Source organism: Actinocrispum sp. NPDC049592 (assembly GCF_040675465.1).
GTDB lineage: Bacteria > Actinomycetota > Actinomycetes > Mycobacteriales > Pseudonocardiaceae > Kibdelosporangium.
Map to the genome: position 1 here is coordinate 237,043 of NZ_JBFAPA010000018.1, position 45,884 is coordinate 282,926.

Annotated in this window: 42 protein-coding genes, 2 tRNA genes and 1 rRNA gene (1 of these 45 running past the window's edge); 33 read left to right on the forward strand and 12 right to left on the reverse strand. The window is 68.1% G+C overall.

Annotation, left to right across the window (positions count from 1 at the left end):
* The 3 genes in view from dnaG to AB0J95_RS37635 are tightly spaced (at most 31 nt apart) and all read left to right on the forward strand, a layout consistent with a single transcriptional unit that may run on beyond the window.
* Positions 1–1,650, forward strand: partial view of a DNA primase gene (gene dnaG, locus AB0J95_RS37625; RefSeq protein WP_364769209.1) — the 3' portion only. The gene continues 246 nt to the left of window position 1, outside the view; the window shows 1,650 of its 1,896 coding nt (coding positions 247–1,896); its start codon lies off the left edge, out of view; it ends in the stop codon at positions 1,648–1,650.
* A complete protein-coding gene (locus AB0J95_RS37630; RefSeq protein WP_364769211.1) occupies positions 1,650–2,180 on the forward strand; it encodes a hypothetical protein in 531 nt (176 codons plus the stop codon). Before dnaG ends, AB0J95_RS37630 begins: the two co-directional genes overlap by 1 nt.
* Before the next feature lie 31 nt (positions 2,181–2,211).
* Positions 2,212–2,967, forward strand: coding sequence for a trans-aconitate 2-methyltransferase (locus tag AB0J95_RS37635; protein ID WP_364769213.1), 756 nt, complete (start codon positions 2,212–2,214; stop codon positions 2,965–2,967).
* Here the strand turns inward: AB0J95_RS37635 and AB0J95_RS37640 are convergent.
* Positions 2,964–3,140, reverse strand: coding sequence for a hypothetical protein (locus tag AB0J95_RS37640; protein ID WP_364769215.1), 177 nt, complete (start codon positions 3,138–3,140; stop codon positions 2,964–2,966). The genes AB0J95_RS37635 and AB0J95_RS37640 overlap by 4 nt on opposite strands.
* Positions 3,141–3,275: 135 nt before the next feature.
* Here AB0J95_RS37640 and AB0J95_RS37645 point away from each other — a divergent pair.
* The 3 genes from AB0J95_RS37645 (at position 3,276) to AB0J95_RS37655 (ending at position 4,428) form a co-directional block, all read left to right on the forward strand.
* Positions 3,276–3,348 (forward strand) — tRNA-Asn (locus AB0J95_RS37645).
* 42 nt (positions 3,349–3,390) lie between these two features.
* Positions 3,391–3,464: transfer RNA gene (locus AB0J95_RS37650), tRNA-Ile, on the forward strand.
* Positions 3,465–3,744: 280 nt separating this feature from the next.
* Positions 3,745–4,428 carry a hemerythrin domain-containing protein gene (locus AB0J95_RS37655; protein WP_364769217.1) on the forward strand — a complete coding sequence of 228 codons (684 nt, stop codon included), beginning with the start codon at positions 3,745–3,747 and terminating at the stop codon, positions 4,426–4,428.
* A gap of 21 nt (positions 4,429–4,449) precedes the next feature.
* Here AB0J95_RS37655 and AB0J95_RS37660 read toward each other — a convergent pair whose 3' ends face one another.
* The gene (locus AB0J95_RS37660) at positions 4,450–5,112 is read right to left on the reverse strand and encodes a helix-turn-helix domain-containing protein (RefSeq protein WP_364769219.1); all 663 of its coding nucleotides are present in this window, start codon (positions 5,110–5,112) and stop codon (positions 4,450–4,452) included.
* A 92-nt stretch (positions 5,113–5,204) separates the two neighbouring features.
* On the opposite strand from AB0J95_RS37660, the gene AB0J95_RS37665 reads away from it, so the two are divergent.
* Together AB0J95_RS37665 and AB0J95_RS37670 are read left to right on the forward strand one after the other, a co-directional pair.
* Positions 5,205–6,350, forward strand: a complete 1,146-nt coding sequence (locus AB0J95_RS37665; protein ID WP_364769221.1) for an acyl-CoA dehydrogenase family protein — start codon at positions 5,205–5,207, stop codon at positions 6,348–6,350.
* A 32-nt stretch (positions 6,351–6,382) separates the two neighbouring features.
* Complete coding sequence (locus AB0J95_RS37670) at positions 6,383–6,940, forward strand: TetR family transcriptional regulator (protein WP_364769223.1); 558 nt, start codon at positions 6,383–6,385, stop codon at positions 6,938–6,940.
* Positions 6,941–6,951: 11 nt separating this feature from the next.
* Here AB0J95_RS37670 and AB0J95_RS37675 read toward each other — a convergent pair whose 3' ends face one another.
* On the reverse strand, positions 6,952–7,512 hold the full coding sequence (locus tag AB0J95_RS37675) for a carboxymuconolactone decarboxylase family protein (protein ID WP_364769225.1): 561 nt from the start codon (positions 7,510–7,512) through the stop codon (positions 6,952–6,954).
* 74 nt (positions 7,513–7,586) lie between these two features.
* Here AB0J95_RS37675 and AB0J95_RS37680 point away from each other — a divergent pair, with 74 nt between their 5' ends.
* Both AB0J95_RS37680 and AB0J95_RS37685 read left to right on the forward strand, forming a co-directional pair.
* On the forward strand, positions 7,587–7,871 hold the full coding sequence (locus AB0J95_RS37680; RefSeq protein WP_364769227.1) for a helix-turn-helix domain-containing protein: 285 nt from the start codon (positions 7,587–7,589) through the stop codon (positions 7,869–7,871).
* Between the two features lie 11 nt (positions 7,872–7,882).
* Complete coding sequence (locus AB0J95_RS37685) at positions 7,883–8,755, forward strand: exodeoxyribonuclease III (RefSeq protein WP_364769313.1); 873 nt, start codon at positions 7,883–7,885, stop codon at positions 8,753–8,755.
* 1 nt (position 8,756) lies between these two features.
* Here the strand turns inward: AB0J95_RS37685 and AB0J95_RS37690 are convergent, their stop codons facing one another.
* Together AB0J95_RS37690 and AB0J95_RS37695 are read right to left on the reverse strand one after the other, a co-directional pair.
* On the reverse strand, positions 8,757–9,422 hold the full coding sequence (locus AB0J95_RS37690) for an NAD(P)-binding oxidoreductase (protein ID WP_364769229.1): 666 nt from the start codon (positions 9,420–9,422) through the stop codon (positions 8,757–8,759).
* Positions 9,419–10,231, reverse strand: a complete 813-nt coding sequence (locus tag AB0J95_RS37695) for an NAD(P)H-binding protein (protein ID WP_364769231.1) — start codon at positions 10,229–10,231, stop codon at positions 9,419–9,421. Before AB0J95_RS37695 ends, AB0J95_RS37690 begins: the two co-directional genes overlap by 4 nt.
* A 71-nt stretch (positions 10,232–10,302) precedes the next feature.
* Here AB0J95_RS37695 and sigI point away from each other — a divergent pair, with 71 nt between their 5' ends.
* The 5 genes from sigI (at position 10,303) to AB0J95_RS37720 (ending at position 18,869) form a co-directional block, all read left to right on the forward strand.
* Positions 10,303–11,151 carry an RNA polymerase sigma factor SigI gene (gene sigI / locus AB0J95_RS37700; protein ID WP_364769233.1) on the forward strand — a complete coding sequence of 283 codons (849 nt, stop codon included), beginning with the start codon at positions 10,303–10,305 and terminating at the stop codon, positions 11,149–11,151.
* Between the two features lie 19 nt (positions 11,152–11,170).
* Positions 11,171–11,908, forward strand: coding sequence for a class I SAM-dependent methyltransferase (locus tag AB0J95_RS37705; RefSeq protein WP_364769235.1), 738 nt, complete (start codon positions 11,171–11,173; stop codon positions 11,906–11,908).
* A 56-nt stretch (positions 11,909–11,964) separates the two neighbouring features.
* Positions 11,965–12,798: a GNAT family N-acetyltransferase gene (locus AB0J95_RS37710; protein WP_364769237.1), complete on the forward strand. Its 834-nt coding sequence runs from the start codon at positions 11,965–11,967 to the stop codon at positions 12,796–12,798.
* A gap of 195 nt (positions 12,799–12,993) precedes the next feature.
* Positions 12,994–15,045, forward strand: a complete 2,052-nt coding sequence (locus AB0J95_RS37715) for a DNA topoisomerase IV subunit B (RefSeq protein WP_364769239.1) — start codon at positions 12,994–12,996, stop codon at positions 15,043–15,045.
* A 26-nt stretch (positions 15,046–15,071) separates the two neighbouring features.
* Positions 15,072–18,869, forward strand: a complete 3,798-nt coding sequence (locus AB0J95_RS37720) for a DNA topoisomerase (ATP-hydrolyzing) (protein WP_364769241.1) — start codon at positions 15,072–15,074, stop codon at positions 18,867–18,869.
* A gap of 602 nt (positions 18,870–19,471) precedes the next feature.
* On the opposite strand, the gene AB0J95_RS37725 is transcribed toward AB0J95_RS37720, so the two are convergent.
* The gene (locus AB0J95_RS37725) at positions 19,472–20,839 is read right to left on the reverse strand and encodes a polysaccharide lyase 6 family protein (protein ID WP_364769243.1); all 1,368 of its coding nucleotides are present in this window, start codon (positions 20,837–20,839) and stop codon (positions 19,472–19,474) included.
* Positions 20,840–21,115: 276 nt separating this feature from the next.
* On the reverse strand, positions 21,116–21,541 hold the full coding sequence (locus AB0J95_RS37730; protein ID WP_364769245.1) for a hypothetical protein: 426 nt from the start codon (positions 21,539–21,541) through the stop codon (positions 21,116–21,118).
* 142 nt (positions 21,542–21,683) lie between these two features.
* Here AB0J95_RS37730 and AB0J95_RS37735 point away from each other — a divergent pair, with 142 nt between their 5' ends.
* Entirely contained in the window at positions 21,684–24,278 is a 2,595-nt protein-coding gene (locus AB0J95_RS37735) for a glycoside hydrolase family 97 catalytic domain-containing protein (protein ID WP_364769247.1), read from the forward strand.
* 35 nt (positions 24,279–24,313) lie between these two features.
* Here the strand turns inward: AB0J95_RS37735 and AB0J95_RS37740 are convergent, their stop codons facing one another.
* The gene (locus AB0J95_RS37740; protein ID WP_364769249.1) at positions 24,314–25,252 is read right to left on the reverse strand and encodes an alpha/beta fold hydrolase; all 939 of its coding nucleotides are present in this window, start codon (positions 25,250–25,252) and stop codon (positions 24,314–24,316) included.
* Between the two features lie 131 nt (positions 25,253–25,383).
* Between AB0J95_RS37740 and xylB the strand changes: the two genes are divergently transcribed.
* From xylB to AB0J95_RS37760, 4 genes are all read left to right on the forward strand, one after another.
* Entirely contained in the window at positions 25,384–26,661 is a 1,278-nt protein-coding gene (gene xylB, locus AB0J95_RS37745; protein ID WP_364769251.1) for a xylulokinase, read from the forward strand.
* A gap of 125 nt (positions 26,662–26,786) precedes the next feature.
* Entirely contained in the window at positions 26,787–27,974 is a 1,188-nt protein-coding gene (locus AB0J95_RS37750; RefSeq protein ID WP_364769253.1) for a nucleotide disphospho-sugar-binding domain-containing protein, read from the forward strand.
* Between the two features lie 204 nt (positions 27,975–28,178).
* Complete coding sequence (locus tag AB0J95_RS37755; protein ID WP_364769255.1) at positions 28,179–29,267, forward strand: histidine kinase; 1,089 nt, start codon at positions 28,179–28,181, stop codon at positions 29,265–29,267.
* Complete coding sequence (locus AB0J95_RS37760; protein WP_364769257.1) at positions 29,264–29,908, forward strand: response regulator transcription factor; 645 nt, start codon at positions 29,264–29,266, stop codon at positions 29,906–29,908. The genes AB0J95_RS37755 and AB0J95_RS37760 overlap by 4 nt, the downstream gene beginning before the upstream one ends.
* Here the strand turns inward: AB0J95_RS37760 and AB0J95_RS37765 are convergent.
* Positions 29,878–30,135, reverse strand: a complete 258-nt coding sequence (locus AB0J95_RS37765) for a hypothetical protein (protein WP_364769259.1) — start codon at positions 30,133–30,135, stop codon at positions 29,878–29,880. The two genes, AB0J95_RS37760 and AB0J95_RS37765, sit on opposite strands and share 31 nt — an antisense overlap.
* 94 nt (positions 30,136–30,229) lie before the next feature.
* Here AB0J95_RS37765 and AB0J95_RS37770 point away from each other — a divergent pair, with 94 nt between their 5' ends.
* Both AB0J95_RS37770 and tuf read left to right on the forward strand, forming a co-directional pair.
* Positions 30,230–31,261: an oxidoreductase gene (locus tag AB0J95_RS37770; RefSeq protein ID WP_364769315.1), complete on the forward strand. Its 1,032-nt coding sequence runs from the start codon at positions 30,230–30,232 to the stop codon at positions 31,259–31,261.
* Between the two features lie 229 nt (positions 31,262–31,490).
* Positions 31,491–32,672 (forward strand): elongation factor Tu, encoded by a 1,182-nt coding sequence (gene tuf / locus AB0J95_RS37775; RefSeq protein WP_364769261.1) that lies wholly within the window; start codon positions 31,491–31,493, stop codon positions 32,670–32,672.
* A gap of 4 nt (positions 32,673–32,676) precedes the next feature.
* Here tuf and AB0J95_RS37780 read toward each other — a convergent pair whose 3' ends face one another.
* Positions 32,677–33,210: an rRNA adenine N(6)-methyltransferase family protein gene (locus tag AB0J95_RS37780; RefSeq protein WP_364769263.1), complete on the reverse strand. Its 534-nt coding sequence runs from the start codon at positions 33,208–33,210 to the stop codon at positions 32,677–32,679.
* 244 nt (positions 33,211–33,454) lie between these two features.
* Here AB0J95_RS37780 and AB0J95_RS37785 point away from each other — a divergent pair, with 244 nt between their 5' ends.
* The 6 genes from AB0J95_RS37785 to AB0J95_RS37810 all read left to right on the forward strand — a co-directional run bounded on the left by AB0J95_RS37785 (position 33,455) and on the right by AB0J95_RS37810 (position 40,633).
* Positions 33,455–34,828 carry an FAD-binding oxidoreductase gene (locus AB0J95_RS37785; RefSeq protein ID WP_364769265.1) on the forward strand — a complete coding sequence of 458 codons (1,374 nt, stop codon included), beginning with the start codon at positions 33,455–33,457 and terminating at the stop codon, positions 34,826–34,828.
* Positions 34,829–34,842: 14 nt separating this feature from the next.
* Positions 34,843–36,387, forward strand: coding sequence for an acetolactate synthase large subunit (locus AB0J95_RS37790; protein ID WP_364769267.1), 1,545 nt, complete (start codon positions 34,843–34,845; stop codon positions 36,385–36,387).
* 55 nt (positions 36,388–36,442) lie between these two features.
* Complete coding sequence (locus AB0J95_RS37795; RefSeq protein ID WP_364769269.1) at positions 36,443–36,910, forward strand: GNAT family N-acetyltransferase; 468 nt, start codon at positions 36,443–36,445, stop codon at positions 36,908–36,910.
* 117 nt (positions 36,911–37,027) lie between these two features.
* Positions 37,028–38,584, forward strand: coding sequence for a PQQ-binding-like beta-propeller repeat protein (locus AB0J95_RS37800; RefSeq protein WP_364769271.1), 1,557 nt, complete (start codon positions 37,028–37,030; stop codon positions 38,582–38,584).
* A gap of 9 nt (positions 38,585–38,593) precedes the next feature.
* The gene (locus AB0J95_RS37805; protein WP_364769273.1) at positions 38,594–39,964 is read left to right on the forward strand and encodes an FAD-linked oxidase C-terminal domain-containing protein; all 1,371 of its coding nucleotides are present in this window, start codon (positions 38,594–38,596) and stop codon (positions 39,962–39,964) included.
* Between the two features lie 30 nt (positions 39,965–39,994).
* On the forward strand, positions 39,995–40,633 hold the full coding sequence (locus tag AB0J95_RS37810; protein ID WP_364769275.1) for a hypothetical protein: 639 nt from the start codon (positions 39,995–39,997) through the stop codon (positions 40,631–40,633).
* Positions 40,634–40,636: 3 nt separating this feature from the next.
* Here AB0J95_RS37810 and AB0J95_RS37815 read toward each other — a convergent pair whose 3' ends face one another.
* Positions 40,637–41,476: a TIGR03560 family F420-dependent LLM class oxidoreductase gene (locus AB0J95_RS37815; protein WP_364769277.1), complete on the reverse strand. Its 840-nt coding sequence runs from the start codon at positions 41,474–41,476 to the stop codon at positions 40,637–40,639.
* The gene (locus AB0J95_RS37820; protein ID WP_364769279.1) at positions 41,473–41,865 is read right to left on the reverse strand and encodes a nuclear transport factor 2 family protein; all 393 of its coding nucleotides are present in this window, start codon (positions 41,863–41,865) and stop codon (positions 41,473–41,475) included. The genes AB0J95_RS37815 and AB0J95_RS37820 overlap by 4 nt, the downstream gene beginning before the upstream one ends.
* Positions 41,866–41,942: 77 nt before the next feature.
* Here AB0J95_RS37820 and AB0J95_RS37825 point away from each other — a divergent pair, with 77 nt between their 5' ends.
* From AB0J95_RS37825 to AB0J95_RS37845, 5 genes are all read left to right on the forward strand, one after another.
* Positions 41,943–42,566: a helix-turn-helix domain-containing protein gene (locus tag AB0J95_RS37825; protein WP_364769281.1), complete on the forward strand. Its 624-nt coding sequence runs from the start codon at positions 41,943–41,945 to the stop codon at positions 42,564–42,566.
* A gap of 140 nt (positions 42,567–42,706) precedes the next feature.
* The gene (locus AB0J95_RS37830) at positions 42,707–43,783 is read left to right on the forward strand and encodes an NAD(P) transhydrogenase subunit alpha (RefSeq protein ID WP_364769282.1); all 1,077 of its coding nucleotides are present in this window, start codon (positions 42,707–42,709) and stop codon (positions 43,781–43,783) included.
* Positions 43,783–44,094, forward strand: a complete 312-nt coding sequence (locus AB0J95_RS37835; protein ID WP_364769283.1) for an NAD(P) transhydrogenase subunit alpha — start codon at positions 43,783–43,785, stop codon at positions 44,092–44,094. The genes AB0J95_RS37830 and AB0J95_RS37835 overlap by 1 nt, the downstream gene beginning before the upstream one ends.
* Positions 44,091–45,491 (forward strand): NAD(P)(+) transhydrogenase (Re/Si-specific) subunit beta, encoded by a 1,401-nt coding sequence (locus tag AB0J95_RS37840; protein WP_364769285.1) that lies wholly within the window; start codon positions 44,091–44,093, stop codon positions 45,489–45,491. Before AB0J95_RS37835 ends, AB0J95_RS37840 begins: the two co-directional genes overlap by 4 nt.
* A 305-nt stretch (positions 45,492–45,796) precedes the next feature.
* Positions 45,797–45,884 (forward strand): 16S ribosomal RNA (locus AB0J95_RS37845); the annotation flags it as partial.

Below are 45,884 nucleotides of genomic sequence, written 5' to 3' on the forward strand. Positions count from 1 at the left end.
TTCGTCGAGGCGGTGGAGCGGCTCGCCGAGCGCGTCGGCGTCAAGCTGACCTACGAGGGCGGCGGGACCAGCGTCCAACGCGACCGCGGCACCCGCTCCAGGCTGGTCGACGCCCATCGCGCCGCCGCCGAGTTCTACGCCGAACAGCTGCGCACGCCGGAGGCCCAGGCCGCCCGCGAGTTCCTGTCGCAGCGCGGGTTCGACCAGGCCGCGGCCACCCAGTTCGGCTGCGGGTTCGCCCCGGGCGGCTGGGACGTGCTGACCAAACACCTGCTCGGCCGCGGCTTCGAGCTGCCCGAACTGGAGAAGGCCGGCCTGGTCAAGGCCGGCCGGCGCGGCCCGATCGACCAGTTCCACCGGCGGCTGCTCTGGCCGATCAGGGACCTCGGCGGGGACGTGGTCGGCTTCGGCGCCCGCCGGATCTTCGACGACGACCAGATCCAGGCCAAGTACCTCAACACCCGGGAAACGCCGATCTACAAGAAGTCCCAGGTGCTGTTCGGCCTGGACATGGCCAAGCGGGAGATCTCCAAGCGCCACCAGGTGGTGGTCGTCGAGGGGTACACCGATGTCATGGCCATGCACCTGGCCGGCGTGCCGACGGCCGTCGCGTCCTGTGGCACCGCGTTCGGCACCGAGCACATCAACGTGCTGCGCCGCCTGCTGATGGACGACACGTTCTTCCGCGGCGAGGTGATCTACACCTTCGACGGCGACGAGGCTGGTCAGAAGGCCGCGATGAAGGCGTTCGAGGAGGACCAGCGGTTCGCCTCGCAGACGTTCATCGCGGTCGCCCCGGACGGCATGGACCCGTGTGAGCTGCGGCAGGCCAAGGGCGACGTCGCGGTGCGCGACCTGGTCGCCCGGCGCCAGCGGCTGATCGAGTTCTGGCTGCGGTCCGAGCTCGCCGGGCACGACCTGGACGCCGCCGAGGGCCGGGTGCAGGCGCTGCGCCGGACGGTGCCGCTGGTGGCGCAGATCAAGGACGTGGCGCTGCGCGACGAGTACGCCCGCCAGCTCGCCGGCTGGATCGGCTGGGACGACATCCAGACCGTGGTCCGCCGGGTCCGGGACATCTCCACCGGAAAGTCCGCGCCGCGCAAGGCCGCCCCGGTGGACGCAAACCAGGGCGCGCTGGCGATCGAGGTGCAGGGCCCGCGCCGGCCCCGGCCGAACGACCCCGAGCTGCACCTGCAGCGGGAGGCGCTGAAGTCGGCGCTGCAGGTTCCGCACCTGGCCGGCCCGGTGTTCGACAGCCTGCCCGCGGAGGCGTTCACCGATCCCGCCTACCAGGAGCTGCACCTGGGCCTGCAGACCGCCGGTGGGGCCTCGAGCGGCCTGGCCGGTCCGGCACTGGTCGACGCGGTCGCCAAGAGCTGTGCCCACCAGGTGGTCCAGTCGCTGGTCACCGAGCTGTCCGTGGAACCCATGCACGCCCGCCCCGAGCCGGACATGCGCTACGTCGAGAGCATCATGGCCGCGTTGAACAAGAGCGTGGTCGCCCGGCAGATCGCGGACATCAAGTCGCGGCTGCAGCGGCTGAGCCCGCTGGAGAACGCCGACGAGTACCGGGCGCTGTTCGGCGACCTGGTGGCCATGGAGCAGTACCACAAGGCGTTGGGGGAGCAGGCTTCCGGGAGTCTCGCGTAATGCTTCGACGGTTCATCGACCGGATCACCGGGCGCGCGGTCCCCGAGGGCTTCGAGGGCACGCTGGATCCCGAGGAACACGTGCTGGCCACGGCCGAGGTGAAGTCCGGCGGGCACCTGATCGCGACCTCGCACGGGCTGTGGCTGCCCGGGTCGCGCCGGGTCGGCTGGCACCTGATCAGCAAGGCGACCTGGGGCGGCGGGGCGCTGATCCTGATCGAGGCCGAGGAGACGTCCCAGGCCGGTGACGCCGTCGTGCTGACCGACCTGCCGCCGGTCCGGTACGTGCTGATCGGGACCGGGCGGCTGCCCGATGTGGTGCACGCCCGGGTGACGAAGTCGATCACGTCCCGGCACCGGCAGGAGCTGCCCGGCGGCGGAGCCTGGTTCGTACAGCGGAAAGTCCCCGGCCGGGACGGGTTCGTGCTGCAGGTCCGGCCGGATCCCGGGACCTCCCAGGAGGCGGTCGAGCAGGTCGCGCAGGAGGTCGCCGAGAAGTTGAGGTTGATGTCGGAGCGCCCTCAGCAATAAAGTACGTACGTACGGTTTGCTGGAGGTGGATATGTGGGACCCCGACAAGTACCTGGCCTTCGCCGATCACCGGTCCAGGCCCTTCTACGAGCTGGTCGCCCGGATCCAGGCCGAATCACCCCGTCGTGTGGTGGACCTGGGCTGCGGACCCGGCAACCTGACAACCGTCCTGGCCGATCGCTGGCCCGGCGCGACCCTGGAGGCGATGGACTCCTCCGAGGAGATGGTCACCGCCGCCCGATCGCGTGGCATCGACGCCTATGTGGGTGACGTCGCGGGCTGGAAGCCGCAGGACGACACCGACGTGATCGTCACCAACGCCGTCCTGCAGTGGGTGCCCGGGCATGACGCGATCCTGCAGTCCTGGGTGTCGGCACTGCCCTCCGGCGCGTGGATCGCGCTGCAAGTCCCCGGGAACTTCGAAGCGCCCTCGCATGCGCTCGTGCGTGAACTCGCGGCCGGCTCATGGCGGTCGCGGCTGGAATCGGTGCTGTTGCGAGAAGAAGACGCCGTTTTCACACCGACCGAGTACGCCACGATCCTCGGCGACTGCATGGTCGACGCGTGGGAGACGACCTACGTCCAGGTCCTCACCGGACCCGACCCGGTCCTGGAGTGGATCACCGGCACCGCCCTGCGCCCGATCAAAGCGGCACTGTCACCCGACGAGTGGACGGCCTTCCGGGCCGACCTGGCACCCCGGCTGCGCGAGGCCTACCCGCAACGTCCCGACGGCCGCACCTGGTTCCCGTTCCGCCGCGTGTTCGCCGTGGCTCAGACGCGCTAGCCTTCGCGCCCCAGCTTCTCGCCGATCTTCGCCCGGGCCACCCCCGCGGCGCTCTGGATGGCCGGGTGCTCGACGATGCCGCGGTATGCCCGCATGATCTGCTCGTAGCGCTCCCGGCCCGCCTTGGCGCCCAGTACGTAACCGACGGCCACACCCACCAGGAACAGCTTCATGCTCTCCGCCTTCCACCGCCCGACTACGTCCCTCCATCTTCCCCCAGAGACCACCCCCCTGCCGACCAGACCTCAACGGCATGCGCTAGAGTTACTTCCTGTCAGGCCGGGACCAACCGGTAGACGACCGAGTGGTCCTCCATAGCTCAATTGGCAGAGCATTCGACTGTTAATCGAAGGGTTGCTGGTTCGAGTCCAGCTGGAGGAGCAAGACCCCAGGACGACAAGCCTGGGGTTCTTTTGTTATCAGGGGCCGGTAGCTCAGTTGGTCAGAGCAGGGGACTCATAATCCCTTGGCCGTGGGTTCGAGCCCCACCCGGCCCACGGACCTCTGGCTTACCCTGCTCAGTTGCTTCGCAACTTCGCGGGTCGGTCCGCGTATCTTCTGGGGGCGACCCCCAGACCCCCGATGGGGCTGCGCCCCCTAGCCCCGCCACGGCTTCGCCGTGGGCCCGGCTTCGCCTCGGAATTGGGGTTCGGGAATTGTTGTGGTGCCGGGGTTTTGGGGTGGCGGGTATTTGTCATTGGGGTGCGGTTGTGGGGTGGGTGTCGTTCAATGGGGTTTGTTGATGGGTTGGGCGATTCTCGCTATGAGGGGTTTTCGATGACTGTTGATGTGCCCGCTGATGTTCGGGACATGTACATGGTGCACACCGCTTTCCGGCGGGAGTTCCGGTTGTTGCCGGGGCTGGTTCGCGCCGTTGCGGAGGGGGATGTCGAGCGGGCGGGGGTTGTCGCTGGTCACGCTGCTCTGCTCGACGGGACGTTGCACCACCACCATGGCATGGAGGACCGGCATTTGTGGCCGCTGCTGCTCGAGCGGGTGCCGGACGAGCTCGAGCCGCTCGTGCACACCATGGAGGGGCAGCACGAGGGGATCGACAAACTCGGCGTGGAGGTAAGGGCAAGCTTGGATTCGTGGCGGGAAAATGCCGACTCGCCGTCCCGGGAACGGCTCGCTGCCGCTTTCGAAAAGCTCATCCCCGCGCTCGAGGAGCATTTGGGGATGGAGGAGCAGCAGGTTCTGCCGTTGATGGAGAAGCACATCTCGCAGGCCGAATGGAGCGCGATGGTGCAGGAGGGCGCGGCGTCGGCCAATCCCGAGGACATGCCGCTGATGCTCGGCCTGATGATGTACGAGGGCGACCCGGAGGTCGTCGACGCCACCATCGGCCAGCTTCCGCCGGAGATCCAGCCGGTCATCCGCGAGGCGGCGTGGAACGCCTTCCAGGCGCACTCCGAACTCGTGCACGGCACCACGACCCCGCGGCGCAGCACCGAATGGTGAACCGCCGAGCCGGCCCGGCACTCACGAGTGCCGGGCGGCCCGGACCAGCGGAGCGACCGGGCTGAACCCGAGCATCCCGGGCAGCGCCCGGATCGCCGTCCGCGTCCCGGTGAGGCTGATCGTCCCGGCCCGCAGGCCCTCGTTCAGCTCGATCTCGCCCTCCCACATCTGGTACAGCGTCCGCAGATCCGACTTGAGCACCGCGTCGATGTCGAACCCCGGGTCGTAGTTGCACACCGACGCCTCACCCGGTTCCAGCACCAGCCAGAACGTCCTGCGCCGGTCGGCCACCTCGACCTGGATCACCGACCGCTTGCGCACCTGTGACGTGTCGACCTGGCCGTGCATCCACCACATCAGCACCTCGGGGTCGAGTTCCTCGGGTCGTGGGTCGCCGAACGCGTACCGTGCGCCCCAGTCGGCGAGCCCGAACACGATCGGGCGCAGTTGTTCACCCGCTTCCGTGAGCGTGTAGCCGTCGGCCGACCGCTCGATCAGCCCGTCGTTGTGCAACTGCCGCAGCCGGCGGGAAAGCAGGGCACGCGACAGGCCGGGCAGACCGCGGGCGATCTCGTTGAACCGGGTCGCCCCGATCAGCATGTCCCGCACGATCAGGAGCGTCCACCGGTCACCCAGCACCTCGACGGCGCGGACGATCGGGCAGTACTGGCCGTAGGTTCGCATAGTCGTAAGTCGTCTGAGCTGGGCGGGACCGTTACGCCCGGTTCAGTCTGTGAACTACCTCGGGCCGGTTTGAGTTTCTAGCGTCTGTCCCCATGACCATGACTGAGACCATCCAGGCAACCGGCACCTACCCGACCCCGGCCCGTGCCGACGACGCGCGGTTCGTCGAACTCGCGGCCCGCATCGGCGCCGTCGCGGCCAGACACGCGGGCGAACACGACCGCGACGCGACCTTCGTCACCGAGGCCTACGAAGCCATGCGCGAGACCGGTTATCTCGCGCTCGCCGTGCCCGAGGAGTTAGGCGGCTTGGGCGCGAGCATCCGTCAAGTGTGTTACGCACAGGCAGAACTGGCGCGACACGACGGCGCAACGGCACTCGCGTCGACCATGCACCACTACCTAACGCTCGTACAGGTCTACCGGCGCCGCAACGGTGCACCGGACGCCGAAGGGGTGCTCCGCAGGATCGCGGACGAGGGCATCGTGATCGCGACCAGCGGCGGCTCGGACTGGTTGTGGCCCACCACGACCGCGGTCCGGGAAGGCGACAACCTCCGGATCAACGGACGCAAGGCGTTCTGCAGCCAGTCGCCCGGCGCGACGGTCGTCGCCACGTGCGCGGCGATCGACGACGAGGTCCTGCACTTCAGCGTGCCGCTGTCGGCGCCCGGCGTCCGGATCGAGGAAACCTGGGACACGCTGGGCATGCGCGGCACGGCGAGCCACGACGTCGTGATGGAGGACGTGCTCATCCCGATCGACAAGATCGCCGGGCGCCGTCCATACGGCGAGTTCGGCGCGCCGCTGATGGCCGCGCTCGTCCACTTCGCACCGGTCGCGGCGGCTACTTACTTTGGTATCGCGGCGAAAGCGCGCGACATCGCGGTTGCCGGAGCCAAGAACGCGTCGCCGCGCCAGATCGGTCTGATGGACGCCAAGCTGCGCTGCGCGTGGTGGGCAGTGCTCGGGTCCGTCGACGAGATCGGTGAGGACTACACGGCGACCCCGGCCACGATGATCACGCTGATGCTGGCCAAACGCCAGGTCGTGCTGGATGCGATCGAGGTCGTCAACCTGGCGATGGACGTTCTCGGCGGGCGCTCGTTCTACCGGCACGCCGGGCTGGAGCGCGCCTACCGCGATGTGCGGGCCGGCACGTTCCACCCGTTCAACCCGGAGGCCACGCTGACCTACGCGGGCAAGCTGGTCCTCGGCGACCCCGGCAGCTCGGCCTGATTCTGGACTGGGCGTTCTGTTAAAGTCGTGCGGTGGCCAGGACCAAAGAGTTCGATCCGGACACCGCGCTGCGGGCGGCGCTGGAGCTGTTCTGGCGCCGCGGTTACGAGGCGACGTCGATGCAGGACCTGGTCGAGCACCTGGGGATCGGCCGGGCCAGCATCTACGCCACCTTCGGCAGCAAGCACGAGCTGTACCTGAAGGCGCTGGACCGGTACTGCGCGGACACCGGCGGCCGCAACGCGCACCTGCTGTCCGGCTCCGGTCCGGCCTTGCCGGGCATCCGGACGTACCTCGAAGGACTGCTGGACGAGCCCAAGGGCTGTTTCGTGACCAACACAGCCGTTGAACTGCCGCAGGACGACAGTGCGGCGGAGCTGGTCGACATCGGCCTGAACGGCCTGCAGGCGGCCATTGCCGGAGCCCTGGTCCGCGCCCAGGACCAGGGCGAACTGGCCAAGGGTAAAGATCCGCAAGCGCTTGCGCGGTTCCTGGTGACGTTCGTGCAGGGCGTCCGGGTGCTGGCCAAGCGACCCGACCGGCAGCGGCTGCGCGACGCGGTCGATCAGGCGATGTCCCTGCTGGCCTGATACTGGAACACTCAGTCCGGAAAGGCCTCGGCCCACGGTTCCGGGTCCAGCTGAGCGGCATTGATCACGCCGGACAGCAGCCGGTACCAGCCACAGCAGATCACCGCCTCCAGAATCACGTCGTCGCCCCAGTGGTTCCGTAGCACTGCCAGGGTTTTGTCGCTGATACTGCAGGTGTCGTGCAGTTCGTCGGCAAGCTGCAGTACCGCGCTGTCGAGTTCGTCCCACACCGGGTCCTCCGGTGAACCCGTTGCGGTGGAACGGATCTGCGCCTCGGTCAGCTGGACGTGCGGCCGGGCGAACGCGGTGATGTGCACGCCCCACTCGTAACCGGCGCGGCAGCGGGCGGTCGTGCGCGCGATGAGCAGCTCACGATGACGCACAGGCAGTTGTGGGTGGCCCAGCAAACCGGCGCCGAGCGGGCGCATCCGGGACGCCAGTTCCGGATGGATCTCCAGCAACCGGAACAGCGCCAGTGGCTCGATATCGCCTACCCCGGGCGGCATCCACTTGCGCAGACGCTCCTCGGTCGCGGCGTCGTAAGGCGGTGCCAGCGGGGTGATACGGGCCATGATGAGCCTCCCTCTGCTTCGGATTCCGTAGCAGACGCTACTGCTACGATTTTCGTAGCGCAAGGAGGTGGGCGATGGACGCGCGCGCTCACGGCCGCAAGGTGGCGCGGCTGTTCGAGCTGCTCGGCAAACGCTGGCAGCTGCGGATCATCTGGGAGCTGCGCGAGGACCCGGCGACGTTCCGCGAGCTGCGAGGACGGTGCGACGAGATCTCGCCGAGCGTGCTCGCCGCCCGGCTGGCCGAACTGCGCGAAGCCGGGATCGTCGAGCACCGTGACGGCTACCGGCTCACCAAGGCCGGCGCCGAGCTGATCGAGGTGTACCAGCCGGTCTCGGCATGGGTCGGCCGCTGGTTCTGATCGGGACTACCGTGTCCGGTGTGCGAGTAGCGACCTGGAACGTCAACTCCATCAAGCAACGGGTGCCCCGCTTCCTGCCATGGCTCGACGAGCGGCAGCCCGATGTCGTGTGCCTGCAGGAGACCAAGCTCGCCGACGACGCCTTCACCGCGTTGCTCGGCGATGAGCTGGCCAAACGGGACTACGCCGTCGCGCTGCACGGTGAGGTGCAGTGGAACGGCGTCGCGATCCTGTCCAAGGTCGGGCTGGACGACGTCGTGGTGGGCGTGGCCGGCGCGCCCGGGTTCCCGCACCAGGAGGCCCGCGCGGTGGCCGCGACCTGCGGCGGGATCCGTGTGCACTCGTTGTACGTGCCCAACGGCCGTGTCCCGGACTCCGACCACTACCAGTACAAACTGGCGTGGCTGGCGGCGTTGCGCGAGGTCGTGCGGACCGGTCCGGCGGACGCGATCGTCTGCGGTGACATGAACATCGCGCCCGCGGACCAGGACGTGTTCGACCCGGACGCCTACATCGGACAGACCCACGTCACCGCCCCCGAACGCGCCGCCCTGGCCGAGCTGCAAGCACTCGGCCTGCACGACGTGGTCCGCGAGAAGTGGCCTGACAAGCGCATCTTCACCTACTGGGACTACCGGGCCGGGATGTTCCACCAGGACCTCGGCATGCGCATCGACCTGATGCTGGCCAGCGAACCCGTTGCCGGGCGGGTTCAGGCCGCATGGGTGGATCGCCAGGCGCGCAAGGGAACCGGGCCCAGTGACCACGCGCCGGTGATCCTGGATCTCGACGAGGCGCCGGACGGGGACATCGGGCCGGTCGTCCCGCCGCCGTCCGCCCGAGCGCCCAAACGAGGGTCGAAGAAGCTGCCTCAGGCCAAGTAGCTCAGTACGCCACGCCGAGTACCCGGCCGATCGTGCCGGGCCGGTCGAGCGCGGCCAGCATCAGGTGAGCGACGTCGGCTCGCGAGATTTTCGTGCCACCGAACAGGTTCTGGTCGAACGCGGTCCGGTAGTCGCCGGTCAGCGGTCTGTCGACGAGCTGCGGCGGGCGCACGACCGTCCACTCCAGACCGCTGTCGCGCAGGGAGTCCTCCATCATGGCCAGGTCCTGGTAGTGCTTGCGGAGGATCACGCTGATCATCGGACTGAGCAGGTGACGCATCCAGAACCCGTCGCCGGGGTCGTGTTTCGGCGGATGCGGCCGCCCTGGCGAGGGGAACGTGCCGACCGGAGCCGCGCTGACCACGACGATCCGCCTGACATCCGCGGCTTTCATGGCCCGGATGATCTTCTGCGTGCCCAGCGCGGTGATCCCCGCATCGGCTCGCGATCGGGGACCGAGTCCGGACAGGACGGCGTCCGCACCGGCGAGCGCGGGCGTCAGGTCATCGACGGAAGCTGTTGCCAGGTCACCGGTCACGGTGTGGACGTCGGCGGAAACCTTGGCGGGGTTGCGGACCACGGCGGTGACGTCGTGCCCGGCGGCGAGCGCCTGGTCGAGCAGGTGCCGGCCGATGCCGCCGGTCGCGGCGAAGATCGTGAGTTTCATCGCTGGAACGCGTCCTTGTGGTCGATGGTCCACTGGGCGAACGAGCGGGCCGGGCGGCCCAGGATTCGCGGGATCGAGTCGGTGACCACCGCGGGCGTGCCAACGGAGTTCGCGTACAACGACATCAGCGCGTCGGCGAACCCACGCGGAAAACCGCGCGACACCATGCCCTCGGCGAACGCCTCCGCCGGAACCTCCTTGTACCGCAAGGACCGGCCGAGCGTGGCGCCCATCATGGCGATCGACTCGGCCTGGGTGAGCGACATCGGGCCGGTGAGGTCCACCTTCCGGCCGAGCAGGTCGTCCGTGAGCAGGGCATGCGCGGCGACAGCGGCGACATCGCGTTCGTCCACCGGCGCCCACGTCGCCTCCGCGTAGGGGCCGCGGACGACGTCGCCGTCGCGGATCTGACCGGCCCACATGCCCAGGGCGTTGCACGCGAACATGGTGGGCCGCAACGACACCCACTCCACGCCGCTCTCCGTCGCCAGCAGTTCGGCTTCCCGGTTGAGGTCACCGCGGAACCTGGACGGCTGCACCTCGTCGTCGGCGTTGATCGCGGACAGCGCCACGATCCGCCGCACCCCAGCGGCGACCGCCTGCGCGACGAACTGGCTCATCAACGAGCCCAGCGGTCGCGAGTTGAGGAACACACTGGTGACACCGTGGAGATCGCCGCTGAGCTGGACCTCGGGCGGGAAGCCAGGCGCCAGGTCGCGGGTCATGGCCCGGACTTCGGCGCCTTGCTGGACCAGCGCCTCGACAAGGGGCCGTCCGACGTTTCCGGTCGCTCCGGTAATCAGCATCATGCAGACACGACGAGACAGGGCTCCGGAAAGTGACCGCGTCACTTTTCGATGGGGTGAATCGTCGTATCCATGTGAGTGAAATCGCGGACGTGTGGCGGACAAGCCACGCCTACCTGGTCGACGTCGCCTTCCGGATGCTCGGCGACATCGGCGAGGCCGAGGACGTCGTGCAGGAGGCGTTCGCCCGGCTCGCCCGGACCCAGCCGGGCGAGATCGAGGACGAACGCGGCTGGCTGACCGTGGTCACCGGCCGGTTGTGCCTGGACCACATCAAATCCGCGCGTGTCCGGCGCGAGCAGGCCCAGGACGATCTCGAAACCCTGCCGCAGCCCGCGGCACCCGATCCGGCCGATCGGGTCACACTCGCCGACAGCGTCCGGACGGCGTTGTTCGTCGTCCTGGAGCGGCTCAGTCCGGCCGAGCGGGTCGCTTTCGTCCTGCATGACGTGTTCCAGCTGCCGTTCGAGGCGATCGCGGAGACGCTGGGCCGGCCGGTGCCCACCTGCCGCCAGCTGGCCCGCCGGGCCCGGCAGAAGATCGCCGAAACACCTGGTCGTGTACACGAAGTCGCTCCGGCGGAGCACCGCCTGGTCACCGAGCGCTTCATCACCGCGTGTTCGACCGGAGATCTCGCCACCCTCACCGCCGTACTTCACCCGGATGTGTGGGGATTGGCGGAGTTCGTCGAAGGCTCCCCGTTCCCCGCGCAACGGACCCACGGCCGCGACCAAGTGGTGCGCGCGCTCATGCACTACTACGACGGCACGACCATGGTGTCCGACGCGCCTACCGTGCTCGCGTACGTGGGCCGCGAGCTGTTCGCGATCCTCACGCTGACCATCGAGAACGACCGGATCGTCAAGCTGCACGCCATCGTGGACCCGCACGCCCGGTTCTCCGTCCACAATGGACAGTCGTGATCTTCGCTACCGTGGCAGGGTGAGCGAGCTGTACGACGAGATCGGCGTGGGCTACTCGACGGCCCGCCGGACCGATCCACGGTGGATGGCCGCGATCGTCACCGCGCTGGGGGACGCGAGGACCGTGCTGGACGTCGGCGCGGGAACCGGGTCGTACGAGCCGGAAGATCGTGCGGTGTACGCGGTGGAACCCGCCGCGGAGATGATCCGGCAGCGTGCTCCGGACGCGCCGCCGGTCGTGCGGGCAGTGGCAGAATCGTTGCCCATCCGGACCGGCGCGGTGGACGCGGCACTGGCCGTGCTCACAGTCCATCACTGGAGTCATTGGCGGCAGGGAATTGCCGAGTTGCGCCGAGTCTCGCGCCGGCAGGTCGTGCTCGCCTATGACACCCAGTTGCACGCCGACTACTGGTTCGTACGCGAGTACGTACCCGAGATCGCCGCCCTCGAGCTGAGCCGGCCGTCCGCGACCGAAATCGCCGCTGAGCTGGGCGCGCACACGGTGACACCGTTGCTGTTGCCGTGGGACTTCACAGACGGCGTTTTCCCCGCGTACTGGCGCCGCCCGGCGGCTTATCTGGCTCCAGAGGCCCGGCACACCTGCTCGGCGTTGGCCCAGGCGCCTCCAGAGGCGGTTTCCCGCGGGCTCGCCCGGTTGTCGGCGGACATTTCCTCCGGACGATGGCGTGAGCGCCACCGCGACCTGCTGGCGCTGGACGAGTGGGACGCCGGGTTCCGCTTGATCACCGCGGGGTGACACCGCGGCCAGAAACGTGTTGTCGCAGGTCAGTGCGAGCCGATACGGTCCGGCAGGTGAGCTTGGACGCGCCGGTCAGGCGCCTGGACGTCGCAGAGCTGCCCAGTTGTGTCGAGCTGGCGGTCAGCCGGGACTGGCTCCCCGAGGAGCACAAGTGGCGCATCCTCTTCGAGGTCGGGGACGTTTTCGGGGTCGACGCGCCGGACGGTGCCGGGCTGGCCGGGATGGTGGTGCTGACCAGGTTCGGCACCGAGGTCGCCGGGATCGGCATGATGGTCGTCGCCGAGCGCTACGAACGCCGTGGCCTCGGCGCCCGGCTGATGACACATGCCCTGCAGGAGGCCAAGACCGCGAGCGTCTGGCTGACCGCGACCGACTACGGGCGGCCGCTGTACGCCCGCCTGGGCTTCCGCACGATCAGCCACTCCACGCAGTTCTACGGGCGGTTCGAGCGGCGTGCGGTGAAGACCTCCCGCCCACTGTCCACATCGGACATGTCCGGCATCCTGCGGCTGGACAAGGAGGTTTTCGGCGCGCCGCGCACTGAGCTGCTCAACAGCCTGCCGTCGTACGCCGACCAGTTCCGGGTGATCGACGGCCCGGACGGTCCGGCAGGCTTCGCCGCGGCCTGGCCGAACTCGGGCACGACGGTGGTCGGCCCGGTGGTCGCGGCCGACCAGGACATGGCGCTGACGTTGATCGCCGAGCTGGGCGGCGACGCACCTGGCACGGTCCGGCTGGACCTGGACCACAGCCGCCCCGATGTACTCGAATGGGCCGCCGAGCACGGCATGGAGCGTGGTTCGACCACAGAGGTCATGGTCTGGGGCGATCCACTGCCCGGTGACCGGACCCGGCTGTTCAACCCGGTGATGATCGCGCTGGGGTAGCGTTGGGTGACGGCGGTGACACGACACGCCGAACATAGGGCTTCCACCAGGATCAAGACCGCCCTGATCCGGGCAAAACGCCCAGTTCAAGTTTGAGCATTCGAACACTTGTCGGAGGGGCCGGATAGGCTTCCAGTACCGTGGGTCGCTGATTCGACCCCAACACCCGAGCACCGATCTGGGGAGAGCGACCCTGTGACAGCCGACACCATCTACGGGGCCGACGACCTGACGCACCTGGAGGGGCTGGAGGCCGTCCGCAAGCGACCCGGTATGTACATCGGGTCCACCGACAGCCGGGGCATCATCCACCTCTTCACCGAGATCGTCGACAACTCCACCGATGAGGGCGTCGCCGGCTTCGCCACGCGCGTCGTGGTGACGCTGCACTTGGACGGCAGCGTCCAGGTGGACGACGACGGCCGCGGCATCCCGACCGGCGTGCACGCCAAGTCCGGGCTGTCGGGTGTCGAGCTGGTGCTCACCCGCCTGCACGCGGGCGGCAAGTTCGGCGGCTCCGGGTACAAGACCTCCGGCGGTCTGCACGGGGTGGGCGCGTCCGCGGTGAACGCGCTCTCGCACCGGTTCGACGTGACCGTCAAGCGCGAGGGCAAGGTCCACCAGATGTCCTTCGCCCAGGGCGTGCCCGCGGTGTTCGACGGGCCGGGCCCGAAAGCCAAGCACGTCAAGCAGTCCGGCCTGCAGGTGGTCGGCCGGATGAAGCGCGGCGAGGCGACCGGCACCTCGATCCGGTACTGGTACGACTCGCGCTACTTCGAGAACGGCGCCGCGCTGGACGTCGAGGCCGTGCGCGCCAAGCTGCGCAACACCGCCTTCCTGGTGCCCGGCGTGACGTACGTGCTGCGGCGCGCGACCGAGGACGCCATCGAAGAGGAGACCTTCCACTACCCGCACGGGCTGTCCGACATGGTCGAGTTCCTCTCGCCGGACAGCGAGAAACCGGTCTCCGGCACGATCCTGATCAACGGAACCGGTACCTACCAGGAGAACGCGGCCGACGAGAACGGCGTGATGCGGTCCAAAGTGGAGCGTCAGGCCGAGGTCGAGGTGGCGCTGCGCTGGGGCACCGGCTACGAGCGGATCGTGGAGTGCTTCACCAACACCATCCGCAACGTGCACGGCGGCACGCACCGCAAGGGCTTCGAGCGTGCGGCGCTGAAGTCGTTGCAGGAGGCCATTTCCAAGACGCGTGGGCTGCTCAAGCCCAAGGAGGACCTGCCGCAGCTGGACGACGTGCTGGAAGGCATGACCGCGGTCATCCACGTGCGCATCCCCGAGCCGCAGTTCACCTCGCAGACCAAGGACGAGCTGTCCACCGCCGGGATCACGAAGGTGATCCAGGGCATCGTCGACAGCCACATCAAGGCGTGGACCGAGGACCGCAAGACCAAGGCGGAAGCCAAGGTCGTGCTGCAGAAGATCGTCGACGCGGCCCGCGTCCGGCTGACCCAGAAGCAGCAGAAGGACGCCGCCCGCCGCAAGACCGCGCTCGAGGGCGCGGCCATGCCGCCCAAGCTGGTCGACTGCCGCACCACCGGCGTGTCCCGCTCGGAGCTGTTCCTGGTCGAGGGCGACAGCGCGCTCGGATCGGCCCGGATGGCCCGCGTGTCGGAGTACCAGGCGCTGCTTCCGTTGCGCGGCAAGATCCTGAACGTGCAGAAGGCCTCGCTGGCCGACACCCTGCGCAACGCGGAGATCGCGTCGATCGTGCAGGTGCTCGGCGCGGGCACCGGGCGCACGTTCGACCTGACGACCATGCGCTACGGCCGCGTGATCCTGATGGCGGACGCGGATGTCGACGGCTCGCATATCCGGACGCTGCTGATCACGTTGTTCGCCAAGTACATGCGGCCGGTGATCGAGGACGGCCGGCTGTACGCGGCCATGCCGCCGCTGCACAAGGTGACCACCAAGGGCCGCAACTCGGAGACCCGGTTCACCTACACCCAGCAGGAGATGGAGACGCTCGTCGCCCAGCTGGAGAAGGCGGGCAAGCAGGTCGTCACCCCCGTGCCGCGGTTCAAGGGCCTTGGCGAGATGGACGCGGACGAGCTGTGGGAGACCACGATGAACCCCGCGACGCGGTCGGTCCGCCGGATCACCCTCGACGACGCGGACGCCGCCGAAGAGGCCCTGGAACTGCTGATGGGCGAGAAGGTCGAACCGCGCCGCAACTGGCTGGTCGAGTCGTCCAGCCGGGTGGACCGCGAAGCCATCGACGTCTAGAGACGCAACAGAGAGAGTTCTGAGCAATGGCACGCCGCAAAGGCACCACCACGACCAAGGTTGACCCCGCTGCCTTCGACCGCGCGGGTGCCAACGTGTTCGACAACTCGGTGAAGACCGAGATCGAGGACTCCTACCTGGAGTACGCCTACTCGGTCATCCACTCCCGCGCGCTCCCCGACGCCCGCGACGGCCTCAAACCCGTACACCGCCGCATTCTGTACTCGATGTACGAGCAGGGCTACCGCCCGACCCACGCCTACGTGAAGTCGTCGCGCGTCGTGGGCGACTGCTTCGTGCGTGGCGCGCTGGTGTCGACACCATCGGGATTGCGGCCGATCGAGCAGATCGAGATCGGCGACCGTGTCCTCGATGGGCGGGGCAAAGCCGTTCCGGTGACAGCGGTCTACGAGAACCCGGAGTCGGAGCTGGTCCGCGTGACCTGGTCCAACGGGCACACGATGCTCGTCACGCCGGGACAGCGGTTCCGCACGGTCGCCGACGATCTGACGGTCTCCTGGACCGACGCCCGCGATCTCACCGGCCGGCTCACGGTCGGTTATGGCCGCAGCCGTCACGAGATGCTGGACCCGGCCGGCGGCAGCACGTACGACTACCTGCTGGGCCTGGTCATCGCGAAGGGGTTCGCGGTCGACCGCAAGCGGCCGGAGGACGGCCGGGTGCGGATCCACATGTGCGACCAGGAACCCATCGACACCGTCCACGACTGGGCCCAGGCCAACGACATCACGGTGTACCGCACGGTTCGCGAAGCCCGGCAGGCCCGGTACCGCGACCAGCATGTGCTCACCTTCGCGCGGCACGGCGGACTGCTCGCCGCCGCGACACCGTTGAGCGACCAGAAGACCGTCCCGGCAAGCGTTCTCGCCGACCGGTCGGCCTGGATGCCGTTCCTGGCCGGGTATTTCGACGGCGACGGATATGTGCGTAAGAACAACCGTGAGATCGTGTTCGTCAGCACGAGCGACCGGCTGGTGCGCCAGGTCTATTCGATGCTCGCGGACGCGGGCATTCACGGGCATCGCTGGACCCGTGCGGCAGTGGGGGCCCAGAAGCGGTTGCTGGGTCTGTCCATCACCGGTCAGGACGCCAAGACGCTGGCGACCGCGCTGCTGCGGTGGAGCCGGATCGGGTACAAGCGCGATGACCTGCGCCGGCTGACCGAGATCGAGTACGGATACGGCGGAAAGCAGGGCAACGACCGGTTGCCATGCCGTGCTGTCATGGCCGAGTTCTCCGGGGCGCACCTCGGTGGTGGCTGGTACCGCGACACCGAAGGCAACTCCTTCCGTTCGTCACTGTCCACGGTGAGCGGTTCGCCGGTGCGGTACGGGCGGGACCGGCACGGGACCGCGCTCGCCGACCGGTCGTTCCCGTTGTCCCGCGCGGAGCTGGACGGATGGCCGCACGAGCTGCGCCGGATGGGTTCTCCGCTCGCCGCGCGGTTCGACGCGCTGACCGGGCTCTCCTTCCTGGAAGTCGTCTCCGTCGAGCCGGTCGCCAAGGACACGACGTACGACATCCAGGTGGGCACCGACGAGCACGCCTTCACCGTCGAGGGATTCGTCGTCCACAACTGCATGGGTAAGTACCACCCGCACGGTGACATGGCGATTTATGACGCCATGGTGCGGATGGCGCAGGACTTCTCGCTGAACGCGCCGCTCATCGATGGGCACGGCAACTTCGGTTCGCCCGACGATGGCCCGGCTGCGTCCCGGTACACCGAGGCGCGGATGTCGCAGGAGGCGATGCTTCTTGTCGGCGAGCTCGGTGAGGAGACCGTTGACTTCCGGTCGAACTACGACGGGTCGCTGCAGGAGCCGTCGGTGCTGCCCGCGGCTTTCCCGAACCTGTTGGTGAACGGGACTTCGGGTATTGCGGTCGGTATGGCCACCAACATGATCCCGCACAACCTGGGTGAGGTCGTGGCGGCGGCGCGGTGGCTGATCAACCACCCGACCGCCACGCTGGACAAGCTGATGGAGTTCATCCCAGGGCCGGACCTGCCGACCGGCGGGATGCTGCTGGGGCTGGACGAGGTTCGCAAGGCGTACGAGACCGGCCGTGGTGTGGTGCGGATGCGTGCCCGCGCGGAGACCGGTCCGCTGGAGGGCAGCCGCGGCCGGCAGGCGATCACCGTCACCGAGCTGCCGTACGGTGTGGGCGCCGAGCGGATCATCGAGAAGATCACCGACGAGGTGAACAAGTCCAAGCGGCTGACCGGGATCGCGGACGTCAAGGACCTCACCGACCGGGAGAACGGTACCCGCCTGGTCATCGAGTGCAAGGTCGGCGTGAACCCGCAGGCGCTGCTCGCGGACCTCTACCGGCTGACGCCGCTGGAGCAGTCGTTCGGCATCAACAACCTGGTGCTGGTGAACGGGCAGCCGCAGACGTTGGGGCTCAAGGCGTTGCTGGAGGTCTTCCTGCAGCACCGCTACGAGGTGGTCACCCGGCGCACCGAGTTCCGGCGGCGTAAACGCGCCGAGCGGCTGCACCTGGTCGAAGGTCTGTTGAAGGCCTTGCTGAACATCGACAAGGTGATCCGGCTGATCCGCAACAGCGAGAACGCGCAGGACGCCAAGGACGGCCTGATGAAGCAGTTCAAGCTGTCCGAGATCCAGGCGCAGTACATTTTGGACACCCCGCTGCGGCGGCTGACCAAGTACGACCGGATCGAGCTGGAGTCCGAACAGGACAAGCTGGAGTCCGAGATCGCCGAGCTGACCAAGATCCTGGAGGACGAGTCGGTCCTGAAGCGGGTGGTGTCGAACGAGCTGTCCAAGGTCGCCAAGGACCTGACGATGGAGCGCCGGACCTCGCTGATCGACGGTGACCTCAAGGAGGTGCTCGCCGCCTCCAAGCCCGCCGGGCCGCTCGAGGTCGCCGACGACCCCTGCCAGGTCATCCTGTCCGCCACCGGTTTGGTGGCCCGCACCGCCGCGGAGTCCGAGGAGTCGACCGAAGGGCGTCGCCGCAGCGGTCGCGCCCGGCACGACGCCGTCTCGGCGGTGGTTCACTCGACCGCCCGCGGTCAGGTGCTGCTCGTGACGAACAGGGGGCGGGCGTTCAAGACGGAAGTGTTGCCGCTGCCCGTGTTGCCGATCCAGTCGGGAACGGTGTCCCTCGGCGGCGGCATGCCGGTGCGTGAACTGGTTCCGCTCGAAAAGGGCGAGAAGGTCGTCGGCATCGCACCTCTGGGTGAACAGGGATCGGGTTCACCGGGACTCGCGGTAGGCACCCGGCAGGGTGTCGTGAAGGTCGTCGCACCCGAATGGCCGGTGCGGTCGGACGAGTTCGAGGTGATCAGCCTCAAGGACGGCGACGAGATCGTCGGCGCGACCTGGCTCACCGACGGTTCGGAGACCCTGGCTTTCGTGTCTTCGGACGCTTCGCTGCTTCGCTACTCCGCCAGCCTCGTCCGGCCGCAGGGCCTGAAGGGCGGCGGCATGGCCGGCATCAACCTCAGCGGCGATGCCACCGTGGTGTTCTTCGCGGCCATCCGCACCGACGATGACGAGCACGGTTCGCCGATGGTCGTGACCTCGACCGGCATGAGCGTCAAGGTCACCCCCTTCGCCGAGTACCCCGCCAAGGGTCGCGCCACTGGCGGTGTCCGCGCCCAGCGGTTCCTCAAGGGCGAGTCCCAGCTGGTCCTCGCCTGGATCGGCCCCCGCCCCGCCGGAGCAACGAATACCGGCTCCTCCGTCGAACTCCCCGAAGTCGACATGCGCCGCGACGGCTCAGGCCATGCCCACCCCGGCCCCGACGTAGTGGGCCACCTCATCGAACGCGACTAAAACCCACCCCACGATGAGCCCGTGCGAACGGCCCGTTCGCACGGCCTCACCCGTGACACCACCCATTGTCCGTCGCTAGGCTGGATTTCGGGGGGCCGGAGGCCGCACTGTCCACGATGGACAGTTGACGGGTGGGGCGAGGGACGGTCGAAGGACTCCGGCGCGGATGCGCCGTCGTCATCGAGGGTGTCCTTGCGGCTTGCGGCTTGCGGCTTGCGGCTTGCGATTCGGTTGGGCTCGGCTTTCGCTTTGGCTTTGGTGGGCCCATGATCAGGGCGAGGGCGAGGGCGAGGGCGAGGGCGAGGGCGAGGGCGAGGGCGAGGGCGAGGGCGAGGGCGAGGGCGAGGGGCTTTGCTTGCAGCCAATGCAGCGCGGCCGACAACCGCCGAGTGGCTCGATTCCTGGTGAGTAAGAGCCGCATTCGCCGCCGCTGCTTGCCATGGTGGCCGGGGCGAAGACAATCCATCCGGGACGGGATCGGGATCGGGATGCCCCAGACCTAAACCTGAGCCCCCACTCAACGAAGCCGTCACGAGCTAGGCGCTCAAACCGTTGATAGGTAAGGAGGCCCACCTCGAGACAGGCCTCCTTACCGCATGTCGCTACGGAGCCAGCGGACCGACGTCGGACTTGGTGAGGGGTTTGCGGGTGGCCGCGGTCGCGTATTCGTCCGCGCCGGTGTCGGGGGTGTTGGTGCGGGGTTGGGGGTCGAAGTCTGTTGTGACGTATGGATATGTGCCGGTGGAGGCGTCGATGGCGGGGCTTGTGGCGGTGAGGCGGTAGAGGCCGTTCGCGTCCTTGGTCAGCTTCGGGTCGACGTTTTTGTAGCCGCCGGACGGGATTCCAGCGGAGCTGCCGCCCCACGTGATGTTTCCTTCGTACTTCACCGTTGCGCCGCTGGTCATGTTCACCAGCTTGCCGGAGGTGCCCACGATGATGTTGTTGGCCAGCACGCAGTCCTTCGGTTTGAAGTCGCCGCCGTCACTGTCGATCACCGCGGAGGTGCCTCGGACGGTGTTGAACGCTACGGTCACGCGGTCGGGGCGGTCGTGGCCTTTACTCGTCGGTGAGCTGTCGGCCTCGGAGCCGGAGCCGAACACGATCGCGCGCCCCGCACTCGAGTCCACGTAGTTGTTGATGATCTTGTGGTCGTTGCCGTGGAAGCGGATGCCGGACGCGCCGAAGATCAGGTTGCCCTCGACGGTGCTGCGGTTGCCGTGGCGCAGCACGATGTAGCCGCGGCTGTCGCGGATCGTGTTGTACCGCACGGTGTTGTCCGACGACTTCACCGAGATCGCCTCGGAGTCGCCGTTGGCCTTCTCGAACAGGTTGTACTCCACGATGGCGTTGGCCGAGTACGACTGTTTGTGGCTGTAGCCCAGGCGGATGGACTCGCCGCCGTTCGCGCCGCCGAAGGTGTGGTTGAAGAAGTAGTTGTGGTGAATCCAGGTCCGTTTGGCGACGTCCGAGTCGGGCCCGGCGATCTGCAGGAACACTCCTTCAGTACTGCGGTTCTGGAACGTGTTGTGGTCGACCTGGACGTCATTGCCGTTGATCGTCAGCCAGTTCCCGCTACTGGTGAACTGCAGGGTGTTGCGCGTGATCTGGATATGGTGACCGTTCGCCGGAACCGAAAGCGAACCACCGTGCCGCAGGCTGAATCCCGAGAGCACCACGTCGTGCACGCCGCTGCCGAAGGAAAAACCGGTGGAGCCGCGGATTTCCGCTTTGCCGACGTTCGCCGCGGTCACCGTGATAGGCGCGGATGACGTTCCGGAACGGGTGAGCGAGATGGCGCTGGAGGCCGAGTAGCTGCCGTCGGCGAGTTCGATCCGGTCGCCGGGATTCGCCGATTTCACCGCATTCTGCAACGCGGACAGGCTGGTCACACGGACCGTGGCGGCCGACGCGGGCACGCCGACGAATAGGCCACCGAGCAACGGAAGAACCACGAGTGCGAGTTTTCGCATCTGGCCAACTCCAAACATGCAGGGTCGGAGCGGCGGTAGGAGACACGTTATTGACCATCGGCCGTTCGGGTCAACAGCGAACGGCCCTCATCCCGGCGAGCGGAACAAGGGCCGTTGAATGATCGGAAACTACGAGCAGCTGCCGCAGCAGCCACATCCCGGACCCGTGCAGGAGCTACAACATCCACAAGTACCCATGATTTCCTCCTCACGCCGCACCCTCGACCCACGGTAACCACGGCCAGAACAGGCCCGTACCGCTACGTGAGTGAAGCCCTAACGCCCGCCGCCCATACGTGTCCACACGCCGTGCTGGCAGATCAGCAACCGGCGGCCCTTGCGGCTCCAGGCGAGAGAACCGTCAGGCGAACATTTCTGGCCCTCGCGCACGTTGTCGTCCGCGGGTGGCGGCGGGTTCGGCTCGATGGTGAACGTCGGTTCCTGCGGTTGCGTGGTCTTCGGCGGGACCGGTTTCTTGGTGGTCTTCGGCGCGGTGGTGGTGACCGGCGGCGGGATCACGATCGGCTGCTCGGGCACCGGCTCCGTCGTGGTCGTGGTGGTGACCGGGGGAGCCGACGGGCCGGGCGCGAAGGTCGGGATCTTGACGTCCGTCTTCGCCGAAGGCGTGGAGGTGCACGCGGTCAGCGCGCACGCGACCAGCACGCCGCAGAAGGCGGTCATGATCGACAGTCGCGATGGCACACACGACGATAACCACGGAGGCAAGTAGTCGGACCTTTCCGCCTTGAGGGCCTAGACGCGGGGCCCGTGTAAGCGTATACATCGGATGTCTAGTCGGTCGCAGTCCGATTTCCGGGGGTTCGAGACGATGTGGGCAGCCGCGGTGTCAACGCTGGTAGCCGGCCTGATCACCGCGGTTCCGGCGGGTCAGGATGCCTGGACGGCAAGCACTTGGGGCGGCCCGGCCGCCAATGTCGCCGTCACCGACGGGAAAGTGACCCTGAGTGTCACCCGAAATGGCCGTACGGTGCTGGAACCGAGCCCGGTCGGCATCGTCACCGAGCGCGCCGACCTGTCCAGTGAGCTGAAGCTGGTGCGCCGCAGTGAGAAACCGGTCATCGAGCACTACACCACCAAGGTGGGCAAGCAACTCGACCGCACCGCGGTGATGACCGAGTCCCGGTTCACCTTCCAGAACACCCAAGGCCGCTTCGACCTGCTCGTCCGAACCGCCAAGGACGGCGTCGCCTACCGCTACGACTTACCCGGCACGACCGGCGCGATCCTCGCCGAGACCTCCGCATTCGCTGTTCCCGCAGGCAGTCCGGCCTGGCTCGCGCGCTACCGGCAGGACTACGAGAACCCGTTCATCCAGATGACCTCGGACAGCGCGCCGGCCGCGGAGTTCATGCACCCCGCGCTGTTCGACGTGAACGGCACCTACCTGCACATCACCGAGTCCGATGTGGACGGACGCGATTCGGGCGCTCGCCTGGTGCACGACGCGGGTACCAGCACCTACCGGATCAAGTACTGGGATGAGAAAGTCCAGGTCACCGGCCCGGTGCGGACCGCGTGGCGGACGATGATCGTCGGCGATCTGAAGACCGTCACCGAATCGACCCTGGTGGATGACCTGGCGAAACCGTCACAGATCGCGGACACCAGCTGGATACGCCCCGGCAAGGTGTTCTGGAGCTGGCTCGCGGGCGGGCGTGAAGCCGGGGAAAGCCTGTCCATGCAGAAGGGATACGTCGACTACGCGGCCGCGCACGGCTGGCCGTACGTGCTGGTCGACGCGGGGTGGTACTTCGACCCGAACTGGGACTACGACCCCACCTGGGAGACCACGAGCTGGATCCCGCAACTGGTCCAGTACGCCAAGGCCCGCAACGTGAAGATCCAGGTCTGGGTGCACTTCAACGAGCTCGACACCGAGGAGGAACGCGCGACGAGGCTGGCGCTGTTCGAACGCTGGGGCGTGGCGGGCTTGAAGATCGACTTCATGGACTCCGACTCGCAGGACCGGTTCCGCTGGTACGACCAGATCCTGCCCGAGCTGGCGCGGCACCACCTCATGGTGAACTTCCACGGATCCACCATCCCGCACGGCATCCAGCGCACCTGGCCGAACGTGATGACCATGGAAGCCGTGCACGGCGGCGAGAAGACCAGCAACCTCACCACCAGCCACCTGACCGCGCTGCCGTTCACCCGCAACCTGCCCGGCTCGATGGACTACACGCCGATGGCCTGGAACCGGGCCAGCCGGCCGACTTCCGACGCCCATGAACTGGCGCTCGCGGTGGTGTTCGAGTCCGGGTTGCAGAACTTCGCCGGACGCGTCGAGGACTACCAGACGCGGCCCGAGGCGGAACGTTTCCTCGACCAGGTCCCGACCGTGTGGGACGAAACCCGTCTGCTGGCCGGGAAACCGGCGGACAGCGCGGTCTTCGCCCGGCGCAGCGGCGATCGGTGGTTCCTCGGCGGCGGGTTCTCTGGTGCGGCAAGAACAGTCAGCGTGCCGCTGGACATCGGTCCGGGCTGGTGGTTCGTCGACCTGGTGAAGGACGGGCTGGTGCGTGACCAGCGAGTCATCCGATCCGGCGAAAAACTCACCCTGGACGTGGTCAAGGACGGCGGTTTCGCCGGGATCGCCTGCCGTTGGTATCCGGGCATCAAGACCTGCGACCGGCCCGTGCACACCATTCCCAGCACCAAAGTCACCGCTACTCCACAGGTGACGACAACGCCGGGAACTCCGGTGGAAGTGACCGGGAAGTTCACCACGGATACGCCGGTCCGCGACGTTACGTTGTATCCGCGAGTTCCAGCCGGTTGGGCGATCAGCGGCGCGCCGGTCACCGCGCGCACTCTCCGCCCAGGTCAGGAAATCACCGGAACGTGGAAACTCACCGCGCCGGACACCTTCGGGTACATAGATGTCCCGATCGTGGCCAAGTTCGACCACGGAACGGAAGACGAGCAAGTCACCCAGGTCCATGTCTGGAAACCGTTGCCCCCAGGCTGGTTCTACCTGAGCGACCTGCCGTTCACCGGCCAGAGCGGCGACGGCCCGGTCGAACGCGACCTGGCCAACGGCGGCCCGGCCGCCGGTGACGGCAAGCCGATCGCGATCCGCAGAACCCCGTACGGCAAAGGCCTGGGCATGCACGCCAACGCCCAAGTCGATTTCGCGTTGACGAACTGCACGCAGTTCATCGCGGACGTCGGCGTGGACGACGAGGCCGGACTCGACGTGGCCAGGCAGAAAGTCGGCGGCACAGCGGGCTTCGGCGTCGAAGGCGACGGACTGTCCCTTGTGGACACTGGAACGCTGGGTGTCCGGACCCCGGCCAGGCACATCGAGCTGGACCTCACCGGAGTCCGGACGTTGACCCTGAAAGTGAACGACGGCGGCGACGGCACCCAGAACGACCACGCCTCCTGGGGCGACGCTCGCATTCATTGTGCGTGAGTGGTTTCGGCCGTCAGAACGACCGAAACCAGGAGTCAGGGGCTGGGGGCGACGTACGAGCAGTGGATGGGTTGGGCGTGCGCCGGGTCGAGGGCGTCGAGCACGACCTGTGTGGCGTTCGGCGAGAACCCGACCATGCCGTGACCCGAGTGGTCCTGCGGGCACTGGTCCTGCAGCACGACGTTGGTCGCGCCGGACATGGTCCCGCTGGTGTACGGCACCACGGCCTCGTCGTACTTGGTCATCACCATCGTGAACCGCACGCCCGTGACCACCGGGTCGCCGAGTTTCTTGAGGAAGTCCGAGCCGCGCAGGAACTGGCGCGCGGCCGGGAAGACCGAGTCGACGATCAGGTTCACCACCGGGCCGAGCCCGAACATCCTGGCCAGCACGTAGAAGTCGGCCAGGTTGGCGACGTTCGAGCCGTTCCACAGCGGGGTCAGGCCCACGTAGTCGCTGACCTTCGCGGCCCCGCCGAGGAACTTCACGTAGTAGTCCGGCATCAGGCTGCCCTCGGAGTGGCCGACGATGTCGACCTTGGCCGCGCCGGTCGCCCGCAGCACCCGGTCGACGAACGCGGACAGCTCGGCCGCGCTCTGCTCCATCGGGTTGCGCCCGCCGATCTGGTTGACCGGGAACGGTGTGCCGGCCGGGACGCCGTAGGTCAGCGCGAACACGCAGTAGCCGTTGTTGGCGAGCAGGGGAGCGAAGGTCTGCCAGTTCGCCGTCATGTTGGCGCTGGCGCCGTGCACGAGCACGACGGGGTCGGGATGCGCGGCGGACGGGTGGCAGGACCAGTTGTTGGCGCCGGGCGGGTTCGACCCGGGCCGGGTCAGCTGGGCGGCTGCGGCGACGGCGAGGCCGTCCCAGCCATAGGCGACGGGGTAGCGGGGCGAGTCCGCGGCGGCTGTGCCAGGAGTGATCAGTCCCAGCGCCAGCACGCCGGCGACGATGCCGACGAAACGCGAACGCATCTGCGGGGCTCCCTTGGTAGGCAGGGTTACTCGGGAGTAGGACTACCGATGGTGATTTAGGTCACCACATCCTGTCAACGGCTTACAATCAGTTCAGTCGGTAAACAAATTCGAGGCTAGGATCGGCTGCTATGGCTCTGGTCGCGGGCGTGGACTCATCTACCCAGTCCACAAAGGTGGTTGTGGTCGATTCGGATACCGGGAAGGTCGTGCGCGAGGCCCGCGCCGCCCATCCCGACGGAACCGAAGTTCACCCGGATGAGTGGTGGCGGGCTTACCAGGAGGCAACGGCGAACGGCCTGCTGGACGGCGTCGAAGCGCTCGGCGTCGGCGGCCAGCAGCACGGCATGGTCACCCTGGACGAGGACGGCGAGGTCGTGCGGCCCGCGCTGCTGTGGAACGACACGCGCTCGGCCCATGCGGCCGAGGAGCTGGTCCATGAGCTCGGGGGCCCGGACGAGTGGGCGGAGGCGGTCGGCTCGGTCCCGGTCGCCAGCTTCACCGTGACCAAGCTGCGCTGGATGGCCGAACACGAACCAGAACTGACCGATCGTGTGTCCACCGTGCTGCTGCCACACGATTGGCTGACCTGGAAGCTCACCGGCGAGCTGGTCACCGACCGCGGCGATGCCTCCGGAACCGGCTACTTCTCGGCCGCGGCCGACGTCTACCGCCCGGACCTGCTGGCACAGGCGTTCGGTCACGAACCCGAGGTGCCCCGGGTGCTGGCCCCCTCGGAGATCGCGGGCACCGCCGGGGACATCGTCGTGTCCATTGGCACCGGCGACAACATGGCCGCCGCTCTAGGCCTCGGCATGCAGGTCGGCGACGTCGCCGTGTCGATCGGCACCAGCGGAACCGTGTTCGGCGTCACGGACATGATTCACCCGGACGGGTCCGGCGCGGTCGCGGGCTTCGCCGACGCCACCGGCCGGTTCCTGCCGTTGGTCTGCACGTTGAATGCGGCCCGCGTGCTCACCGCGACCGCGGCGATGCTCGGCGTCGATCTGTCCACTTTGGATGAGCTGGCGCTCGCGGCACCACAGGGCGCCGAAGGCCTGAAGATGGTGCCGTACCTGGACGGCGAGCGGACCCCGAACCTGCCGGACGCCACCGGATCCCTGCTCGGCATGACGCGGGCCAACATGACCCCGGCGAACCTCGCCCGCGCGGCGGTCGAAGGCATGCTGGGCGGTCTCGGCGCGGGGCTGGAGGCGTTGCGCGCGGCCGGGATGCGGATCGGCCGGGTCAAGCTGATCGGCGGCGGCGCGAAGTCGGCCGCGGTCCAGGCCATCGCGGCGGACGTTTTCGGCGTGCCGGTGACCGTTCCGGAAGCCGCGGAATATGTGGCCCTAGGCGCCGCCCGGCAGGCGGCATGGGCGCTGACCGGACAATTGCCGGTCTGGTGATTTCCTCTCCCCATTTGAACGTATAGCAGCCCCCGGGTCTTGTGGCAAGACCCGGGGGTGGCCTCACAATCGCTCGCTGTATGCCGGATTTCTCCGGCGAAGCGAGTGTGTGAGGAAGGTTTCCCATGCGAGTGCTGCTGTCCGCGATCGGGTCGCGCGGGGAGATCGAGCCGATGCTGGCGCTGGGGGTGCGGCTGCTGGCGCTGGGGCACGGGGTCCGGTTGGTCGCGCCGCCGGACTTCGCGGGACTGGCCGAGGGCTTCGGGATCCCGTTCGTGCCGATCGGCCCGGACCTGAGCAAGCCGGCCCCGCCGCCGATGCCCACCTCCGCCGAAGGCAAGCGCTCGGTGATCGAGCAGACCGTCTTCGACCAGTTCGAGATCGTTTCCGAGGCCGCCAAGGGTTTCGACGCCATTGTGGGCGGCGGCATGCTGCAGCTCGCCACCCACTCCGTCGCCGAACGGCTCGGAATTCCGTACCACTTCGGCACATTCGCGGCGATCACGTTGCCGTCGACCCACCACGCTCCGCCGCCGCTGGGCATTCCTGGCGCGCAACCGCGGCCGGGGGAGAGCAACGAGTCGGTCTGGGAACGGGACCGGCACCGCTTCACCGCCACGTTCGGCAAGCCCCTCAACGAATGCCGCACATCGGTGGGCCTGCCCGAGATCGACGACGTCCGCGGCCACATGTGCGGCGACGACCCATGGCTGGCCGCGGATCCGACGCTCGGACCATGGCCGGGACCTGGCCATGTCGTCCAGACCGGAGCCTGGATCCGCCCGGACGAACGTCCGCTCGACCCGGAGCTCCAGGCGTTCCTGGACGCCGGCGAGCCGCCGGTCTACTTCGGGTTCGGCAGCATGCGGGTACCCGGTGAGCTGGGGCACGCGGCCATCAAGTCGGCCAGGGAGCTGGGCAGGCGGGTGATCGTGCAGAGGGGCTGGGCCGATCTGTCCCTTGTGGACAACGCGCCGGACTGCATCGCCATCGGCGAGGTCAACCAGCAGGCGTTGTTCGAGCGGGTCGCGGCGGTCGTGCACCACGGCGGCGCGGGCACGACGACCACCGTTGCTCGCGCGGCCGCGCCGCAGGTCGTCATCCCACAGCGGTTCGACCAGTTCTACTGGTCCGAGCGGGTCGAACGGCTCGGCATCGGGCGCTCGCACCCGTCGGGGGAACCCACCACCGAGTCGCTGGTGACCGCGCTCGGCCACGTCCTGCAGCCCGAGGTGTCGGCGTTGGCCAAGGCCGTCGCCGCTGAGGTCGCGACCGACGGCGCCCAGGTCGCGGCCGAATTGATCATCGGCTGACCGCGCGGCTCCACCCGGATCTCCACCGCCGGGTGGAGCCACCCAGCAGGCGATGGACGTAGCGTCCGGCTGGATGGTGGAGCCGCGTGGTTCTGATCGGGCGGTGGACGTTGCGCCCGGTCGGGTGGTGGTGCCACGCGGCTCTGATTTGGCGGAGGACATGGCGGTGGGGCGCCGGAGATTCCGTCCGCCAGACTGGTGACTGTGAGGAGCAGGGGATTGTGGCGCCGCGCGTTCATGACCGACCCGGAGACCGGCGTGGTGGTCCGGGTGCTGGTCACGCTCGTGCTGATCGTCGCCCTGGCCACTTCACGCGTCCCGGAGGGCTGGGTCTGGGCCGCGATCGGTGCGGCCTTCGCGTGCTGGTTGTTCTGGGCGGTCTTCGACGGCTGGCTACCCCGCACGTCACTGGTCGCGCTCGCCGGGTGCGCGGTGATCTCCACCGCGGTGATGGGAACGGGCACTGAGGGCGCGATCGTCCTGGCGGCTCTCTCGCTGCCGTCGCTCGCGTCGCATCTCCGCCCGCCGACCTGGCTGATCGGCACGATCATCGTCGCCGACCTCGGCCTGCTGACCGCCGGCGCGGCCTTCTGGAGCCGGACCCCGCCGGAGACGTTCGCCCTGCTCGGCCTGATGATCGTGCTCACCATGATCGGCCTGCACCGGCGCCAGTACCGGCTGGCCGCGGAGGAACGAACCCGCGTGGCCGCACTGGACGAACGCGCCCGGATCGCCCGGGAAATGCACGACGTCCTGGCGCACTCACTCGGCGCCCTCAGCGTGCAGCTCGAAGTCGCCGAGGCCCTGCTGAGCGAGAAGAACGACCCCGAACGCGCCCTGGAACGCGTGCGCAGGTCCCGCAAGCTCGCCATCGAAGGCCTCGACGAAGCCAGACGGGCGGTCGCGGCACTGCGAAGCGACGTTCCGCCGTTGCCGGAAGCCCTGGCGAGCCTGGTGGAGACGTATCGCCGCGACCACCACGCGACGGTCAAGCTGAAGACCAAGGGCCAGCAGCGAACCGTCTCCGCGCCTGCCACGGTCTCCCTGCTGGCCACCGCGAGGGAAGCGTTGACGAACGCCGCCAAGCACGCCCCGAACGTCCCGGTCGATGTCGTTCTCGACTACACACCCGACAAGGTGAAGCTGTCCGTGTCCAACGAGGCAAAGCAGGCCGGTGAGCGCACCGGCTACGGGCTGTCCGGGATGCGCGAGCGGATCGCGCTGGCCGGCGGCACGCTGACCGCCGGATACACCTCGATGCGCTGGCGAGTGGTGGCGGAGGTGCCCGAATGATCCGGGTGGTCGTGGTGGACGACCAGCAGATCATGCGTGAGGGTCTGGTGGCGTTGCTGGAGTTGCTGGATGACATCGAGGTGGTGGGCAACGGCGGTGACGGCGAGCAGGCGCTGCGGCTTGCCGGGGAACTGCGGCCTGACGTCGTGCTGATGGACCTGAAGATGCCGGTCCTGGACGGCATCGAGGCCACCGCACGGATCCGCCGCGAGTTCCCGGAGGTCGCCGTGCTCGTGCTGACCACATACGCCGACGGTGACTCCATCGACTCGGCGCTGAGAGCCGGTGCCCTGGGCTACCTCACCAAAGACGCCGGTCGCGTGGAAATCGCGTCAGCACTGCGATCCGCCGCCGCCGGACAGTCCACTTTCGACGCTTCGGTGTCCCGCAGGCTGCTGGCCGCGTTGGCAGACAAGCCACCCCGTCGCCGCGGCAACCCGGACGGGCTGACCGCGCGCGAGGTGGAGGTGCTCGGGCTGATCGCCCAGGGCATGAGCAACGGCGAGATCGCCGCCGCGCTGTTCATCGGCGAGACGACCGTGAAGACACACATCAACAACGCCTTCGCCAAGATCGGCGTGCGCAACCGCGCCGAGGCGGTCCGGTACGCCTACCGTGAGGGCTTGTCGTCGTCCATGTAGTTCATGACCGTCCTGGTCGCGGTCTTGCGGACGGCTCCGCCGCGGTCGGCCCAAGTGCGGGCCATCGGTTCGACATAGCGGCGTGCCTGATCGAGCTTGCCGCGACGGCGCAACATGACGATCGCGACGACCAGCAGGATCGCGAGCAGCAGGATCCCGCCGCCGATCAACGCGAGTCGCAGCAGCAGGAAACCCATCAGGTCCGAGGCATCGAATGCGAGGTTCATGCCGGAAAACCTACGAACCGGGGCGGGTGGAACGGGACCTTCCGAGGGTGGATCGCCGGGTGGAGATCGGCTAGCGTCCCGGCGCATGAGAACCATCGGGGTGCTCGTCGCGGTGCTGGCGCTGCTCATCGGTGCAACGCCGGCCAACGCGACCAACGGCTTGTCCTGGCAGCTGACGCCGACCGGCAGCGCGGCCAGGTTGCGCGGTCTGTCCGTTGTGGACGGACGAACGGCGTGGGCGAGCGGCAGCCTCGGCACGGTCCTGCGGACCACCGACGGCGGCCGGACCTGGCAGAGCGTGGGCCCGCCGGACACCGCGGACCTGCAGTTCCGGGACATCGAGGCGTTCGACGCCGACCACGCGGTGATCCTGTCGATCGGCAACGGCGCGGCGTCGCGCATCTACGTCACGGCGAACGGCGGCAAGACGTGGCAGGAGACGTTCCGCAATCCCGACGAACCCGCCTTCTACGACTGCGTCGCGTTCTTCGACCGGCGCAACGGCCTGGCGATGAGCGACCCGGTGGACGGCAAGTTCCGCATCATCGCCACCAGCGACGGCGGCGCGAGCTGGAAGGTCCTGCCCAGCGACGGCATGCCGCCGGCGCAGACCGGCGAGGCCGGGTTCGCGGCGAGCGGCCAGTGCCTGATCACCAAGGGCAGCAAGGACGCCTGGATCGGGTCCGGCGGTGGCGCGAAGGCCCGCGTCTACCACTCCAGGGACCGCGGCCGGACGTGGACGTTCAGCGAGACACCATTGGGCAGTTCGGAGAGTTCGGGCGTGTTCGCTCTGGCGTTCCGCAACACCCACACGGGGATAGCTATCGGTGGCGACTTCAACGATCCTGACCCAGCTGTGCATGCTTTGGCTACCACGCGTGACGGCGGCCGCAGCTGGCGTGAACCGCCCCAGGCGCCCCGGCGGTATCGCTCGGGGGCGACCTACTTGCCTTACCTGCCAACGGGAATCATCGCCGTCGGGCCGAGCGGCAGCGACCTCAGCTGGGACGACGGCAACCACTGGCACCAGTTCGACGAAGGCAGTTTCGACACCGTCGACTGCGGCTGGGACGGCGCCTGCTGGGCGTCCGGCGAGAAGGGCCGGATCGCCAAACTTCGCTGGTAGAAAATCGTTTCCGACGGGGACCGTGGCGCTGCTACGGTCCCCGTCGTGTTCCCCATGACCGATTCCGCGACGCTCGCAGGTGCGTACCTGCCGGGCGCGGCGTCGGCATGGCTGGACGGCGCCCGAAGCTGACCCTCCTCCTCTTCGCCCTCTTCCCGCGAAACCACCGGAGGAGGGTCGAGGTGTCGCCGGTTTCGCCCGTCCAGCCCACATTCCAGGGGACTTTTCGATGACCAAGCAGCAGTTCGTGCGGACCAAGCCGCACGTCAACATCGGCACGATGGGTCACGTCGACCACGGCAAGACCACCCTCACCGCGGCCATCACCAAGGTGTTGTCGCAGCAGGGGACCGGGACCAAGTTCGTCGCGTTCGACCGGATCGACCGGGCGCCGGAGGAGGTCGAGCGGGGGATCACGATCAACATCTCGCATGTCGAGTACGAGACCCCGACCCGGCACTACGCGCACGTCGACATGCCCGGGCACGCCGACTACGTGAAGAACATGATCACCGGGGCCGCCCAGCTGGACGGCGCCATCCTGGTCGTGTCCGCCGAGGACGGTTCCATGCCGCAGACCCGCGAGCACGTCGTGCTGGCCAGGCGGATCGGCGTCGAGCACATCGTGGTCGCCCTGAACAAGGCGGACATGGTGAGCGACACCGACCTGCTGGACCTGGTCGAGCTGGAGATCCGCGAACTGCTGACCACGTACGGCTTCGACGGTGAGGCCGTGCCGGTCGTGCGGGTGTCCGGCCTGCGGGCGCTGCACGGTGACCCGGTCTGGGAGCAGCGGATCGTCGAGCTGCTGACCGCGGTCGACGAGCACGTGCCGGTCCCCCTCCGGCGCCTGGACCTGCCGTTCCTCATGCCGGTGGAGAACGTCATGACCATCACCGGCCGGGGCACGGTCGTCACCGGAGCGGTGGAGCAGGGCACCATACGGGTGGGCGAACAGGTCGAGGTCGTCGGGCTCGCGCCGACCATGACCAGCGTCTGCACGGGGCTGGAGATGTTCGGCAAGTCGCTGGAGCACGCCGAGGCGGGTGACAACGCCGCGGTGCTGCTGCGCGGTGTCAAGCGCGACGAGGTCCGGCGCGGGCAGATCCTGGCCCAGCCGGGCAGCATCACGCCGCACCGCCGGTTCCGTGCCGACGTGTACGTGCTGACGGAGAAGGAAGGCGGGCGGCGGACGCCGATCATGGACAACTACCGCCCGCAGTTCCACTTCCGCACCAGCGACGTCAGCGGCGCGATCCACCTGGACAGCGCCATGGTGCTGCCCGGTGACAGCGTCGAGTTCACTGTGGACCTCGGCAAGCCCATCGCCCTCAACAAGGGCCAGGGCTTCGCCATCCGCGAAGGCCGTCTCACGGTCGCCGCGGGCACGGTGTCCGAGGTACTGGACTAGGGCGCTAGCGCCGCCGGATCACGAGGTGGGCGGAGTCCACGCGAGGGGCGGGGCGGAAACTGGAAGCAGGTATCCGCCCCGCCACTCGTATGTGGAACTTCCTTGCCCACAAAGCGGTCTCCTTGGTCTGCCCGTCGGAGACGCGCTTGGCGAACCCCCATTGCACGACCAGATCGGCGGCCACGAACGACCGCTGGGCCAGCAGTCTTCTGACCAGAAGCGTTGACAACGAATAGGGAATGTTCGCCACGACGGAGAACTCCTTGTTGGGCAACGGAACCGTGCGCAGGTCGGCATGGATCACCCGGACCTGCGGCCGGTCGGCGAACCTCCGCGTCAGCTTGCGGACGAACTCGTCGTCACGTTCCACGGCCAGGATGCGGGAACCGGTGGAGGCCAGGGGAGCGGTGAGCGTCCCCGGTCCGGCTCCGAAGTCGATGACGAGATCACCCGGTCCAAGATCGGCCGAGCGGAGCAGCCCGCGGATGACCGCGGGCGCGCACAGGAAATGAACCCCACTGGGGTTAGGGCGGGACAAAGTCGGCTCCAGGCGCCAGAGATGGGAGGTGAGCGCTGGTTTTTGGAGGCGACCACGAAGAACCGGACGTCAGGTCCGGTCAAGGGTGAACAGGTGCCGCGGGCGCCTCAGCTGCTGCGCAGCCGGGCGGCGGTCAACAAGGCACCGAAGAAGCAAGCTCCCACGTCACCCACGCTAACAACCGGGCGCAAACGGTTTATTGCCCGTGCGGCTAGAGTTACTCGCGGGTACGAAGGGAGCGTCCATGGCGGACATCGGGACACTGCTGTCTGAGATCGTCGGCACCGAGCATGTGCTCACGGGGGACGCGATCAGTGAGGACTACGCGCACGACGAGGCGTTGAGCCGGGACCCGGTGCGGCCGGCGTTCGTGGTCCGGCCGTCGACCGCCGAGCAGGTCGCCCAGGTGCTGAGAACAGCGTCCGATCAGGGGATTCCGGTCACCGCCCGTGGGTCGGGCTCGGGCCTGTCGGGTGCGGCCGCGCCGCGGCCCGATGGTGTGCTGATCTCCTTCGAACGGATGAACGCGGTCCTGGAGATCGACACGGAGAATCACGTCGCCGTCGTCCAGCCGGGCGTCACGCTGCAGGAGCTCGAGGAGCGCACGGCCGCCAACGGCCTGGTCTACCCCGTCTACCCGGGTGAGCTCAGCGCGTCCCTCGGCGGCAACATCGGCACCAACGCCGGTGGCATGCGAGCCATCAAGTACGGCGTGACCAGGCACAACGTCCTCGGCCTCGAAGCCGCGCTGCCGACCGGCGAGGTGATCCGCACCGGCGGCAAGTTCGTCAAGGCGAGCACCGGCTACGACCTCACACAGCTGATCATCGGCTCGGAGGGCACGCTCGCCGTGGTCACCGAGGCCGTCCTCAAGCTGCACCCACGTCTACCCCATCAGGGGACAGTGCTCGCGCCGTTCACCGATCTGGATGAAGTGGCCCGTGCCGTTCCGCGAGTGGCCGACAGCGGGCTGGGCCCGTTGATCCTGGAGTACATCGACGGCCTGACCATGGGCGCGATCACGTACTCGGCGCAATTGCAGCTGGGCATCCCGGACGACATCAAGGAGACTTCGCAGGCCTACCTGGTCGTGATGCTGGAGAACCGGTCCGCCGAGCGGCTCGACGAGGACATCGAGGAACTTGGCGAACTTCTGTCGACGCTGGGCGCGAAGGACGTCTACGTCCTGCCCGGCCCGTCCGCGCGCAAGCTGATCGACGCGCGCGAGAAGGCGTTCTTCACCGCGAAGGCGGCCGGCGCGGACGACATCATCGACACGGTGATCCCGCGGGCCGCGTTGCCCGACTTCATGGCCCGGGTGCGTGAGATCGCCCAGGAGAACAACACCTTCGTGATCGGCTGCGGGCACGCGGGCGACGGCAACGTGCACCTCGCGGTGCTGCAGAAGGACCCGGAGATCCGCGCGACGGTGCTGCGGGCGTTGTTCGACGCGGGCATCGGCCTCGGCGGCGCGATCTCCGGTGAGCACGGCATCGGCCGCAAGCACGTGCAGAGCTTCCTGGCCCTGACCGACCCGGCCAAAGTGGACCTGATGCGCCGGATCAAGACCGCCTTCGACCCGGCGGGCATCCTCAACCCCGGCGTCCTTTTCGACTGAGGAGAGCAGAACACATGAACGGCGCACAGGCCCTGATCCGCACGCTCGTCGACGCGGGCGTGAACGTCTGCTTCGGCAACCCGGGCACGTCCGAGATGCATTTCGTGGCGGCCCTGGACTCGGTCCCGGAGATGCGCGGCATCCTGGCGCTGTTCGAGGGCGTGGTGACCGGCGCGGCCGACGGCTACGCGCGGATGGCCGACAAGCCCGCGGCGACCCTGCTGCACCTGGGCCCGGGCCTGGGCAACGGCCTGGCGAACCTGCACAACGCCCGCCGGGCCCGCACGCCGATCGTGAACGTCGTGGGCGACCACGCGACCTACCACAAGCAGTTCGACGCCCCGCTGGAGTCGGACATCGAGGCGCTCGCCCGCACGGTCGGCTGGGTGAAGACCAGCACGTCGACCGCTGCGCTGGCCGCGGATGCCGCCGAGGCGGTCGCCGCCGCGCAGGCCGGGCAGGTCGCGACGCTGATCCTGCCCGCGGACGTGTCGTGGACCGAAGGCGGCGAACCGGCCGCCGCGGTCGCGCCTCCCGTCGCGCGCCAGGTCGACGAGAGCGTGGTGCGCTCGATCGTCGACGTCCTGCAGTCGGGTGAATCGACCGTGGTCCTGCTTGGTGCGCATGGCACGCGGGAGCGCGCGCTGCGGGCGGCGAACCGGATCGCCCAAGCGACCGGCGTGAAGCTGTTCGCCGAGACCTTCCCGGCGCGCATCGAGCGCGGTGCGGGCGTTCCCGCGGTCGAGCGGCTCGGCTACCTCGCGGAGCAGGTCACCTACCAGCTGACCGACGTGCGCAACATCGTGCTGGCCGGAGCGAAGTCCCCGGTGTCGTTCTTCGCCTACCCGGGCAAGGCCAGCGACCTCGTGCCGGACGGTGCAAAGGTGCACGTCTTGGCCGAACCGTTGGACGACGTCGCCTTCGCTTTGGAAGCCGTCGCCGACCTGGTCGCGCCGGACATCGAGCCGGTCCTCCAGGAGGCGCGCCGGCCCGGCCTGCCCAGCGGCGACCTGACCCCGCAGAACTGGGTCGACGTGATCGGCGCGCTGCTGCCGGAGAACGCGATCATCGTGGACGAGGCCAACACCTCGGGCCTGCTGCTGCCGATGGCGACCGCGGGCGCGCCCAAGCACGACGTGCTCACGTTGACCGGTGGCGCGATCGGCTACGGCCTGCCGACGGCGGTGGGCGCCGCCGTGGCGTGCCCGGACCGTCCGGTGATCTGCCTGCAGGCCGACGGAAGCGCGATGTACACATCGTCCGCGTTGTGGACGATGGCACGCGAGGGACTGAACGTCACCACTGTCGTGCTGTCGAACCGTTCCTACGCGATCCTGAAGCTCGAACTGCAGCGGGTGGGCGCGGAAAGCACCGGCCCCAAGGCCCTCGATCTGCTCGACTTGTCCCGGCCGGACCTCGACTTCGTGGCGTTGGCCACATCCATGGGGGTTTCCGGGACGCGGGCGTCGACGGCGGAGGAGCTGGCCGACCAGTTCCGCGCGGCCGTCGAGCAGCCCGGCCCGAGCCTGATCGAGGCCATGGTGCCCACGCTGTTCTGACCATGATCTGAGACTCGTTGACGGTTGAACGAACGCGTCCGTAGCGTTGGTGCACATGGATGTCCGGCATGTGCACCAGAGCGATCCGCTTGTGCAGCCGCTGCTGCGGGATCTCGAGCAGGAGTACACCGGCCGCTACGGCCGCCTGTTCGAGTCCCTCGTCGGCTACCCCGCCGAACGGTTCGCCCCACCGGACGGCGCCTTCCTGCTGTTGCTGGAGGAAGGCGAAGCCGTTGCCGGTGGCGCGTTCCAGAAGTACGCGCCGGACACCGCTGAGCTGAAACGGATCTGGACGCACCGCGACCATCGCCGCCGCGGCCTGGCCGCGCGAGTGGTGGCAGAGCTGGAAAAGGAGGCCGCGGGTCGCGGCTACACCCGGATGGTCCTGACCACCGGGCCGCGCCAGCCCGAAGCCCGTGGCCTCTACCTCGCCCTGGACTACACGCCACTGTTCGATGTGGACGCGGACACCTCCGAATGGCGCCGCCCCCTCCCCTTCGAAAAGTCCCTGCTTCCCTCGTGAGTGGGACTACCTGCGGTTTTGGCTGATCGGTTGATGGCGGGGTCCATCGATGGGCCACCAGGAGTGGGCCCTTGAGTGGATGTGCGGCTCGTGCCCGCGCTGCCACCGTTGGTCACCATGGGGAAAACACTGATCGCGCTCGCGGTGGCGGGCGTGTTGCTCAGCAGCGGCGCGCCCGCTCTGGCGGGTGGCGACCGAGGTGACTGGCCGACGTGGCAAGGGGACAAGTCCGGCTCGCGGTACAACGGGGCCGAGCACCGGATCACCCCGGCGAACGTCGGCGGCCTGAAACTCAAGTGGGCCTTCGCATATCCGAAGACCGGCGTGGTGGCCAAGAGCCAGCCCGCCGTGGTCGGGGACACGGTGTACTTCGGCGGGCCGGACATGAAGTTCTACGCGGTGGACGCGCGGTCCGGCCGTACGAAGTGGACATTCGACCTGCGGTCGGTCGATCCCGCGTTGCGGGCGGTGCTCGACGGTCCGGCGGTGGCTCGCGGCAAGGTTTTCTTCGGCGACAGCGGAGGTTACGTCTACGCGCTCGACCAGCGGGACGGGAAACTGGTGTGGGCCAAGGACACCGAGCCGCACCAGGCCGGGATCCACACGAGTTCGCCGATGTACCACGACGGCCGGATCTACATCGGCGCATCCAGCATCGAGAATGCCACGACGGACCGCAGTTACCCGTGTTGCACCTTCCGTGGACACATCGACGCCCTCGACGCCGACACAGGCAGTTTGGCTTGGCGTTACTTCACTGTGCCAGAGCCAAAAGCCAACGGCACCTGGCCCAGCGGCGCGGTGAGGTACGAGCCGAGCGGCGCCGGAGTGTGGAGCAGCCCGGTGATCGACGACCGCACCAACACGCTTTACGTTGGCGTGGGCCAGAACTACACCGGCAGCGCGGGCGACTTCGACTCGTTGATCGCGCTGGACGCCCGGACCGGCAAGCCCAGGTGGAAGCAGCAGGTCACCAAGGCCGACACCTGGCGGACCCTGTGCAACGAACCGGATCCCGAAGGCTACTGCCCGGGCCTGAAGGACAACACCGCGCTGGACTACGACATCGGTGCGACGCCGAACCTGTTCACGGTCAACGGCCGCGCGATGGTCGGCGTGGGCCAGAAAAGCGGCGTGTACCACGTGTTCGACGCCCGTACGGGTGAGGTGATCTGGCGTCGTCAGCTCGGCGTCCCGCTGCCCAGCGGCGGCATCTCGGGCATCCAGTGGGGATCCAGCTACGACGGCGAAAAGCTCTACATCGCCACGTATTACGCCGAGCCGGGCACGTTGTTCGCGGTGAATCCGGCGAACGGCGATGTGCTGTGGAAGACACCCAACCCGGCCAACGGTTGCGACTGGGGCGGAGCCGCGCAGCACAAGGACATCTGCGCACTCGCACACGGTCCGGCGGTGACGAGCACACCGGGCGTGGTCTGGGAGGGCAGCAACGACGGCAAGATGCGGGCGTATTCCGCCCGATCCGGCAAGGTTCTCTGGGAGTACGACACGGTGCGTGACTTCCGGGGTGTCAATGGCCTGATGGGGCACGGGAGTGCGGTGTCGGCGAGCGGTGGAGCGGTTGTGTCGCACGGGATGATGTTCGTCCAGTCGGGTTACCAGCCGTTCTATCCGAGCGAGTACGGCAATGTTTTGTTGGCTTTCGGGTTGTAACGTGAGGGCGTGACCTCGCTGCCCGCTGGTGCGACCACGGACGACCCGGACGTGCTCGCCTCCTATGCGACCGATCGGGCGACGTTCTGTCCCGGTGGCCGGGCCAGGGCGCTGGTGCGGGCGAGGTCGGTCCAGGATGTGGTGGAAACCCTTCAGTGGGCGCACGAGAACGGCGTGCCCGTCGTCCCGCAGGGAGCCCGCACCGGGCTCTCTGGCGGGGCGAACGCGATCGACGGATGCGTGCTGCTGAACGTGTCGAAGCTCGACCAGATCCTCGAGATCGACGTGGAGGAGCAGATCGCCGTCGTGCAGCCGGGCGTCATCAACGCGACGCTCGCCGCGGCGGTGGCCGAGAAGGGCCTGTACTACCCGCCGGATCCGGGGTCGAAGGACATCTCGTCGATCGGCGGCAACGTGGCGACCAACGCCGGTGGCATGTGCTGCCTCAAGTACGGCGTGACGGGCGACTTCGTGCGCGGCCTTCAGGTTGTGGTTGCCGACGGTCGAGTGATGCGCACCGGCCGAAGGACAGCCAAAGGTGTGGCCGGCTACGACCTGACTCACCTCTTCGTGGGATCAGAGGGAACACTCGGCGTCATCACCGAGGTCACCGTCGCCCTCCGGCCGGCCGCAGCCCGGCCGTTGACCGCCGTCGCGTTCTTCGACACCGCCATCGATGCGGGCCGGACGGTCGCGGACTACCTGGGTGCCGGTTTCCGCCCGGTCGTCCTGGAACTGATGGACCGTCCCTCGATCGAGGCGATCTCCAAGCTGCAGGACCTCGGCTTCCCGCCGGGCGTGGGTGCCGTGTTGATCGCGCAGTCCGATGTCGGTGCTTCGGAACTGACCGCGTTCGAGGTCTCGGCCCGCAGGTGTGCGGCGACCGACGTGATCGTCGCCGACGACCCGGCCGAGGGCGACCTGCTGATGCAGGGCCGCCGGCTCGCGGGCCTGGCGTTCGACGAGTACCCCGCCTGCCTGGTCGATGACGTGTGCGTGCCGCGCCGCCACCTCGCCGCCCTGATCGAGGGCGTCGAGCAGATCGGCGAGGAGTACGGCGTGCTGGTCGCCTGCGTCGGTCACGCGGGCGACGGCAACATGCACCCCGCCGTCTTGTTCGACCATTCCCAGGCCGACGCGGCACAACGCGCGTTCGGCGCCATCATGCGGCTCGGCCTGGACCTGGGCGGCACGATCACCGGCGAGCACGGAGTCGGCCTGCTCAAACGCGAGTGGCTGGCCCGCGAGCTGGACGAGGCCGCGCTCTGGGCGCACCACCAGCTGAAGAACGCGTTCGATCCGCGCGGCATCCTCAACCCCGGACGAGTGATCAACTCCACGCCGGGTGGACGGGCGGATGCCGATCGAAGATCATCTTAGACGGGAGAGGTGCCGGCGAGGGAGTGTTCGATGCGTACCTTGCGGCGTGAGATGGCCAGGATCTGGGCCTGTGTGACCGACCGGTCACGAGGGCACCTGGTGCTGGCGGCAGTGGTCTCGTTGTGGACCCTGGCCTGGGTGATTGGCCAGGCAGTGGCGCCGCCGATGACGCCACTGGACGTCCCCCGTTCGCTGATGTCCTGGGCGGACATCCCGACGGGCTGGCTGGACAACGTGACGGAATGGGCCCGGAACCCGGACCGGAGCGCGGTACTGGGCCTGGTGGCGATAGCAGGCGGCCTGCTGTGGGCCGCGGGAACGGAACGCGCGCAGTTCCCCGCGGTCCTCGGCTGGCTGGCCGTTCTGGTTGCGGCCGAAGGAATCGGTTACCACCCAGCCGTGCTCCGGGCGGTGCTCGCGATGGTCGGCTTCATCGCGGTGCTGACACTGGTGTCGTTGCCGGGCAAGGTATCGGTGATGATGAACCGGATCGTGCTGATCCCCAAGGACGTCATCCGGGCGGGAGCCACAGCGGCGGCAATGGCCGCCATGGTCCCCCTTCTCGTCCCCGGCCTCGCCATCGTCCGCCTGCTCCGCCCCTACGTGACCCACCCACCCCGAGTCCCCGCCCCCAGAGAACCGGCCACCAAAACCCTGGTCCGCGACTGATGTTTATTGCGGTGCCACGGTCTTGATGGCTTCTTCGGTCCATGGGCCGTGGGTGATCACGCCGACGTGGTCGAATCCCAGCTCGGCGAACGCGTCGCAGCGGGCGGCGAACTGGGCAGCGGTCTCGTCCCGGCCCAGCCGTGTCCCGATGGTCTTCTCGATCGAGTCGTAGTCGCGCCCGAGGTCCGCGCAGTGTGCGGCGAGCACAGAAAGCTTGTGCCGCACGGTCTTCCCGCCGTCCGGGATGTCGAAGAGGTTGCAGGCGTCGGCGTACTGCGCCACGAACCGCAACGTCTTCCGCTCACCCATGCCGCCCACCAGGATCCGCGGCCGAGCGGGAGGCAGCGGGCTGTCCACCGGCCGCGTGAGCTGGAAGTGCTTGCCGGAGAACGCCGATGTGTCACCGGACCACATCTGGTGCGCCAGCTGGAGCGTCTCCTCCAGCTGCTCGAACCGTTGCGCCACAGGCGGAAACGGCAGGCCCATGTACTTGGCCTCGTCCTCCTGGTGCCCGGTGCCCACGCCGAACCACGCCCGTCCGCCGGTGAGCGTGGCGAGGGTGCTCACCGCCTTGATCAGCACCGCGGGTGGCCGGAACGTCACTCCGGCCACCATCGTGCCGAGATGTACCCGATAGGTGTGAGCCGCGAGGTAACCGAGTGTGGTCATGGCTTCGAGGTGCTCGGTGTGGGTGGGGTCGGCGAACGGGTCGACCTGCAACAGGTGGTCGGCGACCCACACGGTGTCGATTCCGGCCGCGTCCGCCGCCTGGGCGATCCGGCTCAGCTCCACGGCCGGTGAACCCGGCCACGAGTAGTTCGTGATGCTGATGCTGACCTTCATCGCTGCACCTCGAACGGCATTCCCCCGATCGGGGACAGGTGCTGTCCCGCGAGCCGCCACTGCTCCCCGTCTTTTACCCAGATGTGTGTTACCCGGAACCGGCCGTTGGCCGGGTTGCCCTGGAACTGCGCTTCCTGGGAGTGCACGCCGACGCTGACCGCGGTCGTGCCGTACGAGCGAACCGCGACGTCGGTCCAGTCCAGACGCTGGGTCACGAGTCCGCCGCTGGGGTAGCGCGCCAGCCACTGCTGCTTGTCCAGCACGAACCCCACCGGCCCGACCAGGGTGAAGTCGTCGGTGGTCAACGCGTCGAGCGCGGCCACGTCGCCGCGGACCTCGGCGTCCGCCCACTGCTTGCCCCGCTCCAGGATCTGCTGCTCGGTCGTCATGGGAACCTCCTCGTCCAACAAACTTAGTGTCACTCTAAATTTAGATCCGCTCTAAATCAAGTGCTATGCTCCGGCTCGTGATCGAAGAGGGCCTGCGCGAGCGCAAGAAGCGGGAGACCAGGAGGCAGATCGCCGAGGCGGCGGTCGGCCTGTTCGCCGAGCGCGGCTTCGAGCAGGTGCCGGTGTCCGATGTGGCGCGGGCCGCCGGTGTCTCGGTGGCCACCGTCTTCAACTACTTCGGCACCAAGGAAGCGCTTGTCTACAGTGGACTAGAGGCGTTCGAGGAGGAGCTGATCGCCGCTGTGGCCGAACGCCCGCGGGGCGTGTCGGTGCTCGCCGCGTTCCGCGACCTGGTGACCCACCCCAGCGGGCTGCTCGCCAGCCACGACCCCGATGCCCTCGACCGCATCGCCATCGCGGCCCGGATCACCGCGGGCAGCCCCGCACTGCAGGCGCGCGAACGTGAACTGAACGACCGCCGCGCCGGCCGCCTCGCCACCCTGATCGCCAAGGAGATCGGCGCCGCCGCGGGCGACATCGAACCGTGGGTGCGTGCCAACGCCCTGGTCGGCGTCCAGCACGCGATGCTCAAGTACCTGCACAGCCAGGTCCTGGCCGGCCGCCGCGACCCAGGCCTCGCAGAAGATCTTGTAGCGCAAGGAAACGCGGCATTTGACGCGCTCGAACAGGGCCTTCGGTGAGTACAGTGACGCCAGGCCGGCCGGGGGAATGAGGTTCGCGCGCAGGACCGGCCGACACGCCCGCCGTTCGCAGGGTTCGCCCGGTGGACGGCGGTGGTACAACTAAGACGGACGTTCTGTTTGCGGCAGGAGGGTCTCCAATGGCGGATACCCAGAGCATCGCGGTCGGTGTGCCACGCGAGTCAGCACCGGGAGAACGACGGGTCGCACTCGTGCCCAAGGTCGTTGGGCGGTTGCGGTCCGCGGGGCTGGACGTGGTGGTCGAACCCGGTGCGGGTAGCGGCGCGTTGATGTCCGACTGGCTCTACGAGGAGGCCGGGGCGACCCTCGGTGACCCGTGGGCCTGCGAGATCGTGGTCAAAGTGGCCGCGCCGACGGCGGAGGAGATCCACCGTCTGAAACCCGGCAGCGTGCTGATCGGCTTCCTGGGCAAGGACGTCGAAGCGCTCGCCACAGCCGATGTGCACGGCTTCGCCATGGAGGCGATCCCGCGGATCTCCCGCGCCCAGTCGATGGACGCCCTGTCCTCACAGAGCAGCGTCGCCGGATACCTGGCCGCTTTGCTTGGGGCGCAACACCTTACGCGGTTCTACCCGATGCTGACGACCGCCGCGGGCACGGTCCCGCCGGCGAAGGTCCTCGTCATGGGGGCGGGTGTGGCGGGACTGCAGGCGCTGGCCACGGCCCGGCGGCTGGGCGCGCAGACCACCGGTTACGACGTGCGACCGGAAGTCGCTGAACAGGTGCGATCTGTCGGCGCCAAGTGGCTCGATGTGGGGATCACCGCCACCGGTGAGGGTGGCTATGCGCGAGCGCTGACCGACGAGGAACGCGCCGAACAGCTGAAAAAACTCAACGAAGCGGTGATCGGCTACGACGTCGTCATCACCACCGCGCAGGTCCCCGGCCGCAAGGCGCCGACCCTGGTCACCGCCGACGCGGTCACCGCGATGCGGGCGGGCAGCGTGATCGTCGACCTGGCGGGGGAGTCCGGCGGCAACTGCGAGCTGAGCGCGCCCGGCGAGGTCGTGGTCCGGCACGACGTCACCATCGTCGCGCCGCTGAACCTGCCGGCGAGCATGCCCGAGCACGCCAGCGAGCTGTACGCGCGCAACGTGCAAGCCTTGCTCGACCTGCTGGTCACCGACGGGAAGCTGACCCTGGACTTCGACGACGAGATCGTCGCGTCCGCGTGCGTCACCAGGAAGGACTCCTGATGCTGGTCGAGAACCTGGCCATCCTGGTGCTCGCGGGCTTCGTCGGCTTCGCGGTGATCTCCAAGGTGCCCAACACCCTGCACACACCCCTGATGTCCGGCACGAACGCCATCCACGGCATCGTCCTGCTCGGCGCCCTGCTGGTGCTGGGCCTGGGCGCGACCGGCACGCTGGATTCCATCCTGCTGGTGATCGCCATCGCGTTCGGCACCATCAACGTCGTCGGCGGGTTCCTTGTGACGGATCGGATGCTTGCGATGTTCAAGACCCGGCCCGCGGGGTCGAGCACTGACAAGGAGCCGGAGGAATGAGCTGGCTCCAGGATCCCGCGACGATCCAGTGTCTGTACATCCTCGCGTTCGCCTTGTTCATCTACGGCCTGATGGGCCTCACCGGTCCCCGAACCGCCGTGCGCGGCAACATGATCGCCGCCGTCGGTATGGCGATCGCCGTGCTGGCAACGGCTTTGACCAAGGGGATGGGCAACTGGTGGCTCATCCTGCTCGGTCTCGCGCTGGGTACCGCGGTCGGGGTTCCGGCCGCGCGCAAGGTGAAGATGACCGCGATGCCACAGATGGTGGCTCTGTTCAACGGGGTCGGCGGTGGCGCCGTCGCGTTGGTCGCGTGGGTTGAGTTCCGGCAGAGCAACGGTTTCTCGGGCGCGCCGGTCTACGTGTCGATTGCGACGCTGTTCGCCGCGTTGGTCGGGTCGGTGTCGTTCTGGGGCTCGAACGTGGCGTTCGGCAAGCTCCAGGAAATCCTGCCCGGCCGTCCGCTGACCGTCGGCAGGTTCCAGCAGCCGTTGAACCTCCTGCTGCTGTTGGTCGCGGTCGTCTGTGGGGTCGCCGTCGTCGCGGGTGGCACATCCGAGTGGCTGATGATCGGCCTATTGGTGGCTTCGGCACTACTCGGCGTGGCGGTCGTCCTGCCCATCGGCGGTGCGGACATGCCGGTCGTCATCTCTTTGCTGAACGCGTTCACCGGATTGAGTGCCGCGGCCACCGGTATCGCGCTCGACAACACCGCGCTGATCGTGGCCGGGATGATCGTCGGCGCGTCCGGTTCGATCCTGACCAACCTGATGGCCAAGGCGATGAACCGCTCGATCCCGGCCATCGTCGCCGGTGGCTTCGGCGGGGACGGGTCCGCGCCGGCCAAGGGCGGCCCGGTCGACAAGACCGTGCGCCGGACCTCGGCCTCCGACGCCGCCATCCAGATGAGCTACGCCCGCCAGGTCGTCGTCGTGCCTGGTTACGGCATGGCCGTCGCCCAGGCCCAGCACGCCGTCCGCGAGATGGCCAAGGAGCTGGAGGCCAAGGGCGTGACGGTCTACTACGCGATCCACCCGGTCGCCGGCCGGATGCCCGGGCACATGAACGTGCTGCTCGCCGAGGCCGACGTGCCCTACGAGCAACTCAAGGAGATGGACGAGATCAACGGGGAGTTCGCCCGGACCGACGTCGCCCTGGTGATCGGCGCCAACGACGTCACCAACCCGGCGGCGCACACCGACCCCGGCTCGCCCATCTATGGCATGCCGATCCTCAACGTGAACGAGAGCAAGTCGGTCATCGTCCTGAAGCGTTCGATGAGTCCCGGCTTCGCCGGAGTCGACAACGAGCTCTACTACGACCCGAGGACCGCGATGCTCTTCGGCGACGCGAAGCGGTCCGTCTCCGCGGTGGTGGAGGAGCTACGGGCCCTCTGACCTGCGAAGACTCCGTTAAGGGGACCCCCCTGAAACGGCCCGTTCGGGGGCGTGTAACTTTATCCAGGCCAGAGCGAAACGGGCCCCGGAAACCGGGGAACGAGCGAAGGCCCCAAACATAGCAGTACAAGCCCCTCGATGGCTCTTGCGGTCTGACGGGTGTGCGTGTGTTGTTTGAGAACTCAACAGTGTGTCGAACTATTAAAGCCAGTAGAGCTTTATGATGAACCCCTTTGTGGGTTCCTTTGAGATGGACAGATGGGCCAGAATTGGTCTGTCAGGACATCAGATTTTCTGACAAAGCATTGTTGGAGAGTTTGATCCTGGCTCAGGACGAACGCTGGCGGCGTGCTTAACACATGCAAGTCGAGCGGTAAGGCCCTTCGGGGTACA

Bases quoted from the DNA above. Each gene is read 5' to 3' on its own strand.
- AB0J95_RS37640 (WP_364769215.1), bottom strand. From the start codon at position 3,140: ATGAAGCTGTTCCTGGTGGGTGTGGCCGTCGGTTACGTACTGGGCGCC.
- AB0J95_RS37820 (WP_364769279.1), bottom strand. From the start codon at position 41,865: ATGACGACCGAGCAGCAGATCCTGGAGCGGGGCAAGCAGTGGGCGGAC.
- AB0J95_RS37790 (WP_364769267.1), top strand. From the start codon at position 34,843: ATGAACGGCGCACAGGCCCTGATCCGCACGCTCGTCGACGCGGGCGTG.
- AB0J95_RS37690 (WP_364769229.1), bottom strand. From the start codon at position 9,422: ATGAAACTCACGATCTTCGCCGCGACCGGCGGCATCGGCCGGCACCTG.
- AB0J95_RS37660 (WP_364769219.1), bottom strand. From the start codon at position 5,112: ATGCGAACCTACGGCCAGTACTGCCCGATCGTCCGCGCCGTCGAGGTG.
- AB0J95_RS37635 (WP_364769213.1), top strand. From the start codon at position 2,212: ATGTGGGACCCCGACAAGTACCTGGCCTTCGCCGATCACCGGTCCAGG.
- AB0J95_RS37725 (WP_364769243.1), bottom strand. From the start codon at position 20,839: ATGCGAAAACTCGCACTCGTGGTTCTTCCGTTGCTCGGTGGCCTATTC.
- AB0J95_RS37680 (WP_364769227.1), top strand. From the start codon at position 7,587: ATGGACGCGCGCGCTCACGGCCGCAAGGTGGCGCGGCTGTTCGAGCTG.
- AB0J95_RS37800 (WP_364769271.1), top strand. From the start codon at position 37,028: ATGGGGAAAACACTGATCGCGCTCGCGGTGGCGGGCGTGTTGCTCAGC.
- AB0J95_RS37720 (WP_364769241.1), top strand. From the start codon at position 15,072: ATGGCACGCCGCAAAGGCACCACCACGACCAAGGTTGACCCCGCTGCC.
- AB0J95_RS37815 (WP_364769277.1), bottom strand. From the start codon at position 41,476: ATGAAGGTCAGCATCAGCATCACGAACTACTCGTGGCCGGGTTCACCG.
- xylB (WP_364769251.1), top strand. From the start codon at position 25,384: ATGGCTCTGGTCGCGGGCGTGGACTCATCTACCCAGTCCACAAAGGTG.
- AB0J95_RS37630 (WP_364769211.1), top strand. From the start codon at position 1,650: ATGCTTCGACGGTTCATCGACCGGATCACCGGGCGCGCGGTCCCCGAG.
- AB0J95_RS37665 (WP_364769221.1), top strand. From the start codon at position 5,205: ATGACCATGACTGAGACCATCCAGGCAACCGGCACCTACCCGACCCCG.
- AB0J95_RS37760 (WP_364769257.1), top strand. From the start codon at position 29,264: ATGATCCGGGTGGTCGTGGTGGACGACCAGCAGATCATGCGTGAGGGT.
- tuf (WP_364769261.1), top strand. From the start codon at position 31,491: ATGACCAAGCAGCAGTTCGTGCGGACCAAGCCGCACGTCAACATCGGC.
- AB0J95_RS37785 (WP_364769265.1), top strand. From the start codon at position 33,455: ATGGCGGACATCGGGACACTGCTGTCTGAGATCGTCGGCACCGAGCAT.
- AB0J95_RS37695 (WP_364769231.1), bottom strand. From the start codon at position 10,231: ATGATGCTGATTACCGGAGCGACCGGAAACGTCGGACGGCCCCTTGTC.
- AB0J95_RS37810 (WP_364769275.1), top strand. From the start codon at position 39,995: ATGCGTACCTTGCGGCGTGAGATGGCCAGGATCTGGGCCTGTGTGACC.
- AB0J95_RS37795 (WP_364769269.1), top strand. From the start codon at position 36,443: ATGGATGTCCGGCATGTGCACCAGAGCGATCCGCTTGTGCAGCCGCTG.
- AB0J95_RS37750 (WP_364769253.1), top strand. From the start codon at position 26,787: ATGCGAGTGCTGCTGTCCGCGATCGGGTCGCGCGGGGAGATCGAGCCG.
- AB0J95_RS37830 (WP_364769282.1), top strand. From the start codon at position 42,707: ATGGCGGATACCCAGAGCATCGCGGTCGGTGTGCCACGCGAGTCAGCA.
- AB0J95_RS37740 (WP_364769249.1), bottom strand. From the start codon at position 25,252: ATGCGTTCGCGTTTCGTCGGCATCGTCGCCGGCGTGCTGGCGCTGGGA.
- AB0J95_RS37840 (WP_364769285.1), top strand. From the start codon at position 44,091: ATGAGCTGGCTCCAGGATCCCGCGACGATCCAGTGTCTGTACATCCTC.
- AB0J95_RS37655 (WP_364769217.1), top strand. From the start codon at position 3,745: ATGACTGTTGATGTGCCCGCTGATGTTCGGGACATGTACATGGTGCAC.
- AB0J95_RS37675 (WP_364769225.1), bottom strand. From the start codon at position 7,512: ATGGCCCGTATCACCCCGCTGGCACCGCCTTACGACGCCGCGACCGAG.
- AB0J95_RS37765 (WP_364769259.1), bottom strand. From the start codon at position 30,135: ATGAACCTCGCATTCGATGCCTCGGACCTGATGGGTTTCCTGCTGCTG.
- AB0J95_RS37835 (WP_364769283.1), top strand. From the start codon at position 43,783: ATGCTGGTCGAGAACCTGGCCATCCTGGTGCTCGCGGGCTTCGTCGGC.